This window comes from Streptomyces sp. NPDC047072 (assembly GCF_040643855.1).
Classification (GTDB): domain Bacteria; phylum Actinomycetota; class Actinomycetes; order Streptomycetales; family Streptomycetaceae; genus Streptomyces.
Window position 1 is genome coordinate 57,672 of record NZ_JBEYVC010000004.1, and the last position, 55,704, is coordinate 113,375.

Sequence of the window (55,704 nt, forward strand, 5' to 3'; positions counted from 1 at the left end):
GTTCGGGGCCGAGCGAGTGGGCGCCCACATCACCTACACCCGCTCGGGCCATGACGTTCCGGCGATCAGCCCGGAAGCGGTCAACCGTGCCATCGTCGCGGCGGCGAACTCGGCGCACTGACCGATCCCGGTGGGGCTACGGCCGGAGCCGGGGAGCGGAGCCCCTCCAGGAGGCGACCAGGAGGCGCCGCCCGGTACAGGCAGCTGATGCGTCCCGCGCGCTGGCCCCGAGGACCGTGTGGAACAGGCGCATGCACCGCATGTCACGGTGACCGAAGCAGACAGCCGGCGGCCACGGGCACGGCCCAGCAGCCTCGGCAGTGACCGGTCGACGACGTCCGGATCGCGCAGGGGGGCACGTCCGGCCGGGGTGCCCCCGTAGACGGCGAGACCCGCCAACTCCCGGACCACGCGCTGCCGGTCCGTCTCCCCGTAGGTCGCCGAGGAGTTCGAGCACCGCCCCGCCCGCCGAAGGGGAAGGGCGTGTGGTCGCGGTGGGTCACCGTGTCGACGACCGCGCTGAGCGCACCGATGACCTCGGTGACCACGGCCGCGGTCGGGAACCGCGCGCTGCCCGCGAAGAAGGCATGCTCGGTGAAGTGCGCGCACTCGGGTTGCCCCGGCGGTTCGTCGCGGATCCCGCCGTGCGGACCTGTCCGGACGGAGCACGCTCGGTGGCCCTGCACCGTCCGGGCAGCGGGCTGGATGCGATCACCCGCTGGGCTCTTTCGGTCAGCGGGAGTCGTTGTCGCGGCGCAGTGTTCGGGCGCACCAGCCGATGAAGGTCGCGTTGGTCAGGGCGCCGAGGGCGAGGGCGAGGATCAGCATGGGGGTGCCGTCGGGGAGGGCCAGGAAGACGAGGCTGAGCGGGGCCGTGGCGAGGAGGGGGATGACGCCCGCCATGGACTCGTCCGTGGTGTCGGTGGCGGTCACGACCACCGCCCAGATCGTGAGGGCGGCGCAGAGGGCCAGGTAGACGAGGGCGGCGGGGGTGGTGAGCGCCTTGCGCAGAGCTGTCACGGGTGAGGTCCTTGGGTGGGGGACAGAGGTCGTCAGAGGTGCAGGCCCGGCGGGTGGGGGTGGGCCAGGCCGAGGTCGTAGGCGAGGATCGTCGCCTGGACACGGTCGCGCAGGCCGAGTTTGCGGAGGATGGCGTTCACGTGGGATTTCACCGTGCCCACGGTGATGCCGAGTTCCGCGGCGATCTCCGTGTTGTTGAGGCCGGCCGCGACCAGGGCGAGGACGCCGCGTTGGCTCGCGGTCAGGGTGTCCAGTTCGCGCGGGGGCCTGCCCGGAGCGGAAACCGGCGCCCGTGCCGGAGGCGTAGTGGCCGATGAGGCGGCGGGTCGCGGACGGGGCGAGCACGCTCTCACCGGTGGCCACCACCCGGATGCCCTGCAGCAGTTCGGACGGCTGTACGTCCTTGAGGAGGAAACCGGAGGCGCCGGCGCGCAGCGCGTCGAAGACGTACGCGTCGAGGTCGAAGGTGGTCAGGACGAGGACCCGCGGCGCGTTCTCGCGGCCGGTGATGATCCGGGTCGCGGCGATGCCGTCCAGTTCGGGCATGCGTACGTCCATCACGACCACGTCGGGGGCCAGTTCCTCGGCGAGACGTACCGCGGCGGCCCCGTCGGCCGCCTCACCGACGACCGTCATGTCCTCCTCGGCGTCGATCACGGCGGCGAAACCCGCCCGTACGACGCCCTGGTCGTCGACGACCAGCACCTTGAGGCTCATAGCTCTTCCTCCGCAGGCTTCGCGAGCGGCAGCCGGAGCCGGACCTCGTCGGGCGCGCTCGTGGTGGACACGGTGCCGCCGAGCGGTGCGACCCGTGCGGTCAGCCGGTCCCGTACGGCGGTCCCCCGCACCCCGGTGGCGGTGATCGTCAACGTACCGCCCTCCGCGTCGAGTCGGAGCAGCGCCGGGTCCTCGCCGCCGGTCGTGAGCAGGGTCTCGGCGGCGTGGTAGGCGGCCAGGTCCACGGCGATGGGGAGCCGTTCCGGGACGCGGTCGGTCAGCCGTATCTCCACCTCGCGGCCCGTCGCCCGGCACTGGTGGGCGAGCAGGTCGAGGGCCTGGAGGGTGGGCTGCGGGCGCAGTTCGGGATCGGCGTCGGCCTCCCGGACCGTGTCCAGCAGGGCCCGCATCGCCGCCAGCGCCTCGCGGGCGCGGTCCGCCGTCACCTCAAGGCGGCCCGCCTCCGCCACCGCGACCATGTCGGCGGTCCGCGACAACACGGTGGTCTCCAGGCCGGTGGCGATACGGCGACGCTCGGCCCACGCCTCCCGCACGGCCTCCTCGGTCCAGGCGGCGAGCCGCGCGTCGCGGACGCCGTGCGCAGCCCGGTCACGCCGCCCCCGCAGGGCCCCGGCCCAGTGCGCGGCGGCGATCACGAGGGCCGCGCCGGCGGTCGCCGCCACAACTACCGCCCAGACAGGGGTGGTTGTACCGCGGTGCAGTACGGCGACGGTGAGGGCGGTCGCGTGGACGGCCGCGGCGGCGAGGGGGAGGGTGGGGAGACGGCGGGGCGTCCCGTGCGGGAGGGCGGGGAGACGGCGGCGCGTGCCGTGGTCCCCGTGCGGGAGGACTTCGGGCGGGGACGAGGCGGCGGAACTGCCGGCCGTATCCACCCGGTTGGCCTCCGCACCGTCCCGCCCCGCGGCCCCGGCCGCCCCCACGGCCACCGCAACCCCCGTCCCGAACAGGCTCAGCGCGGGTGGGAGCGCCGCGGGCCCGCCGTAGTCGCCCACCGCCATCGCCACCGGCCACAGCAGCGCCGACCCGAGCAGCACGCCGTACGACATGCGCGGTGCTCGGCGTAGCCACAGCAGCGCCACCGCCTGGGCCGCCGCGAGCAGCGCGAAGAGGACCCCGGCCGACACCTGCGGTCCGGCGGACATGTCGTCCGTGCGGATCACCAGGGCCGGGAGGAGGGGTTGCGTGATCAGGCCCACCGCTGCCGCGACTTGCGCCAGCCGGTAGCCGCGGGGGAGTGACGCGTCCACCGAGGCGGTGGTACGGCCGGGGAGGGCCGCCCGTACTTCCCAACCGCCGTCCGCCGTAGGGCCGGTGGCCAGGGTGCCCCCCAACTCGCGGGCCCGGGACCGCAGGAAGCCCTGGCCGCGGCCGCCGCCGAGGTCCGCGCCGTGGGCCACCGTGCCCGCCGGCGGCGGCCCGCTGGTGATCACGACGTCCGTGCGGGTGTCGCCGTAGCGGCACAGCACCGTCGTGGGCGCCCCGGGCGCGTACCGGGCCACGTTGGTCAGCGCCTCGCGCACGATGCCGTACGCCGCGTCCGCGAGCGCGCCCTCGGGCAGCGGGTCGATCTCGCAGCCGATCCTCTGGTCCAGCCGCCGGAAACCGGCGACCAGGGACAGCAACCGCTCCTCGGGGGACGGGAGTTCCTCCCGCGACGGGGCCGGTGCGCGTACGGCGCTCAGCGCGCGGGTGACCTCGCGGCCGGTGTCGGCGGCGAACTCCAGTGCCTCGGCGGCGAGTTCGGGGCGCCGCTCGCGCAGGCCGAGGGCGGCACCGGCGGTGACCACCACGGCCGTCAGATGGTGGGCGCTGACGTCGTGCAACTCCCTTTCCATACGGCGCCGTTCGACCGCCGGGAGCCGGTGGCGCTCGGCCTCGGCCCGTTTCAGGCGGGCCTCGGCGGCCTGTCGGGCGCGACGCCGACGCCGTACCACCGCACCGGCGCCGCACGCGGTGGCGTACAACAGGGCCGTCAGGACGAGGTCGAGACCGTCGCGGTCGCTGAGGCCGTGCAGGGTGACGCCCTGGAGCAGCTGCCAGAGGGCGAGGGCCACCGTGCTCAACACGGCGGTGAACGCGTCCCGTTCGGTCGCCACGGTGAAGAGCGCGAGCGCGACGCCCACCGTGCCGAGCACCGCCGTCGCGCCGGCGGGCAGCGGTCCGGCGCCCAGCGCGCAGGCGACGGCGACCACGACCAGGGCGGTCACCGGGCGGGTCCGGCGCAGGGCGAGCGCGGCCGCGACCAGGCCGGCGACCAGGGCCGCCACGAGCAGGGCGGAGGCGCGCGGGACGGAACCGCGGACCAGGTCCGCGCCGGGCCACAGCATCGCCTGGGCGCAGATCAGCAGGGCCGGGAGCAGCCGGTCGTCCTGGGTTCGGTTCGTGAAGGTCATAGCAGGTCAAGGCTAGGGCGGGGGAGGGGCGCACCGACTCCCGCCGGAGTCGGATTCCGGTCTCTAACCGGGGTTGCAGACGGGCGGAGAACGGACCGGGGGCGGACCGAGGGCGGACTGAGGGCGGACGCCCGGCGGGTGCTCTCTATCCCTGGTTCGACGCGGCAATCGTTCTGCGGCCCGAGGACTCGGCGAGGGGGCCCGCCATAGGCTCGATCACATCGAGAGGGCGGGGCAACACCGCCTCTCGCAGCGGTACTTCACCGCGATGTCTCTCAACAACACACTCATCACGGGGGTCTCCCATGTCCAAGCGCATCGTCGTCTCGTCCGTCGTCGCCGTCGCCGCTGTCGGCGCCATCACCGCCGGTGGGCTCGCCATCGCGTCCGCCGCCACGGAGTTGACCGTGGCGAAGAGCTCGGCCCGCTACACCGCACCGTCCGGCGGCTTCGAGGGCTCGGTCACCCTCACCGCGGACGTGAGCGACGACTCCGGTGCCCGCGGCCTCAAGGTCCTTGCCTGGCCCGTGAGTTCGAAGCTCGACCCGACCGAGGCGGAGCTGCGGTCCGCGGAGAGCGCCACGTGCGAGAGCGTGTCGGACGAGACGGCGCGCTGCACCTACACCGTGAAGTTCAGCAAGGAGGAGGCCGCCGAGCTGGCCGGGGGTACCTGGCAGGTCTCCGTGCTGGCGACGGCGGAGGACGGCGACACGAAGTTCCTGCCGGACGCCACGACGTTCGAGGTCCGCAACTGAGGCGTGTCGTCGCCGGGTTGTGCCGGGCGTCGTCCGCCGCGCCCTGTTTACCGGTCCGCTGCCCTGCGTCCTCGATTCCGGTGCGGTTGACGTCCGGACATGAGGCGACACAAGCGCATCGGGACGAGCCGGGCCAGGGCCTTGCACCGCGTACGGGACAGGACGGTGCGGCGCCGGGAGGACATCCGGCCGGGCACCTGGCGCAGACGGTTCGGCCGCCGCGCGGAGCAGGTCCGGCCGTGGCTGCAGGTCCTGGTGGATCTGGTGACGTTGGTTGCGCGGCTGGTGCGGTAGGTAGGTAGGTAGGTAGGGCGGGTGGGTCACGGGCGGTCCCCAGGCGAGGGTGGGTGGCCACGGGCGGTCCCCAGGCGAGGGTGGGTGGCCACGGGCGGCCCCCGGTCGAGGGCGGTGGGCCACGGCGTTCCCCAGGCGAGGGCGGGCGTGGCACGGGCGAGGGGGCATGTCGCGGGCGTGGCACGGGTGAGGGGGGCGCGGGCGTTCCCGGGCCCGCCTCCCTCTTCGCCCGACCGGCGGCTCCCTGTCCGGCGACCGACTCCTCGCCCGACGACCACTCCCCGCCCGAGCGGACAACGCCCGCTCCAGCCGTCACGATGGAATCGGCGGAACCAGACCGGGCCGTGGAGGTACGGACGGAATGAGTGGAGGTGCCGAATGACAGGGACCGGGACGGCAGCCGGCGCCGGATACTCCGGCACCCCCCTCGCCAAGAAGCTCGGCATCAAGCCGGGGCACCGGGTTCGCCTCGACGGCGCCCCCGCCGACTGGCACATCCCCGGCCTCCCCGACGGCTGCGACCTGGCCCCCGGCGGCCCCCAGGACGCGGACGTCACCCTCGCCTTCCATCGCGAACGCGCACGACTGTCCGCCGAGGCGCCCGCGCTGGTCACCGCCCTCGCCGACCACGCCGCCCTCTGGATCGCCTGGCCCCGCAAGGCCGCCGGCCACGTCAGCGACATCACCGAGAACACCCTGCGCGACCTGTTCCTCCCCCTCGGCGTCGTGGACGTGAAGGTCGCGGCGCTGGGAGAGGACTGGTCGGGCCTGAAGTTCGTACGGCGCAGGGAGAATCGGGGGGCTTGAAGTTCGTGTGGCGCAGGGAGAACCGGGGGGCCTGAGGTTCGTACGGCCCAGGGAGAACCGGCGGGCCTGAAGCTCGTACGACGCAAGGAGAGCCGGGGGCCTGAAGTTCGTACGACGCAGGAAGAACCGGCGAGCCTGACCCGCGCCGGCGCCCCCATCTCCGTACCCGACCAGCCCCCATCGCCGTACTCCGCCAGCCTCCGCCCGCACCCCACCCACCGCCCTCCGCGGCCCCCATCCGCCGCACCCTGGGGCCCTCACCCGTCGCACCCTGTGGCCCCGACTGCTGTCCCCATAGCCCCTGGCCCTCCACCCGCCGCACCCTGGGGCCCTCACCCGTCGCACCCCGTGGCCCCGACCGCCGCCCCCATAGCCCCCGGCCCTCCACCCGCTGCACTCCGCGGTCCTCCACCCGCCGCACCCTGGCCGCCCACCCGCCGCACCCTGGTGCCTCAACCGTCGCCCCCCCATGGCCCCTGGCCCTCCACTCGCTGCACTCCGCGGTCCTCCACCCGCCGCACCCTGGCCGCCCACCCACCGCACCCTGGTGCCTCAACCGTCGCCCCCCCATGGCCCCCGGGTCCTCCACCCGCTGCACGCCTCGGCCCTCCACCCGCCACAGCCTGGGGCTCCAACCGCCGCCCCCCCATGGCGCCGGACCCCCACCCGCCACATCCGAGGCCCCACCCGCCGTACCCACGCCCCCCACCCGCCACACCCGAGGCCCCACCCGCCACACCCCACGCCCCCGGCCCCCCAACCCGCCGCCCCCGCGCCCCCCGCCCGACCCCACCGCCTACCTCACCCCCCCGCCTACCTCACCCCCTCCACCCCACCCCCACATCCCCATACCTGAGAAGTCCTCACCGTGAACGGCTAGCATCGCGGCGGTTGAGGCCTGTTGGGATGAAGGCGGGTCGGGGGCGGGACGAAGGGTGGGGACATGGGCGCGCCGAGGATCGCCGTCGCCGTGGTGACCATGGGCAACCGGCCCGACGAGGTGGACGCGCTGCTGACCTCCGTCGCCAAGCAGGACGTCGCCCCCCACCGCATCGTGATCGTCGGAAACGGCTGCCGCCTCCCCGATTTCTCCGGCCGCCCGGACCTCCCCGGCGAGGTCACCACCATCGACGTCGAGGAGAACCTCGGCTGCCCCGGCGGCCGCAACGTCGCGCTGGCCCGCCTCAGGGAGTTCGGCGACACCGACATCGTCGTGGAACTCGACGACGACGGCCGCCTCGTCGACGCCGACGTACTGCGCGGGGTCCGCGACCTGTTCGCCGCCGACGACCGCCTCGGCATCGTCGGCTTCCGCATCGCCGACGAGCACGGCGAGACCCAGCAACGGCACATCCCCCGCGTCGGCGCCTCCGACCCGCTGCGCGGCGGCTACGTCACCGGCTTCCTCGGCGGCGGCCACGCCTTACGGATGGCGATGCTCGACGAAACCGGCGACTGGCCCGCCGAGTTCTTCTTCGCCCACGAGGAGACCGACCTGGCCTGGCGGGCCGCCGACCGCGGCTGGCGCATCCTCTACGCGCCCGAGCTGCTGCTCCAGCACCCCAAGACCTCGCCCGCCCGGCACGCCATCTACTACCGGGTCAACGCCCGCAACCGCGTCTGGCTGGTGCGCCGCCGGCTCCCGCTGCCGCTCATCCCGCTCCACCTCGGCGTCTGGACCCTGCTCACCCTGGCGCGGACCCGGTCCGGAAACGGGCTGCGCGCCTGGTTCGCCGGATTCGTCGAGGGCGTACGGCAACCGGCCGGCGAACGCCGGCCGATGCGATGGCGAACGGTCTGGCGGCTGACCCGGCTGGGCCGCCCGCCGGTCATCTGACCCACCGCCCGGACCGGGCGCGACCAGGTACGGGACGAGGGTCCCGGTCGTTCACCTCCACCGACCGGGACCCTCGCGCGTCCCCCGGATCCGGCCTCGACGGCGACACTCCCCCGAGTTGCGCGTAGCACGCGCGCACCCTCTGGGCCGGATCCGATGTAGTGATCACATCAGGTCGCGCCAACAAATCGCTAACATGTGGCCAGCGCTTCTACGTTTTGTTGCGCGCCGGTTGGCGTGAAACCGACGGCCCCGAAAGGGCGAGCGCGGAACGGCAGCGGCTTCCGGCAGCGACCGGTGCCGGGAGACTGGCGGGAAACCGCCGTACAGAGGGCGGAAATCCGCCAGAAGTGGGCGGCGTGATGGGGCGCGGGCTGCAGCCGGGACTGCGGTTCGGACTGCTCGGGCCCCCGATCCTCTACGACGGCCAGGGCGGCGCCGGTGTGCAGGTCGTCGGCAGCCGCAAACTCCGGCTCCTGCTGGCCGCGCTGCTGCTCGAAGCCGGCCGGGTGGTCTCCGCCGAGTCGCTCAAGGAAGCGCTGTGGGGCGGCACTCCGCCCGCCTCCGCGCAGGCCTCCCTCCACAACCACGTCTCCCGGCTGCGCCGGCTCCTCGACGACCCCGGGCGACTGCGCGCGGTCGGCCCCGGCTATCTGCTGCGGGTGGAGCCGGGGGAGTTGGACGTCCAGGTCTTCGAGTCCCAGGCCGCCACCGCCCGCTCCGCGCACGCCGTCGGCGACTGGCGCGGCACCGTGCACGCCTGCGCGGCGGCCCTCGCGCTGTGGCGGGGCGCGCCCCTCGGCGGACTGCCGTCCGAACTCGCCGGGTACGCGCTGGTGCAGCGCCTGGAGGAGGCGCGCCTGCTCCTCCTGGAGTGGCGTTACGACGCCGAGCTGGCCGTGGCGGGGGCGCGGCCGGCCGCTCTCGTCCCCGAACTCGCCGCGCTCGCCGCCGAGCACCCGCTGCGTGAGGCGTACCACCGCCAGCTGATGCTCGCCCTCCACCGCACCGGCCGCCAGGCCGAGGCCCTCGCCGTCCACCGTGACCTGCGCACCCGCCTGGTCGAGGAACTCGGCGTCGAACCGGGCCCCGCGGTCCGCGAGGCCCACGTGGAGATACTCCGAGAGGGAACGACTCCGCTACCGCTCCATCGCCCGACGGAGGACACGTCTTGGAGGGCGGGGGTGGCTGTGGGGGAGGGCTCGGGTTCGGTGCCGGGTGCGGCTACCGAGGAGGGCTCGGCGGCGAGGGCGGGTACGGCTACGGACGCGGGCACACCGGCTGACGTGAGTGAGGCCGCGGGCACGGGTGCGGGTGCGGGCAGGGGCGCGGCCGCGGGTGCCGGCGCGGGCGCGGGTGCGGCTGTGGGGGAGGGCTCGGCTTCGAGGGCGGGTGCGGCTACGGACGCGGACGCGGGCGTACCGGCCGACGTGAGTGAGGGTGCGGGCAGGGGTGCGGCTGCGGGTACCGGCGCGGGCGCGGGAGCCACCGCTTCGGCTTCGGCGGCCGCGCACCCGTCCACCGCTCCAAACCCGCCCCCGAATCCCCCCACGGACAGCCCGTCAGCTCCCGACGCGCACGCGAACCCGACAACACCCGCAGCCCCGACCACACCGACGACCCAGGGCGCACCCACTACTCCGGGCACGCCCACGAGCCCAGGCGCATCCACGGCTCCGGTCACGCCCACGGCTCCGGTCACGCTCACGACTCCGGGCGCATCCACGACTCCGGGCACGCCCACGACCCCGGGCACGCCCACGACCCCGGGCACGCCCACGACCCCGACCGCCCCCTCCATCCCCCTCCCACCCACCGACCCGGCACCCCCCACCCCCGTCTCCCACACCGCTACGCGCGAAGATCCCGCCCACCCCCACCCCCACCCCCAATCGCAACCTCAACCCCAATCGCAGCCCCAGCTCCAGTCGCAACCCCAACCCCACACCGACACCCCCACCCCCCTACGACCACCCCGTCCCGCCCAACTCCCGCCCCCACCCGGCCACTTCACGGGCCGTTTCGCCACCCGTGACGACCTCCGCCGTGCCCTGGACCCCGTCGGCCGCCCCTCCGTCGTGCTGCTCAGCGGCATGGCCGGCGTCGGCAAGAGCGCGCTCGCGCTGCACGTCGCCCATGGCCTGCGGGAACGTTTCCCCGACGGGCAGTTGTACGTCAACCTGCACGGCGCCACCCCCGGCATGACCCCCCTCACCCCGGCCCAGGCACTCACCGCCCTGCTCCGGGACCTCGGCGCCGACCCCCGCACCATCCCCGAACACCAGGACGCGGCGGCCGCGTTGCTCCGCTCGCTGCTCGCCCCCACCCGCACGCTCATGCTCCTGGACGACGCGGCGAACGCCGCCCAGGTACGTCCGCTGCTCCCCGCCGGCGGCGGCTGCGCGGTGATCGTCACGAGCCGCTCCCCCCTGACCGCCCTCGACGGCGTCCACCGCTTCCCCCTCGCCCCCCTCACGGCGGAGGAGAGCGCGGAACTCATCCGCAGAGCATCGGGCCGCGAAGCCGACACCCCCACGCCCCCCGCCCCTCACGCCCACGCCACCGCACACCCCTCCGGCAACGCCCCCACCCCACACACTCCCGCCAACCCCACCGGCACGACCAACGTCAACACGACCAACGCCGACACCCCCACCGACACCCCCCACCACATCGCCCCCACCCACCCCCTCATAGAACTCACCGGCCGCCTCCCCCTCGCCCTCCGCGTCGTCGCCGCCCGCCTCGCCGCCCGCCGCGCCCTCACCCCCGACGTCCTCGCCGACCAACTCGCCGCCACCGAGGACCGGTTGCACCACCTGGAGTACGACGACCTGTCCGTACGCCGCTCCCTCGCCGTCGCCCACGACGCGCTCGCCGCCTCCGGCCGCCGCTCGGACCGCGACGCCGCGCTCGCCCTGCGCCGCATCGGCGCCCTCGACCTGCCGGACTACGGGGTCCCCCTGGTCGCCCGTCTCCTCGGCACCGACGAGACCCGCGCCGAGGACGCGCTGGACCGCCTGGTCGACGTGGCGCTCCTGGAGGAGACGGCGTACGGCCGCTACGCCCCTCACGACCTGGTCCGCGACTACGCCCGCGAACTGACGGACGCCCGGCACGCCCCGGACCTCGCCCGCACCGCCCTGCGCTGGTACGCGGCCGTCGCCGAACGCGCCCTGACCGCGATCGTCGAACCCGGTCTCGACCAGGACGACCGCCGCCGCCCGACCACCGCGCAGCCGCCCGAGCACGCGGCCCACGTGCTCGCCATCGCGCCCTTCCCCTCCGCGGAGAAGGCCTTCGCCTGGTGCGCGGCGGAGCTGGAGAACATCGTCGCCCTGGCGAAGCGGCACGCGGACGCCCCCGACGACCGCACCGCCGCCCATGTCTCCACCCTGCTGCGTCTGCTCGCCCCCTTCCTCCAGCGCAGCGGCCGGGTCGCCGAGACCGAACTCCTCGGCCGCACCGCCCTGAAGCTGGCCCGGCGGCTCGGCGACGAGGTGGCCGAGGGGTACGCCCTGGGAGACCTCGCCGGCCTGCACCACCTGACCGGCCGGCACAGCGACGCCCTGGCCCTCAACGACCGCGCGCTGGCGATCTGGCGGCGGCTCGGCGCGGTCTCCTGGATGCGCCGCTGCCTCAACAACCGGGGCCTGCTCCTCGAAGGCCTCGGCCGGTACACCGAGTCGGGCGAGGCCCTGCGCCAGAGCCTCGGCCTCTCCCGCCGACTGAACGACCCCTTCGGCGAGGCCGTGACCCTCAGCCACCTCGGCAACCTGTACGAGCACACCGACCCGTGCTTGGCCAGGGAGCAGCACCGGCGCTCGCTCGCGATCGGCGAGGAGATCGGCAGCGCGGCCCTCCAGCACGCGGCGCACTGCACCATCGGCTACGCCCACCTCCGCCTCGGCGAACCGGCCGCCGCCGTCGGCCACTTCGAGGAGAGCCTGCGCATCCTCGGCCGCCTCGGCCGCCTCGGCGACTGGCACGGCGAGTCCCAGGCCCGGCTCGGCCTGGTCCGCGCCCGGCGCCTGCTGGGCCACACCGAGGCCGCCGGCGCCGAGTGCGCGGAGCTGCTGCGCCGCGCCGACGCCCGCGCCGACCGCTACACCGGCGCCCTCGCCCGCCACCAGCACGGTCTCCTGCTGCGCGAACAGGGCCGCCCGCAGGAGGCGTACGACGCCTGGCGTGCCGCTCTCGACGCCCTCGACGGCACGGACGAGAAGGCGCTCCTGGCGGAACTCCGGGACCTGCTCGCTTCGGAACCCCCCGGCCAGGTCTGATCACTTCGCGTCGGCATAGCACTCCACCACCGCCGTCGTGAACGGAAACCGCACCGGCGTCTCCCCGAACGTCAGCCGCCCCGCGAGCCCGGACGCCTCCCCGATCGCCGCCACGACCGCCTCCGTCTCCTCTACGGGACAGTGCACGATCACCTCGTCGTGCTGGAAGAAGACCAGCTCGGCCGCCATGTCCGCACAGGCCTGCCGCAGCGCGGCCAGTAACAACAGGGCCCAGTCCGCGGCGCTGCTCTGGACGACGAAGTTACGGGTGAAGCGGCCCCGCGCGCGGGCGTTGGAGGAGGCGTAACCCGGCATCCAGCCTTCTTCGGTGGAGGCGGCCTGCTCCGCCGGCTCGTCCTGCGGCATGCCCGCCTCCTCCCCGCCGTCGCCCGCGCCCGCCGCCGGAGGGCAGGTCCGGCCGAGCCAGGTCCGCACCAGCCGCCCCTCCTCACCGGCGCGGGCCGCCTCGTCGACGTACGCCACCGCCTTGGGGAAACGGCGTCTGAGCGCGGCGAGGTTCTTGAGGCCGTCGCCGGAGGTCTGGCCGTAGACCGCGCCGAGCACGGCGAGCTTGGCCTGGGCGCGGTCGCCGGAGAAGGCCCGCTCGGAGACGGACTGGTAGAGGTCGGTGGCCCGCCCCGCCACCTCCATCAGCCCGGGGTCGCGGGAGATCGCGGCGAGCACGCGCGGTTCCATCTGGTCGGCGTCGGCGACGACGAACCGCCAGCCGGGGTCGGCGACGACCGCCCGCCGGATCACCTTGGGGATCTGCAGGGCGCCCCCGCCGTTGGTCACCCAGCGGCCCGAGACGGTCCCGCCGGCCAGGAACTCGGGGCGGAAGCGGCCGTCGCGCACCCAGTCCTGGAGCCAGGACCAGCCGTGGGCGACCCAGATGCGGTACAGCTTCTTGTACTCGATCAGCGGCTTCACGGCGGGGTGGTCGAGGGACTCGATCTCCCACCGCCGGGTCGACCTGATCCTGATCCCGGCCTGGGCGAAGGCCTTGATGACGTCGGCGGGCAGGTCGGGCCGCACCCGGCGGCCGAAGGCGGCGGAGACCTCGTCGGCGAGTTCCGCGAGGCGCCGGGGCTCGCCGCCGCCGGCGTACCGCTCGCCGAGCAGTTCGTGCAGGACTTGCCGGTGCACCTCGGCGCTCCACGGCAGCCCCGCGCGGTTCATCTCGGCGGCCACCAGGGTCCCGGCGGACTCGGCGGCGGTGAGCAGGCGCATGCGGTCGGGGTGCGCGGTGGCGTCGTGCCGTCGCTGCTGGTCGGCGTAGACCGCGAGGAGGTCGGCCAGCGGGACGTGCACGGACTCCGGCTCGAAGAGGGAGGACTGGGAGCCGGGCTCGGCGGAGCGCAGGGGCGGGTCGGCCGGGACCGGGCCGCCGCGCAGCCGGGCCAGCGCGGCGGCGGCCGAGCGGGGTTCGCCGTACCGCCCCTCGTGGCCGAGGAGGAGGGTCTCCGCGGCCTCGACGTCGTAGCACCGCTCCACCCGCACCCCCGCGGCGAGCAGGCGCGGATGGACCTCGGCGGTGGACCGCCACACCCACCGCGCCACCTCCGGCCGCCCCCGCACGGCCTCGGCCAGGTCCCGCTCCCGCACCACCGGCCCGGCGGGCAGCCCGTCCGGACCGAGGGGGGCGATCTCCACGCCACCGTCCTCGGCCGCGGCGAGAGCCCAGCGGTCGGTCATGAAAGCGAGTGTGACACCAGGCTCTGACAACGCCCCCGGACGCCGACGCGACCCGCCTCCAGCCGCGCCCCGCCGCCGCCCCGGCCGACCCTGCAGCCTTTGCCCCGCCGCCGACGCGACCGGCTTCCGGCCCTGACCCCGACCCCGAAACGGCCGGCCTCCGCCCCGGTCTCGGCGCCGCCCCGGCCGACCCTCCAGCCCTCGCCCCGCCTCCAGCCTTTGCCCCGCCGCCGAGTCGACCCGCTTCCAGCCCTACCCCTCGCCCCGCTCCCGCACGTACCCCGCCAGCGCCTTCGCGATCTCCGCCTCCACCGGGGCCTTCTCGATGCCCACGCCCGACAGGATGCCCTCGCCGTTCTCGAACTCCAGGAGGGCGAGCAGGAGGTGCTCGGTGCCGACGTAGTTGTGGCCCAGGCGCAGGGCCTCGCGGAAGGTGAGTTCCAGGACCTTCTTGGCGTCGGAGCCGTAGGGGACCAGTTCGGGGGCGTCCTCGACCGCGGGCGGCAGGGCCTCGGTCGCGGCCTGGCGGACCGTGTCGAGCAGGACCCCCTGCGCGGTGATCGCCTTGGCGGCCACCGCCTCCGGCTCGGCGAGCAGACCGAGCACCAGGTGCGCCGGCCGGCCCTCGGCGCTGCGCGCGGCGACGGCCTCGTTGTGGGAGGCCATCACCACGTTCCGCGCGCGCGTGGTGTACCGGCTGAAGTCCTGCGCGCCGGGCTCCGCCGAGTCCTTCGGCACGAACCGCTTCTGCGCCGCCTGCCGGGTGACGCCCATGCTCCTGCCGATGTCCGTCCAGGACGCGCCCGAACGCCGGGCCTGGTCCACGAAGTGGCCGATCAGATGGTCGGCCACCTCCCCGAGGTGGTCCGCGGCGATCACCGCGTCCTGGAGCTGGTCGAGGGGTTCGTCGTGCACCTTCTTGATGGCCGCGATGAGGTCGTCGAGACGCACGGATGACGTGATGTTCGGGTTCGTCGACATGTGTCAACCTTAGGTTGACATCAAGGGGGTGTCAACCCGAGGTTGACATGTCGAAAGGTCGTGGGTGAGACGATCGCCGGGTGAGCAGCAGCCCTACGACCGACACCGTCGACCGCGCCTTCCGCGCCGCCCTGTACGCCGCCGACGACACCGCCCTGGACACCGGCGCCTCCCTCCTCGCCTCGGACCCCGCGGCGGACGCCGAACTGGCCCGGCGCGGGCGGGAGTTCGTGGCGCAGGCCTGGCGGCGCGGCTGGCAGCCCGCCGATGTCGTACGACTGGTGCGGCGGGAGCTGGAGGACACGCACGTCGGCCTCGTCACCGGGCTGATCCGGGCGCAGGCCTCCGACGACCGCCGGCGCGGGCACCGCTGGGCCGCCCAGCTCGCACAGCTGGCGGAGGCGGACCCACCGCGCCTGGACCGTTTCGCGCACGCCACCGCCGTACTGGAGCTGTACCGCCTGCTGCTCGCCCTGCCCGCGCTGGAACCCCTGGAGGAGCCCCGGCAGGCGCGGCCGGTTGGGGACGCCCGGATGCTCGGCCGGATCCGGGCGCTGCTCGCCAAGGCGGAGGCGACCGGCTATCCCGAGGAGGCGGAGGCGCTCACCGCCAAGGCGCAGGAGCTGATGGCCCGGCACAGCGTCGACGAGGCGCTCCTGGACGCCCGGGCGCCCGCGCCGGACGCGCCCGGGGCCTGCCGGATCGGGGTCGAACCGCCGTACGAGCAGGCGAAGGCGGTGCTGCTGGACGCGGTCGCCACCGCGAACCACTGCCGGGCGGTGTGGAACGAGGCGTTCGCCTTCTCCACGGTGGTCGGCTTCGAGGGCGACCTGGAGGCCGTCGAACTGCTGTACACCTCGCTGCTCGTACAGGCGCAGTCCGCCCTGGCGAAGGCGGAGGCGGCGCAGCGCGCGGGCGGCCGCAAGCGCACCAAGACGTTCCGCCAGTCCTTCCTCGCCGCCTACGCCCACCGGGTCGGCGGCCGGCTGCGCGCCGCCGCCGAGGCCTCGGTGACCGACGACCTGCTGCCGGTCCTCGCCTCCCGCGAGGTCGCGGTCACCGGCCGGACGGAGAGCATGTTCCCGCGGACGACCACGACCCGGCTGCGGGGCGTCAGCGACGAGGCGGGCTGGACCGAGGGGTCACGGGCGGCGGACCGGGCGCAGGTCGCGCACCGGTCCCGGCTCAGTCCGCGGCCTGAGTGAACGCGTCCACGGAGGCCTCCAGGACCTCGGCGTTCCCGCTCTCGCCCTGGACGGGACCGTACGTCCACTTGTAGCTCTTCGACGCCCCGTCACCCGGCAGGGCGATGTTCAGCGTCTGCGCGTCGAAGGTGTCCGCGCCGCCCGCCTTGCCGCGCGTGTAGGTGATCGTGAAGGTCGCGGTGTCGCCCTTGGCCAGGGTCAGCTTCTGGGGCTGCGCGGCCTTGTCGCTCGTCACGCTGGTCGATCCCTTGGACGCGTTCAGGTCGACCGTCGGGAAGCCCTCCAGGGTGCACTTCGCGCTCTGGTTGGTGAGGGTGACGGGGATGTTGCCGGTGTCCCCGGCGGCGGGGGCCACATTGGCCGGACCGACCTCCAGGTCCACCGTGTCGATCGTGCAGGACGTACCGCTCTTGGGGCTCGCGCTGGAGCCGTCGGCGGTGCTGTCCTTGTCGCCGTCGCTGCAGGCGGTCAGGAGCAGGGCCGCGGCGACGGCGGTGACGGTGAGGGGGGCGGCGCGCATCTGGGGTTCCTCTGGGTGGGGAGCGGTCGACTGCGAGGATCATCACGCACGCGCGCGTGCCGACGTTCGCCGACCCCCGCGCGGCGGGCCCGTCAGGATCCCAGGCCCGCCGTCGGGAACCCGCTCGGCAGCCTGCCGCCCTCGGACCTGGTGTACGTCTCGGTGCCGAGGGAGCTCTCCCAGCGCACCTTCATCGAGGTCCTGCCGACCGACTCGATCGTGCCTTCGGCGCGCTCCTTGTTCTTGTCGGAGCACTTGAGGCGGATCGTGGCCCCGTGCACGCTGCCGCTGCACACCGACCCGCCGGTGGCGAACAGCCCGGCCTCGTCGTCGTTGATCAGCAGCGCCACGGCCTGCCCCTTGGTGGTGGCCAGCCAGTTGCCGGCCGCGTCTCCCGCGGCGGACGACGCCGAGGACGACGTACCCCCGGAGCCCCCACCGGTGACGGCGGCCGACGACGACGTACCGGAGGTGGGGGAGGAGTCGTCGTCCAAGCCGTCACCGGCCCCGCACGCGGTGAGGACGAGCACGCCCAGCAGGCCCACGCCCGCCGTCCGCACCCACCGCCGGGACACACCGCGCGAGAAGTTCACCGAGGTCACGTCAGGCTCCCAGTCCGTAGCGGCCGACCGTACGACCGCAGCAAGCTACCAGGGCCCGTTATGAGGGCTACCAGGACGACTTGCGCACTCCCGGCAGGTACCCGGCGTGTGCCTGCTCACGCAGGCTCACCCGGGACAGCCCGAAGGCGCGGAAGTAGCCGCGGGGCCGGCCGTCCACCTGGTCGCGGTTGCGCACGCGCGTGGCGCTCGCGTCCCGGGGCTGGCGGTCCAACTCGCGGCGCGCGGCGAGCCGTTCGGCGTCCGTGGACGACGGCCGCCGGATGATCTCCTTCAGCTCGACGCGCCGCTCGGCGTACCGCGCGACGACCTCCTGGCGCTTCTCGTTCTTCGCGATCTTGCTCTTCTTCGCCATCAGAGCCTCACTCCCCGGGCGCGGATCCGGGCGACGGCCGCCTCGATCCCGATCGTGTCGACGGTCTTGATCCCCTTCGTGCTCAGCCGCAGCCGCACATGCCGGCCCTCGCTGGGCAGCCAGTAGCGCTTGGACTGGATGTTCGGGTCGAAGCGGCGCGAGGTGCGCCGGTGGGAGTGCGAGATGCGGTTGCCGAAACCGGGCTGTGCGCCGGTCAGCATGCAGTGGGCGGACAAGGGTGATGCACCTCTCTCGGAGCGGTTATGTAAATGGAAGTCATTTTCAGTAAGGTATCAGCATGGCACGCAACGAACTCCGCCCGGTCATCAAGCTCCGCTCCACGGCGGGGACCGGCTTCACCTATGTGACGCGCAAGAACCGGCGCAACGACCCGGACCGGCTGACCCTGCGCAAGTACGACCCGGTCGTCGGCCGGCACGTCGACTTCCGAGAGGAGCGCTGACCATGCGCGAGGGAATCCACCCGGCCTACGGCCCGGTCGTCTTCCGGGACCGTGCCGCCGACTACGCCTTCCTCACCCGCTCGACGATGACGAGCGAGAAGACGATCGAGTGGGAGGACGGCAACACCTACCCGGTCGTCGACGTCGAGATCTCGAACGTCAGCCACCCCTTCTACACGGGCACCGCGCGCGTGCTGGACACCGCCGGGCGCGTGGAGCGCTTCGAGCGCCGGTACGGGAAGAAGGGCTGACGCGGTGGCACCGCCTTCCCGTCTCTCCGTCGTGATCGTCGGCGGACTGCACGCCGACGCGCGCCGGGCGACCGTCGCGCGGCTGCTCGCCGACGTGCCCGGCAGTGTCGTCCTCCACCACGACTTGTCCACGGCCGTGGCGGGCACCGTCGTCCGGACCGTGCGGGACGCCTCCGGCATCCTGGCGGCCGGTGAGACGCCGCTGGTCAACGACTGCGCGTGCTGTGCGCTGCGCGAGGACCTGGTGCCGGAGCTGCGGCGGCTCGCGGCGGACGGGGTGACCCGGCTCGCGGTCGTCGAGCTGTGGGACTCCGTCGAGCCCAAGGCGATGGCCGAGGTGGTGGTCGCGGGCGGCCTCACGGTGACCGGCGTCATCACCGCGGTCGACCCCGCACTGGTCCTGCCGTACCTCGGCAACGGCGACGACCTCGCGGAACGGGGCCTCGCCGCCGCGGCCACGGACGAACGCACGGTCGCCGACACCTTCGCCCGCCAACTGGAGTACGCCCCGGTCCTGGCCGTCCTCGACTCCCCGGAAGCGGACGACGAGGACCGGGAGTTGCTGGCGCAGCTGCATCCGACGGCTCACCAGGTGCCGGTGGCCCACGGCACGGGCTCGTGGGGTGCCGGGGACTTCGGCAGGGGCGGTGTGGCGGGCGCCGGGAACCCGTGCGGGGAGGCCGACCCGACGGGGTTCCGCGACTCCGCCGGGAGCGGCGGTCCGGTGGGCTCCCCCGACTCCGCGGAGAACGGCCACCCGGCAGACTCCGCAGGACCTGGACGCCTCGCGGCTGACGGCCTTCCGACCGACGAGGCGGGCCCCGCGCACCCCGCGGGCGAGCGCCGCCCTGTCGATCCCGCGGCCCGGGGGCGCCTCGCGGGCGACGGCCGCCCGACCGGCTCGGCGAGTCCCGGCCAGGGCCACTTCGACGATCCCGCCGACTCCCGGTCCTCTGGCGACTCCCGGTCCTCCGGCGATTCCCGGCTCTCCGGCGACTCCGGGTCCTCCGGCGATTCCCGGCTCTCCGGCGACTCCCGGTCCTCTGGCGATTCCCGGTCCTCCGGCGATTCCCGGCTCTCCGGCGACTCCGGGTCCTCCGGCGATTCCCGGCTCTCCGGCGACTCCGGGTCCTCCGGCGATTCCCGGCTCTCCGGCGATTCCCGGTCCTCTGGCGATTCCCGGCTCTCCGGCGACTCCGGGTCCTCCGGCGATTCCCGGCTCTCCGGCGACTCCCGGTCCTCCGGCGACCTCCGGTCCTCCGGCGACTCCGGGTCCTCCGCCAACCACCGCCACCCCGCCGACCCCCGCCACCCCGCCGGCCCCAGTCGCCCCACCGACCCCGCCGGCACCCTCTACCCCCTCCGGTCCCCCACCCCGTCCCCCCTCGCCCGCGCCGCCCTCGCCGGATTCGACGTCGAGGCCGCCGCCGCCGCTCAGCACCCCGCCTGTGCGCTGCTTCCCGCGGAGGCGGACGCGCACGGGGTCGCCACGCTCGTCTGGCATCGCAACCGGCCCTTCCACCCGGAGCGGCTCTACGACGCGCTGGAGGACATCACCTGCGCGGCCGCCCGCAGCCGGGGCCGGTTCTGGCTGGCCGACAAGCCGGACGTGCTGCTGCACTGGGACGCCGCCGGCGGTGCCCTGTGCGTGGAGAGCGTCGGCCCCTGGCTCGCCTCGCTGCCGGACGCGGCCTGGGACATGGTCCCGCCGGTGCGCCGCGCCGCCGCCGCGATGGACTGGCACCCCGAGCACGGCGACTGCTGCCAGCACCTCGTCTTCACCTCGCCCGGCCTCGACCGCGACGGACTCGAACAGCTCCTGGAGTCCTGCCTGTTGACCGACGCCGAGTACGCCGCCGGGCGCGACGCCTGGAAGCGGCTGCCGCCCGCCTTCGACACCCTTCTGGAGGTCTGATGCCTCGCAAGAGCGACCGCAAGCCCGTCAAGAGCCGCCCCAACCCGCTGGACGCGGCCGGGATCGACTACATCGACTACAAGGACACCGAGCTGCTGCGCAGGTTCATCTCCGACCGCGGCAAGATCCGCAGCCGCCGGGTCACCCGCGTCTCCGCCCAGCAGCAGCGCCTGCTGGCCCGCGCCATCAAGAACGCGAGGGAGATGGCACTGCTGCCGTACTCCAGCAGGTGATGCCGTACTCCGGCAGGTGACCGATCGTCACGGCGTCGCAACCGCAAGCAGGCGATCCCCTACGGCTCCCGGGGCCGTAGGGGATCGCCTGTTGTGTGCGGACCGCACCCGCGATCTCACGGAGTGAACCAGTGCCCAAAGGTTGGAACATCGGAGGCGTGGAACGCGTCTCTTCCTAGTGCACGCGGAGTTCGGGGCGCGGGAGCCGACCGGGAACGAATGCGGCGCACCACACGTCACATCTGTAACCACAGGAACACCCCGCGTGCACGTGCATCTGCTCATGCATCTGCACGTGAACAGAGCTATGATCCGGACCAGTTGACCACTGCATCAATGGCCCCAACGGCCACCGCACCACCGGGGAGCGACCTGTGGACCTCGACGTGTACAACGGCATGGCGGCCACGGCTCTGCACGGGGTGGCCTGGCAGAAGAGCCGGCACAGCAACTCGCAGGGTTCCTGCGTGGAGTTCGCGCGGCTGCCCGACGGGGGCGTGGCGGTGCGCAACTCCCGCTTCCCCGACGGCCCCGCGCTCGTCTACACCCGCGCGGAGATCGAGGCGATGCTGCTGGGCATCAAGGACGGCGAGTTCGACCACCTGATACTGGGCTGAACCACCCGAAAAACCCACGGGCGGCGCGCATGACCCGCGCGCACAACCCGCGTAGACACGAGGCCCGGCAAAAGGCCCCGTGCGCTCACTCGGCCGAGTGCGGCTGGAGCCGGAACAGCGCCCAGACCACCTTGCCGCCGAGCGTGCCCGCCAGCGGGTGCCAGCCCCAGCTGTCGCTGAAGGAGTCGACGAGGAACAGCCCGCGTCCTGACTCCGCGGAGAAGTCCTCGGAGTCGCGCGCGACGGGACTGTCCTGGCTGGGATCGCGCACCGCGCACACCAGCCGCTCGGTCCAGCGCATCAGGTGCAGCCGCACGGGCGGGTTCTGCTCCGCCGCGTGACCGTTGTTTACGTGACCATTCACGGCGCCGGTGCCGGGCATGGCGTGCCGCAGGGCGTTCGTGACAAGCTCGGAGACCACGAGAGCGACATCGTCGAAGCGGTCGCCCAGTTCCCACTGGTCGAGCGTTCCGCGGGTGAATCTCCGTGCGTCGCCCACCGCTTCGTAGCGGGCGGGAAGGGCGCAGGAGGCGGCGTCGGACACGGCCGCGGGATCCAGCGGCGGAAGGCCCTGCCGTAACGGCTCGAGCATGGTCGATCCATTCGTCCCCATGCGAGGCACTCCCGGGAATTCGCGGTCGTCGCATTGCGATGCAGCGGTTGCGCGGGACCATGGTTTCGGATGAGCGGTGCAGATGCAAGGTGCAGATGCACGTGCAGCTGACCGAATTGGACGCTCCCGTACCGCTTGTGGGGCATTTTTTCCGCCATCTTCTCTCCCTCTGCTTGCCAACTCCTTCCCGCTTCCTGTGCCGAATCTTTGGATTCTTTCCGTCTCTGTAATCGGACGAGTACTGCTCGGAGTGTTTTAGTGGCAGACTTCGGCCCCTGAAGACGTTGGGGAGGCTGGCGAACGTGAGCGCGGGAGAGCCCGGATCGGTGGTGCGGCGGATGCTGCTCGGCTCGCAACTCAGGCGGCTGCGGGAGGCGCGCGGCATCACGCGCGAGGCGGCGGGCTACTCGATCCGCGCGTCCGAGTCGAAGATCAGCCGGATGGAGCTGGGCCGGGTGAGCTTCAAGACACGTGATGTGGAAGACCTGTTGACCCTCTACGGCATCACGGACGAGCAGGAGCGCGCCTCGCTGCTCTCCCTCGCCCGCGAGGCCAACGTGGCGGGCTGGTGGCACAGTTACTCGGACGTCCTGCCGAGCTGGTTCCCCACCTATGTGGGCCTGGAGAGCGCGGCCACCCTCATCCGCGCCTACGAGGTCCAGTTCGTGCACGGTCTGCTCCAGACCGAGGCGTATGCACGTGCAGTCGTCCGGCGCGGCATGAAAGGCGCGAGCGAGATCGAGGTCGAGAAGCGGGTGGCCGTCCGCCTGGAGCGGCAGAAGCACCTCGTCTCGGAGAACGCCCCCGACTTCCACATCGTCCTCGACGAGGCCTCGCTGCGCCGGCCCTACGGCGACCGCGAGGTGATGCGCGGCCAGCTCCAGCATCTGATCGAGGTCTCCGAACACCCCAACGTCCGGCTCCAGATCATGCCGTTCGGCTTCGGCGGCCACTCCGGCGAGAGCGGTGCCTTCACGATCCTCAGCTTCCAGGAGTCCGACCTGACGGACGTCGTCTACCTGGAGCAGCTCACCAGCGCCCTCTACCTGGACAAGCGCGAGGACGTCACCCAGTACGAGAACGCCCTCAAGGAGCTCCAGCAGGACAGTCCGGGCCCCGACGAGAGCCGGGATCTGCTGCGCGGCCTGCTCCAGCTCTCCTGAATCTCCATCAAAAATCCTGGGGTTATCCCCAGAACATCGCTCTGCGTCCCCAACTCGCCTGGCACACAAGTACGATGACGCGTGATCAGACCGTGACGTTGATCGTGTGTCTGCTAGTGATTTGGGGATCACATGTCGTCGTACTTCACCGACCTGGCCCAGCAGTACATCGACGGTGAGTGGCGCCCGGGGACCGGCTCCTGGGACATCATCGACTTCAACCCGTACGACGACGAGAAGCTCGCGTCGATCACCATAGCCACGGTCGACGAGGTCGACGAGGCGTACCGGGCCGCCGCCCGCGCGCAGAAGAAGTGGGCCGAAACCAACCCCTACGCCCGCCGCGCGGTGTTCGAGAAGGCGCTCCGGGTGATCGAGGAGCGCGAGGGCGAGATCGCCGAGGCGATCATCGCCGAGCTCGGCGGCACCCGGCTGAAGGCCGGCTTCGAGCTCCACCTGGCCAAGGAGTTCCTGCGCGAGGCGATCCACCTGGCGCTGCGCCCCGAGGGCCGGATCATCCCCTCGCCGGTGGACGGCAAGGAGAACCGCGTCTACCGCGTCCCGGTCGGTGTCGTCGGCGTGATCAGCCCCTTCAACTTCCCCTTCCTGCTGTCGCTCAAGTCGGTCGCCCCGGCGCTCGCGCTCGGCAACGCCGTCGTCCTCAAGCCGCACCAGAACACCCCGATCGTCGGCGGCTCCCTGGTCGCGAAGATCTTCGAGGACGCGGGCCTGCCGGGCGGCCTGCTCAACGTCGTCATCACCGACATCGCGGAGATCGGCGACGCCTTCCTGGAGCACCCGGTCCCGAAGGTCATCTCCTTCACCGGCTCCGACAAGGTCGGCCGCCATGTGGCCACCGTCTGCGCCTCGAACTTCAAGCGCTCGGTCCTCGAACTCGGCGGCAACAGCGCCCTGGTGGTCCTCGACGACGCCGACATCGACTACGCGGTCGACGCCGCCGTCTTCAGCCGTTACGTCCACCAGGGCCAGGTCTGCATGGCCGCCAACCGCGTCCTGGTGGACCGTACGGTCGCCGAGGAGTTCACCGAGAAGTTCGTCGCCAAGGTGAAGACCCTGAAGGTCGGCGACCCGCGCGACCCCGGGACCGTCATCGGCCCCGTGATCAACTCCTCGCAGGCGGACGCCGTTTCGGCCGTCGTCGAGCAGGCGATCGCCGAGGGCGCCACCGCCCTGGTGCGCGGCACCACTACCGACAACCTGGTCGAGCCGTCCGTCCTCACGGACCTGCCCGCCGACTCCGCCCTCCTCAAGCAGGAGGTGTTCGGCCCGGTCGCCTTCCTCGTCCCCTTCGACGGCGAGGAGGAGGCCGTCCGCCTGGTCAACGACACGCCGTACGGCCTCAGCGGCGCCGTCCACACCGGGAACATCGAGCGCGGTGTGGCCTTCGCCAAGCAGATCGACACCGGCATGTTCCACGTCAACGACGGCACCGTCCACGACGAGCCGATCGTCCCCTTCGGCGGCGAGAAGCACTCCGGCATCGGCCGCCTGAACGGCGACACCATGCTCGACGCCTTCACCACCACCAAGTGGATCTCGGTCCAGCACGGCCGCAGCGGCTTCCCGTTCTAGGCGGTTCCACGGCGGCAGACATGCGTCCAGGTGCACAGTGGACGCATGTCTGCCACGTATCCCCTCGCAGAGGCACGGGCCAAGCTCGGCGAACTCGCTCGCCGGGCCGCGCAGCACGAGCGCATCACCCTGACCGACCGAGGTGTCCCGGCCGCGGTGCTGATCTCCCCGGCTGAGCTGGAAGACCTGGAGGACGCCCTCGCGCTGGCTCGCCTGGAGCGGGACAGGGCCCTGGGGCGGGCCGAGGCTCCCATTCCGCACGACGAGGCGCGGCGCGCGCTGCTTGAGGCGGCGGGGAAGGGGGAGTGACCTGGCAGGTCGTCTGGGAGCCCGCAGCCCTCAATGCGGCCGCCGGTCACCTCAAGGACGATCCTCACGGCGTCGACTCGCTTCTGCGAGCCACTGACCAACTCGCCGAGGATGAGCGGCCGGAGGGGTCGCGTGCCTGGGGCACACGGCATCGCCGCCTGCATCACGGTCCCTGGCGCATCCTGTACCGCGTCGATCCGGACGCGCGCACACTCCACATCGAGCACGTCGGCCGCACGGCCATATGAGCCGGCCGCGAGTCCCTGGACGGGAGGACCGCGTTCGAGCTGGTGGCGCTCGCCCAGAAGTGAGGCCATAACCTGGACCGCATGTCAAGCATCCGTCTTCTCGTGCTCGGCGCGGTGCGCCAGCACGGGCGGGCCCACGGCTACCAGGTGCGGGGCGACCTGGAGTACTGGGGCGCGCACGAGTGGTCCAACGCCAAGCCCGGCTCGATCTACCACGCGCTGAAGCAGATGGCGAAGCAGGGACTGCTGCACGCGCACGAGATCGCGCCCTCCACGGTGGGCGGCCCGCCGCGCACCGAGTACGAGATCACCGACGCGGGCACCGAGGAGTTCCTGCGGCTGGTGCGCGAGGCGCTGATCTCCTACGACCAGAAGATGGACATCAAGTCGGCGGCCATCGGCTTCATGGTCGACCTGCCGCGCGCCGAGGCGGTCGCCCTCCTCAAGGAGCGCATCCGGGGCATCGAGGCGTGGCGCTCCGCCGTCACCGAGCACTACGTGCCCGAGGACGGCCCCGAACAGCTCGGCCACATCGGCGAGATCATGAACCTCTGGATCCACACGGCCGACGCCGAGGCCGAGTGGACCCGGGGGCTGATCGCCCGTGTCGAGGGCGGCGCGTACACCTTCGCGGGCGAGGGCGAGCCGTTCGTCGGCGTCCTCGGCGAGGGGCAGGAGAACCCGTACGCGACGGGAGAGCGGCATCCCGGGGATGCCGACTAATCAAGTTTGACGAATGCGGAGGGCGGCACTACTTTGGCGAGGTAGTCAAGTTTGACTACCGGCTGATTCCGGAGGGTGGCAGATGACCGACGACGCGATCGTCGCGCAAGGCCTGCGCAAGCGGTACGGCGACAAGGACGCCCTGGCCGGGCTCGACCTCCGGGTCGCGCGCGGCAGCGTCCACGGCGTGCTCGGCCCTAACGGCGCGGGCAAGACGACCCTGGTCCGCGTCCTGTCCACGCTGCTCCGCCCCGACGCGGGCCGCGCCGAGGTGGCGGGCCACGACGTCGGGCGCGGGGCCTACGAGGTCCGGCTGCGCATCGGCCTGCTCGGCCAGCACGCGGCCCTCGACGAGGAGTTGGGCGGCCGCCAGAACCTGGAGATGTTCGGCCGCCTGTACCACCTGGGCGCCCGCCACGCGCGCGTGCGTGCCGACGAGCTCCTGGAGCGCTTCGGCCTCGCCGACACCGGCCGCAAGCCGGTCCGCGCCTACAGCGGCGGCATGCGGCGCCGCCTGGACCTCGCGGCCTCCCTCGTCTGCGACCCCGAGGTGCTGTTCCTGGACGAACCCACGACCGGCCTCGATCCGCGCGGCCGGTCGGAGGTGTGGGCCGCGGTCCGCTCCCTGGTGGGCGGCGGTATGACGGTCCTGCTCACCACGCAGTACCTGGAGGAGGCCGACCAGCTCGCCGACCGCATCTCGGTGGTCGACCGGGGCCGGGTCGTCGCCGACGGCACCGCGGACGAGCTGAAGGCCCGCACCGGCGGCGACCGCATCGACGTGGTCCTGCGGGACGCGGGCCAACTGGGCGCGGCCCTCGCCCTGTTGCCGCTCGACGCGGCCACGGTCTCCGTTGACCCCGACCGCCGGCTGCTCAGCGCTCCGGTCACCGACCGGATGGCGGCGCTCGCAGGTGTCGTACGGGCCCTGGAGGCGGCCGGGATCGAGGCGGAGGACGTGGCGCTGCGCCGCCCCACCCTGGACGAGGTGTTCCTGCACCTCACCGGCGACGACGGACGAGTGAAGGAGACCGTGTGAGCACCTACGCGCTGACCGATTCCTGGACCATGACCCGGCGCGAACTCGCCCACTGGGCACGGCAGCCGGTACGGGTCCTCGTCGGACTCGTCTTCCCGGTGATGCTGTTGCTGATGTTCGGCTACCTCGTCGGCGGCGGCCGGGGCGTCGAGGGGGAGTACGTCGACTATCTGGTCCCCGGGATGCTCGCGCTGACCATGGCGTTCGGGTTGGAGGCGACCATGATCGCGGTGACTCAGGACCTCGACAAGGGGGTGATCGACCGCTTCCGGTCCATGCCGATGACCAATGGGGCCGTCCTGGTGGGCCGTTCGGCGGCCGACATGCTCCAGTCCGCGCTGGGGCTGACCGCGATGATCGGCGTCGGGTACGCGATCGGCTGGCGGACCCACTCAGGTGTGACCGGACTCCTCGCGGCGGTGGGCCTGTTGCTGCTCTTCCGGTTCGCGATGCTGTGGATCGGCATCCACCTGGCCATGGTCGCCGGGAAGCCGGAGCTGGTGCAGGCCGTGCAGATCCTGGTCTGGCCGGTGGGCTTCCTGTCCAACGCCTTCGCGACCCCCGACTCCATGCCCGGCCGGCTGGGCACGGCCGTCGAGTGGAACCCGCTGTCCCGGACGGCCACGGCGGTACGGGACCTGGTGGGCGGCCCCGGCGGCGAACCGGGACACGTATGGGCGGCGGTCGTATGGCCGTTGGCGCTCCTCGCGGTCTTCTTCCCGCTGGCCGTGAGGAGGTTCGCGCGGCTGAGCCGCTAGTGATGGAAGCCGGTGGCCGCGTCCTTGTCCTTCGTGAACGGGTGCGGCTGGCGCCGCAGTTCGGGCAGCAGCCGCTCCAGGTCCGCCACGAACAGGTCCGCGAGATCGGCCGAGAAGCCGTTGCGGCACACGACCCTGAGCACCGACAGGTCCTCACGGTTCGGCGGGAAGGTGTACGCCGGGACCAGCCAGCCCCGCTCGCGCAGCCGCCGCGAGACGTCGAAGACGTCGTACGACGTGACGTCCGGCGCCGTCGTGAACGCGAACACCGGCAGCTCCTCGCCCCGGGTGAGCAGCCGGAAGTCGCCGAGCGCCGCCACCCGCTCGGCGAGCCCCAGGGCCACGTCCCGTGTGGACTGCTGGACGGCCCGGTAACCCTCGCGGCCCAGCCGTAGGAACGTGTAGTACTGCGCGACGACCTGGGCGCCGGGCCGGGAGAAGTTGAGGGCGAAGGTCGGCATGTCGCCGCCCAGGTAGTTGACCCGGAAGACCAACTCCTCGGGCAGCGCCTCGGCGTCCCGCCACAGCGCCCAGCCGACGCCCGGGTAGACCAGGCCGTACTTGTGCCCGGAGGTGTTGATCGAGGCCACGCGTGGGAGGCGGAAGTCCCACACCAGGTCCTCGTCGAGGAAGGGCGCGACCATCGCGCCGGACGCGCCGTCCACGTGTACCGGGATGTCGAGGCCGGTGCGTTCCTGGAGGGCGTCCAGGGCCGCGCAGAGGTCCGCGATGGGCTCGTAGGAGCCGTCGAAGGTGGAGCCGAGGACGCCGACCACCCCGATGGTGTTCTCGTCGCACAGCTCGGCCGCGGCCTGCGGGTCGAGGTGGTAGCGGTCGCCCTCCATGGGGACCTGCCGGGCCTCCACCTCCCAGAAATTGCAGAACTTCTCCCAGCAGACCTGGACGTTGACGCCCATCACCAGATTGGGGCGCGCGCCCGGGTACCGGTCGGCGTTCCGGCGCGCCCAGCGCCGCTTGAGCGCCATCCCGGCCAGCATGCACGCCTCGCTGGAGCCGGTCGTCGAACAGCCCACGGCGGCCGCGGGATCCGGCGCGTGCCACAGGTCGGCGAGCATCGCCACACAGCGCCGCTCCAGTTCGGCGGTGCGCGGGTACTCGTCCTTGTCGATCATGTTCTTGTCGCGGCACTCCGCCATCAGGACCCCGGCCTGGGGCTCCATCCAGGTGGTGACGAAGGTGGCGAGATTCAGCCGTGAGTTCCCGTCCAGCATCAGCTCGTCGTGGACCAGCTGGTACGCGGTGGCGGGCGGCAGGGGAGCGTCGGGGAGCCGGTGCTTGGGCGGGGCCTCGGCCATCCCGCCGACCGGGTTCGCCTCGCCGTAGAACGGGTTGACGGACAGCGGGCGCTCGTCGGGCTTCTCGGGACCTTTGTGGAGCGGCATGCCTTCGACGGTAGGACGGGAGGATCGGGCTTGCACCTCACGTCGCGTAAGGACTCAGTGTGGAGGGCGAACCGGAAAACGAGCGGAAGTGAGCCGTCGAACACTTGCCCAGTGCTTCATGCTTCAGGGTGGAGGTGGAGGGCATCCTGTCCGCAGCGATCCCGAGGGCCGCAGTGGCATGGCTAAGATCGCCTTGTCCTACAACGAAGTTGTCGGACCTACCGTCGGACGGGCGGGAAGTCAGGCCTGCGGAGGCCGTGTAAGACCGACCTTCACCGGTCGGCGGTGGCTCGTGAAACAGGAACCCGAGGGGGTATCGCGTAGCGGTACGGACCGGACTCTCATGCCCTTGGGCAGGAGAGGGCGTCAATCCGTGGGACAGGTCGCGGGCTTCGCCGGCGTCACGGTGCGCGCACTGCGCCGCCGGCACGAGCTGCTGACCGCCCGGATCGAGAAGCTCCAGAAGATGGCGACGGCCGTGGAGCACGCGATGGAGGCACGCACGATGGGCATCAATCTCACGCCGGAGGAGAAGTTCGAGGTCTTCGGCGACCACGATCCCGAGCAGCACGCCGAGGAGGCCGAGCGGCGCTGGGGCACCAGTGAGGCGTACCGGGAGTCACAGCGCAGGGCGGCCTCGTACACGAAGGAGGACTGGCTGCGGATCAAGCGCGAGGGCGAGGAGCTGACGGCCCGGCTCGCCGCCGCGATGGAGTGGGGGGCCGCCCCGGACTCCGCGGCGGTGATGGACCTGGCCGAGGAGCACCGTGGCTGGATCTCGCGCAACCACTACGCATGCTCGTACGAGATGCACCGAGGCTTGGCCGAGATCTACGTGGCCGATGCGAGGTTCACGGCCACCATCGACGCCGCCGGCCCCGGTCTCGCCGTCTACCTCAGGTCGGCGATCCTCGCGAACGCGGCCCGTCACCCCTCCTAGCTCACAGCTTTGTCTCAGGCGGCGCTCGGTGCATTCTGGGGGTTCTCATGGAACCTGGGTCACCCTGGCTGCGTTGATACGTTTGGGCAGCCAGCCCCGCCCGCCCCACCAGCAGGAGCCACAATCCCGTGACCACGCTCGCGCTCGGCCCCGAGTGGATCAGTCCCGACTATCTGATCGAGACGTTCAGCCTGCCAGGCATTCTGCTGATCGTCTTCGCCGAGTCGGGGCTGTTCGCGTTCCTGCCGGGCGACTCCCTGCTGTTCACGGCGGGCCTCTTCGTCGCGCAGGGCGAGTTCATCAGCCAGCCCCTGTGGCTCGTGTGCACGCTCATCGTGGCGGCCGCCGTCCTCGGCGACCAGGTCGGCTACATGATCGGCAAGTTCTTCGGCCCGAAGCTCTTCAGCCGCCCCAACTCCAAGCTCTTCAAGCAGGAGAACCTGGAGAAGGCCCACGAGTTCATGGAGAAGTACGGCCCGAAGGCGATCGTCCTGGCCCGCTTCGTCCCGATCGTGCGCACCTTCGCCCCCATCGTGGCGGGCGCCGGCCGGATGAAGTACCGCACGTTCCTGACGTACAACGTGATCGGTGGCGTCGCCTGGGGCACGGGCGTGACGCTCGCGGGGTACTGGCTCGGCCAGATCGACGTCATCCACAAGAACGTCGAGGCCATCCTCGTACTGATCGTCTTCGTCTCCGTGGTCCCGATCATCATCGAGTACCTCCGCGAGCGCGGGAAGAAGAAGCGCGAGGCGGCCCAGGCACCGGCGGCTCCGCCCCAGCAGCAGTACCACCCGCACCAGATGGACGACGCGACCACCCAACTCCGCCGCATCCCGTCCAACGACGAGCAGCAGCCGCCCCAGCAGCAGTACTACGGCCAGCAGCAGCCGTACGCCCAGCAGTACCCGCAGCAGCAGTCATACGGCCAGCAGCAGAACCCGTACAACCAGAACCAGGGCTACTAGAGCGCGGGGCCGCTCAGAACCCCCGGGTCCTCTTGGCGGCCCTGCGCTTCCCCGCGGAACCGACCCTCAGGAACATCCGCGAGATCTCCGACCCGAGATTGACCCCGATGGCGATCGCCATGGCCAGCGCCGCCGCCTTCGACAGCGACACCAGCCCTTCGTCGACCTCGTTCTGCGCGATCGACAGCAGCCCGAAGTAGGTCGCCGACCCCGGCAGCAATGGCCCGATCGCCGCGGTCGTGTACGGCAGCGCGGAGGCGAACCGGTACCGCGCCAGCAACTGCCCGAACAGCCCCACGAGCCCCGCGGCCACCGCCGTGGAGGCGACCGGCGACAGCTCGCCCGTGGTGGCCATCGCGCCGTAGACGCACCACGCCACCCCGCCGTTCAGCGTGACCGCCAGCACGGTCGACCGCTCCTGCTGGAGCAGCACCGCGAACGTCAGCGACAGCAGCATCGACGCCCCGATCAGCCACAGCGGCCGCGACCCCGTGGACAGCGCCTCGTCGGGGTTGAGATGGGCCCCCAGCTGCACCCCGACGTAGAGCATCACCAGCACGCCCGCGACGATCCCGACGAAGAAGTACATGACCTCCAGGAGCCGTGCGGAGGCGGTGATGTAGAAGCCGGTCAGCCCGTCCTGGACGCCCGCCACCAGGGCTCGCCCGGGCAGCAGCGCGAACAGCCCACCGGTGATGACGGCGGACGCCTTCACGTCGACGTCGGCCAGGGTCAGCGCGATCCCGATCGCGGCCGGCGGCATCGCGGCGACCGTGAACTGGTAGAACTCCGGCAGCCCGCGCCCCGCGCACAGCCAGGCCAGCCGGTCGCCGAGCATCGCGCCGAGCATGGCCGCGACGAACACCACGAGGTCACCGCCGACGAGGACGGAGGCCGCGCCCGCGAGCAGCCCGCTCGCCGAGGTGAGCACCCAGGTCGGGTACGGATGCCGGTTGCGGCGGATCTCGGCGAGCCGCCCGTAGGCGTCCTCCAGGGAGATCGCCGTCTCGGCGTCGCTGAGGTCGGCGACGAGCCGGTAGACGGCCGACAGGCGCGTGTAGTCGGTGCCGCGCCGCCGGACCGTCCGCGAGGCCGTCACCGGGTCGTCCACGAGCGAGGGCTGGTACGAGATCGACAGCAGGGTGAAGGTGACGTTCGGCTCGCAGCGGTCGAGGCCGTAGGAGCGGCACACGGCGAACATCGCCGCCTCCACGTCCTCCGCGCCCTCGCCGCCCGCCAGCAGCAGCTCGCCGATGCGCAGGGTGAGGTCGAGCACGCGCGGGACGGCCGGACCGCCCTCCTCGGCCTTCACGGCCTGCTCGGGCGCCGGGCGCTCGGCCACCGGCATCCGCAGCATCGTGCGCATCCGGTCCTGCCAGGGCAGGTCCTTGGTCAGGCTGACCGCCGGTATGCCGCCCGGCGGGGTGAAGGCGGGCGGGGCGTTGTGGGCGCTGTAGGTGCGCGGAGTGCTGAACGCCGAGCCCTCGGGCTCCGGCGCGGGCGCCTGGGGGACGTCGAGGCCCGTGGGGACGGCGAACTCGGACGTGGTCTCCGACTCCGTGACGCCCTTGGGGGCGGCGAGCCCCCGCGGGATCGCGAACTCGGACGTGATCTCGGGGTCATAGCCACCCCTCGCCTCGTCCGACTGCGGTTTCCGGGTCTCCGCTTCCGTCACTTGAGCAGCGCTCCCTCCACGACGCCTCCGGCAGCCTCAGTATGCGCGGGCATGCGAAGGGGCCGCACGCGTGCGCGTACGGCCCGTTCACCCGCCGGAGACTCAGTGGCCGCCCGACTCCTTGAAGCGCTTGTACGACCGCTCGATCTCGATCTCGGCGTCCGTACGGCCCACCCAGTTGGCGCCCTCGACGGACTTGCCGGGCTCCAGGTCCTTGTAGACCTCGAAGAAGTGCTGGATCTCCAGGCGGTCGAACTCGGAGACGTGGTGGATGTCGCGCAGGTGCTCGACGCGCGGGTCCGTCGCCGGGACGCACAGCAGCTTGTCGTCGCCGCCGGCCTCGTCGGTCATCCGGAACATGCCGATCGCACGGCACTTGATGAGGCAGCCCGGGAACGTCGGCTCGTCAAGAATGACCAGCGCGTCCAGCGGGTCGCCGTCCTCGCCGAGGGTGTTCTCGACGAAGCCGTAGTCGGTCGGGTAGGCGGTCGAGGTGAAGAGTCGACGGTCCAGGCGGATCCGACCGGTCTCGTGGTCCACCTCGTACTTGTTCCGCGAACCCTTCGGGATCTCGATCGTGACGTCGAACTCCACCGGTGGCTCCTCCATGATCAGCACATCGTTCTGGTGGTTAAGTGTCCCTCACGCCGGTGTGTGATCGCGAAAGGGGCTGGTGGTCGTGCCTGAACTGAGGCCTTGGCGGGCCGCGAGACCGCATGTCACGCGGTTCGTGAACGCCGTACGCCCCCGTCTGGCACGCGCCACGGACGCCGTACGCCCCGGTCTGACCCGGGCCGCGGACGCCGTACGGCCCTCGCTCGCGCGCACCGCGGCCGCCGTGAAGCCGCAGGTCACGCGGGTCAGGCGGGCCGTGGAGCCGCAGCTGGCGCGGATTCCGTGGCCGAAGCCCGTCGGGCCCTGGCGCTACACCGCGGTCGCCACCACCGCCGGACTGGCGCTGGCCGCCACCGTGGCGATGGCCGCCGGACCGTGGGACTCCTCGGGTCAGCGTACGGCCGAGCGGGACCGGGTCACCGCCCTGGAACAGCCGGGTGGCGCAGATCACGGCGGCTCCGGTACGTCGGCGCAGGGGCCCCGGCCCGCCCCGAGCGCCCCCTCCGTGCTCGCCGGTCTCGGCGGCTCCGTCGGCTCCCCGCAGCCCGCGCCGACCGGGCGGGCCCTCGGTGCCGTCCTGGAGCCGCTGCTGGGGGAGGCGGCCCTTGGCACGCGCCGTACGGCCGCCGTCGTGGACGTGGCCACCGGCAAGCGGCTGTTCGGCGCCGGCGCGGACGCCGGGCAGACCCCCGCCTCCACCACCAAGCTCGCCACCGCGGTCGCCGCCCTGTCCGCCCTCGGGCCCGACCACCGCCTCACCACCCGGGTCGCCCTCGAACCCGACACCAAGGAACTCGTGCTGGTCGGCGGCGGCGACCCCACGCTCACCGCGTCCGAGGACCCGGGGGAGTGGGCGAGCCTGCGCGAACTGGCCGCCGACACCGCCTCCGCCCTGAAGAAGCGCGGCATCACCAAGGTGACGCTGTCGTACGACACGAGCCTCTACGCCGGGTCCCAGATGCACCCGATCGGGGTCAACGACAACCTCGCCCCCGTCAGCCCCCTGATGAACGACGAGGGCCGCACCGACGGCTCGACCAGCGGTACCGCGCTCCGGGTGAGCGACCCCGCGGCGGCGGCGACCCAGCTGTTCGCCAAGCTCCTGGCACTGCAGAACATCACCACCAGCTCTCCCGGCCCCTCCAAGGCGACCGCCCGGGCGCAGACGCTCGCCGAGGTCTCCTCGCCGCCGCTGTCCGCCCTGGTCGAGCGCATGCTGACCAACAGCGACAACGACATCGCCGAGGCCCTGGCCCGCCAGACGGCCGTCGCGACCAAGGAGCGCGCCGACTTCGAGGGCGCCGGCAAGGCGATCCGCACCCAGCTCAGGAAGCTCGGGATCCCGCTGACCGGCACCGCCTTCCACGACGGCAGCGGCCTCGACCGCGCCGACCGGCTCACCGCCGACACCCTCACGGCCCTGCTGGTGAAGGCCGGCAGCGCCGACCACCCCGAACTCCGCGCCGTCCTGACGGGCCTTCCGGTGGCGGGCTTCACCGGCACGCTGGCGAGCCGTTACACGGACGGCGCGGCAGGGGTCGTACGGGCGAAGACGGGCACCCTGACGGGCGTGAACACCCTGGCGGGGACGGTCGTCGACCAGGACGGACGGCTGCTCGCCTTCGCGTTCATGGCCGGCGGGACGACGAGCGCGCCGGCCGCCCAGGCCGCGCTGGACGGGGCGGCGACGGCCCTCGCGGGCTGCGGCTGCCGCTGACCGCAGCGGGCCCGGCGGCGGCGCCCGCAGCTTGGGCGGGAGTCCACTTTGGCTGCCCGAGCGGCCTGCCCGTAGCGGGGACGCTCACGTACGGTTGACGCATGACGAGCATCGGTGGTGCCGAGATGGTCGACTGGAATCTCGCGGTCGCGACCGCGACCCGGCTCGTACGGCCGGGCCCCGACGTGAGCCGTGACGAGGCCCGGGCCGTCGTCGCGGAACTGCGCCGGCACGCCAAGGCCTCGGAGGAACACGTTCGCGGCTTCACCCGGATGGGGACGGGGGACGTCCACGACACTCCCGTCCTGGTCGTCGACCGGCCCGGCTGGGTGCGGGCGAACGTCGCCGGGTTCCGGGAGATCCTCAAGCCGCTCCTCGACAAGATGCAGGAGCGGCGCGGCAGCACCCCCGGCGGCGCGGTCCTCGGCGCCGTCGGCGGCAAGGTGACCGGCGTCGAGCTGGGCATGCTGCTGTCGTTCCTGTCCTCCCGCGTCCTCGGCCAGTACGAGACCTTCGCCCCGGCCACCCGCGAACTGCCCGCCGGAGAGAACGGCGGCGGCCGTCTCCTCCTGGTCGCCCCGAACATCGTGCACGTCGAGCGCGAACTCGACGTCCAGCCCCACGACTTCCGCCTCTGGGTCTGCCTCCACGAGGAGACCCACCGCACGCAGTTCACGGCCGTGCCCTGGCTCCGCGACCACCTGGAGGGCGAGATCCAGTCGTTCCTGGGCGAGACCGAGGTCGACCCCATGACCGTCCTGGAGCGCATCCGGGAGGCCGCCCAGTCCCTCGCCGGGGGCCGCCCCGAGGGCGAGGAGGACGACGGCGGGCGCTCCCTCGTCGAGATCGTGCAGACGCCGGCCCAGCGGGAGATCCTCGGCCGCCTCACCGCCGTGATGTCCCTCCTGGAGGGCCACGCCGACTTCGTGATGGACGGGGTGGGCCCGGAGGTCGTCCCGACCGTCTCCGAGATCCGCGAGAAGTTCCAGCAGCGCAGGGCCAAGGGCGCCTCCCGGCTGGACATGGCCCTGCGCAGGCTGCTGGGCCTGGACGCCAAGCTCCGGCAGTACCGCGACGGCGAGCGCTTCGTCCGCGCCGTCGTCGACCAGGTCGGCATGGACGGCTTCAACCGCGTGTGGACCTCCCCGAACACCCTGCCGACCAAGTCGGAGATCGCCAAACCGGCGGACTGGGTCGCGCGGGTGCACCGCAAGGCCGATTCGTGAGCGGTGCGCGCACCGCAGGAGAGGAATCCGGCCGACGGCAGGCGAACGCCCCTTCAATCACCCGTCCGAGGGACCGTGAGCCATGGGTAGGCGTGCAATGCTCGGGGAACGGCCCGGTTCTGTCACCATCTACACACTCTGAGTGACCGAACCCGGGCTCACCCCCCGAAAACTTCATGAAGGGAACCGGACATGGGTCCCCATCCTGCGGTCGCGGCGATACGCCTGGCGGTCCGCCGCGTCCTCCACGACATCCTCAACGAAGCCAGCCGCACAGCCGCCTACCGCGAGCCGGCCGGTGAGATCCCCGCTCCCGGCACCCCGCACGAGAACCGCACCCCGCACGAGCGCCCGCCGTCGCCGCTCGTGCTCGTGGCGTGTTCCGGCGGCGCCGACTCCATGGCCCTCGCCTCCGCCCTCGCCTTCGAGGCCCCCAAGCTCGGCGTCCGCGCCGGCGGCGTCACCGTCGACCACGGCCTGCAGCCCGGCTCCGACCTGCGCGCCGACGAGGTCGTCCTCCGGCTCCGCGAACTCGGCCTCGACCCCGTCGAGTCCGTCGCCGTCACCGTCGGCCGCGACGGCGGCCCCGAGGCCGCCGCCCGGGACGCCCGCTACGCTGCCCTGGACGCGGCCGCCGCCCGGCACGGCGCCCTCGCCGTCCTGCTCGGCCACACCCGCGACGACCAGGCCGAAACCGTCCTGCTGGGCCTCGCCCGCGGCTCCGGCATCCGCTCCCTGTCCGGGATGGCCGCGGTCTCGGGGGCCGACGGCCGCTACCGCCGCCCCTTCCTCCAGCTCGACCGGCAGACCGCCCGCAAGGCCTGCATGGTCCAGGCGCTGCCCGTCTGGGACGACCCGCACAACACCGACCCCGCCTACACCCGCTCCCGGCTGCGCCACGAAGGCCTGCCCGCCCTGGAGAAGGCGCTCGGCAAGGGCGTCGTCGAGGCGCTCGCCCGCACCGCCCAGCTCTCCCGCGACGACGCCGACGCCCTCGACACCTGGGCCCGACAGGCCGAGGCCTCCGTACGCGACGCCGCCGGCCTCCTGGAGTGCGCCAAGCTCTACGCCCTGCCGCCCGCCGTGCGCCGCCGCATCCTGCGCCAGGCGGCCATCGAGGCGGGCGCCCCGGCCGGCTCGCTGTTCGCCCGTCACATCGAGGAAGTCGACCGGCTGATCACCGGCTGGCGCGGCCAGGGAGCCATCAATCTCCCGGGCAAGGTCGTCGCCCAGCGGCAGGGTGGCAGACTGGTGATTCGGCAAGGCTGAATCTCGTCCCCCTTTGTGGGGGATCCGGGTGCTTCTTCGAGGCCCGGGCAGCCGGTGGGACGACCGAAAGTGATGCGGGTGGACGCGAAAGACATGGGTGCCGACCTCAAAGAGGTACTCATCACCAAGGAAGAGATCGACGCGAAGCTCGTGGAGCTCGCCGCGAAGATCGACGCGGAGTACGCGGGCAAGGACCTGCTCATCGTCGGCGTCCTCAAGGGCGCGGTGATGGTCATGGCCGACCTCGCCCGGGCGCTGTCCACCCCCGTCACCATGGACTGGATGGCCGTGTCCTCCTACGGCGCGGGCACCCAGTCCTCCGGTGTGGTGCGGATCCTCAAGGACCTCGACACCGACATCAAGGGCCGGCACGTCCTCATCGTCGAGGACATCATCGACTCCGGTCTGACGCTGTCCTGGCTGATCTCCAACCTCGGCTCGCGCGAGCCCGAGTCCCTGAAGATCTGCACGCTGCTGCGCAAGCCCGAGGCCGCCAAGGTCGCCATCGACGTCGAGTGGGTGGGCTTCGACATCCCCAACGAGTTCGTCGTCGGCTACGGCCTCGACTACGCCGAGAAGTACCGCAACCTCCCGTTCGTCGGTACGCTCGCGCCCCACGTCTACGGCGGCTGACCCGAAGGGCCCAGCCTCGTAGGAAGATCGGGAACCCCGGCGGCCGTCGCGCCGTTGGAGCATGCAGACGCGGTTCGCCAGCCGTCCCGTGCGGCTTCGGGCGACAATGCTGGGGTACCGTCAGAAGAACTGTCTTATCAAACTCACTATGGCAGGAGGGACGGGGCGGCACCGCTCCGTATGGATGGACGTGAAGCGATACTTCCGTGGGCCGGTCATGTGGATCGTGCTGGCCGTCCTTGCCGTGGTCGTGTTGATGCAGGTCGTCGGCTCGTCCGGCGGCTACAAGACGGTGGACACCGGCCAGGTCGTCCAGGCGATCAATGACAACAAGGTCCAGCAGGCCAAACTGACCACCGGCGACGAGCAGACCATCAAGGTCGAGCTCAAGGACGGCGAGAAGGTCGACGGCAGCTCGAAGATCCAGGCGAGCTACATCGGAGACCAGGGCCGTGACCTCGCCAATGTGCTGCAGAACAAGTACCAGGACAAGCAGATCCCGGACGGTTACACCGTCTCGCCGACGAAGCAGAACGCCTTCGTCGGGATCCTGCTCTCCCTGCTCCCCTTCGTCCTCATCGTGGTCGTCTTCCTGTTCCTGATGAACCAGATGCAGGGCGGCGGCTCCCGGGTGATGAACTTCGGGAAGTCCAAGGCCAAGCTCATCACCAAGGACACCCCGAAGACGACGTTCGCGGACGTCGCGGGCTCGGACGAGGCCGTCGAGGAGCTCCAGGAGATCAAGGAGTTCCTGCAGGAACCCGCCAAGTTCCAGGCGGTCGGGGCCAAGATCCCCAAGGGCGTACTGCTGTACGGCCCTCCCGGCACCGGCAAGACCCTGCTCGCGCGCGCCGTCGCGGGCGAGGCCGGTGTCCCCTTCTACTCGATCTCGGGTTCCGACTTCGTCGAGATGTTCGTCGGTGTCGGTGCCTCCCGAGTCCGTGACCTCTTCGAGCAGGCCAAGGCGAACGCCCCGGCGATCGTCTTCGTCGACGAGATCGACGCGGTCGGCCGCCACCGCGGCGCCGGCCTCGGCGGCGGTCACGACGAGCGCGAGCAGACGCTGAACCAGCTGCTCGTCGAGATGGACGGCTTCGACGTCAAGGGCGGTGTGATCCTCATCGCCGCGACGAACCGGCCCGACATCCTCGACCCGGCCCTCCTGCGCCCCGGCCGCTTCGACCGCCAGATCGCGGTCGACCGCCCGGACATGCAGGGCCGTCTGGAGATCCTCAAGGTCCACCAGAAGGGCAAGCCGGTCGCTCCCGACGTCGACCTGTCGGCCGTCGCGCGTCGCACCCCGGGCTTCACCGGCGCGGACCTGAGCAACGTCCTCAACGAGGCCGCCCTGCTCACCGCCCGCAGCGACAAGAAGCTGATCGACAACTCCATGCTGGACGAGGCGATCGACCGGGTGGTCGCGGGCCCGCAGAAGCGGACCCGGATCATGTCGGACAAGGAGAAGAAGATCACCGCGTACCACGAGGGCGGACACGCCCTGGTCGCGGCGGCTTCCCCGAACTCCGACCCGGTCCACAAGATCACGATCCTCTCCCGAGGCCGTGCTCTGGGCTACACGATGGTCCTGCCGGACGAGGACAAGTACTCGACCACGCGCAACGAGATGCTCGACCAGCTGGCCTACATGCTGGGTGGTCGCGCCGCCGAGGAACTGGTCTTCCACGACCCGACCACCGGCGCCGCGAACGACATCGAGAAGGCCACCGCCACGGCCCGCGCGATGGTCACGCAGTACGGCATGACCGAGCGTCTCGGCGCCATCAAGTTCGGCGGCGACAACACCGAGCCGTTCCTCGGACGTGAGATGGCTCACCAGCGCGACTACTCGGAAGAGGTCGCCGCGCTGGTCGACGAAGAGGTCAAGAAGCTCATCGAGAACGCGCACAACGAGGCCTGGGAGATCCTGGTCGAGAACCGCGACGTCCTCGACAACCTGGTGCTCCAGCTGCTGGAGAAGGAGACGCTGGGCAAGGAGGAGATCGCCGAGATCTTCTCCGCCATCGTCAAGCGCCCGGCGCGACCGGCCTGGACCGGTTCCTCCCGGCGCACCCCCTCCACCCGTCCGCCGGTGCTCTCTCCCAAAGAGCTCGCACTGACGAACGGCGCCAACGGCGCGACCCCGGCGATCTCCACCGCCAAGGTCACCGCCGCGGAGCCGGCCGCGGAAGCGGTGCCGGAGGAGCGCCCGGAGAGCTGACCTGCACGGTCACCCCGGTGACCCCAGCAGGCCCGGAATGGATGCCGCGCCCCCCAGGTTTTAGCCTGGGGGGCGCGGCGCTTTTCGGCCGCTTTCGAGGGACTCCAGGAAGAGGCACCAGATGACCGACCCCGTGACGCTGGACGGCGAGGGCTCCATCGGCGAGTTCGACGAGAAGCGCGCCGAGAACGCCGTACGCGAACTCCTGATCGCGGTCGGCGAGGACCCGGACCGCGAGGGACTGAGGGAGACGCCGGCGCGGGTGGCGCGGGCGTACAAGGAGATATTCGCGGGGCTGTGGCAGAAGGCCGAGGACGTCCTGACGACGACGTTCGACCTGGGGCACGACGAGATGGTGCTCGTGAAGGACATCGAGGTCCTGAGCTCCTGTGAACACCACCTCGTGCCGTTCGTCGGGGTCGCCCACGTCGGGTACATCCCGTCCACCGACGGCAAGATCACCGGACTGTCGAAGCTGGCCCGGCTGGTGGACGTCTACGCCCGCCGGCCGCAGGTGCAGGAACGACTCACCACGCAGATCGCCGACTCGCTGATGGAGATCCTGGAGCCGCGCGGGGTCATCGTCGTGGTCGAGTGCGAACACATGTGCATGTCGATGCGCGGGGTCCGCAAGCCGGGGGCGAAGACCATCACCTCGGCGGTGCGCGGTCAGCTGCGCGATCCGGCCACCCGCAACGAGGCGATGAGCCTGATCATGGCACGCTGATCAGGCGGCCGAGGGCGCGCCCGTGTTGCGGTCGTCGTCCTCCGGGAGCTTGCAGACGCGCTCCAGGAAGATGGCGGCCACTATGACGGCGATGCCCGCGAGGACCGAGAAGCCGGCGTAGATGGCCTGGTCGCGGCGGGCGGGGATGTCGAGGGACTCCAGCAGGAAGACGCCGGTGCCGCCGTACATGCCGGAGACGAGGGCCGCGACCAGGGCGCTGGCCTGGCCGAAAACGACCGCGCGGGCGGCCATCAGGGGGTCGACGCCCTTCGCCTCGGGGCTCCGCTCGCGCTGGGCCTTGAGGCGGGCGCGGATCGAGAGCGCCGTGGCCACCAGGACGACGGCGATCAGGGCGAGCACCACGGGGGCGGCCAGCGGGACGCTGGGGAGCGTCCCCACGGAGTTCCACAGGCGGGCACCCGCCCAGGACAGGACTCCGGCTACGGCGAACACGCCGGCCAGCAGCCTGATGCGCAGCTCTTTCACGGTGCCCCTTCAGCTCCCCCGTCGTCCCACGAAGTGTGGCCGTCTTGACCTTAACGGCTATTCGGGCAGCCGGAGTTCCAGGTCGCCCCGGGGTTCCACGCCGTCGCGGGTGAGGGTGCCGAGGAGGTCGGCGACCGGGCCCCGGCCGGGCAGCTGGGCCTCGGGCTCCACGTCGTGCCAGGGGGCGAGGACGAAGGCGCGCTGATGGGCGCGCGGGTGGGGGAGGGTGAGCACCGGGTCGTCGGAGACGACCTCCGCGTACGCGACGATGTCGACGTCCAGCGTGCGCGGGCCCCAGCGCTCGTCCCGGACCCGGTTGAAGGCCTCCTCGACCGCGTGCGCCCGCTCCAGCAGGGAGGACGGGGGGAGCGTGGTCTTCAGCACCACCACCGCGTTGAAGTACGAGGGCTGGCTGTCCGGGGCCACGCCCCACGGCTCGGTCTCGTAGACCGGTGAGACCGCCTTGATGCGCACGCCCGGGGTGTCCTCCAGGGCGTCGATGGCGCCCTGGAGGGTCTCCAGGCGGTTGCCGAGGTTGGAGCCGAGGGAGATCACGGCCCGCTTGGGGTTGTGGAGCGTGGTGTCGGCCGCGTCCACCTGCTGCACGACGGAGGCGGGCACCGGCTGGACGGTCGGGTCGCTGGGGCCCGTGAAGGACGCGGTCATACTCGGCTCCGGGTGATCGTGACGGTCACGTCGTCGAAGGGGACGGTGATCGGTGCGTCGGGCTTGTGGACCCGGACCTCGACCTCCTCTACCCCCGCGTGCTTCAGACAGGCCTGCGCGATGCGCTCGGCGAGCGTCTCGATGAGGTTGACGGGCTCGCCCTCGACGACGGCCACGACCTCCTCCGCCACGATGCCGTAGTGCACGGTCTTCGCCAGGTCGTCGTCGGCCGCGGCCGGACGGGTGTCGAGCCCGAGGACGAGGTCCACGACGAAGGTCTGGCCCTCCGCGCGCTCCTCGGGGAACACGCCGTGGTACCCGCGGGCCTTCAGGCCGCGCAGCGCGACACGATCCACGCGAATCACTCCTGCAATCGTCGGTCGGGGCCGGTGGGTGCCGGGTGCGGGCGGCACCCCGGCCTTCGTCGAATCTACCCGCGGGCACTGACAGGCACGGGCCACGGGGGCGTCGGCCCGCACCGGGGCCAGGAGGTTTCATCAGGCGTTTCCCCTGGGGAACCCGGCGGCTCACGGGTTGGTAGCCGCCCATACCCAGGGGTTCGTGATTCCAACCACTTCTTGGGCCGAGGGGGTCCTTGCCGGGTTCGGGAGGGGCGCCGCGGGGTCACGCGGGACTGTCGTCGTCCTCGTCCTCGTCGTTCTCGGCCAGCACCGGGGAGGCGTGGTGGGACCACAGCTTCCAGCCGTCCGGGGTGCGCCGGAACACGTTCGTGGCGACCACCAGCTGGCCGACCAGCGGGCCCAGCTCCTCACCGCCCTCGGGGGCCGGGCCGCCGCTGAGGATGTTCTCGGTGCAGGTCACCAGGGCGGTGTCGCCGGTCACGGAGACATGCACGTCGGTGAGGAAGAACTGGATGTAGTCGGTGTTCGCCATGATCAGCGCGTACGACCTGAGGACCTCGCCGCGACCGGTCAGCACCGGCCAGCCGGGGTGCACGCAGGAGACCACGCCGACGTCCGCCGGGTCGTGGTACTCCTCGTCGACGCCCAGGTCGGACGGGGTCAGCCAGAGCGAGGACACCGCCTCGAAGTCGCCGCGCTCCAGTGCCTCGTAGAAGGCGGTGTTGGCGGCTTCCACCTGCTCGACCTCGGTGTGGGGGGCGCTCACAGGGCTCCTTCCGCGCCGTTGCGCGCGGTGCGCGCTCCCTCCACGGCGCGGGCGACCCGTACCGCGTCCGCCGTCGCGTGCACCTCGTGGACGCGGACCGCCCAGGCGCCGGCCTGCGCGGCGAGGGCGGAGACGGCGGCGGTGGCGGCGTCGCGTTCGCGGGCCGGGGGCGGGGCGCCGTTCGGGTCGGCCAGGACGCGGCCGAGGAAGCGCTTGCGGGAGGCGGCGACCAGGAGCGGGTGGCCGAGGGTGAGGAGACGGTCCAGGTGGGCGAGCAGGACGAGGTCGTGCTCGGCGTCCTTGGAGAAGCCGAGGCCGGGGTCGACGACGATCCGGTCGGGGGCGATGCCGCCCGCGAGAACGGCCTCCACGCGCGCGTGCAGTTCGTCGACGACCTCGGCGACGACGTCGGCGTAGACGCCCCTGACGTTGCCGCCCTCCAGGAAGCCGCGCCAGTGCATGACGACGAAGGGTGCGCCCGCCTCGGCCACGACCGGGATCATGGCCGGGTCGGCGAGGCCGCCGCTGACGTCGTTGACGAGGGCGGCGCCGGCCTCCAGGGAGCGGGCGGCGACGGAGGCCCGCATGGTGTCGACGGAGACCGTGACGCCCTCGGAGGCCAGGCCGCGGACGACCGGGATGACCCGGCGCAGTTCCTCGGCCTCGTCGACGCGGGTCGCGCCGGGCCGGGTGGACTCGCCGCCGACATCGACGAGGTCGGCGCCCTCGGTGACCAGGGCGAGTCCGTGCTTGACGGCGGCCGCGGTGTCGAACCAGCGGCCGCCGTCGGAGAAGGAGTCGGGGGTGACGTTCACGACCCCCATGACCGCGCAGCGGTCCCATTGAGGAAGTCCCGCGACGCGACCGCGTCCGCTCTGCGTGCTCATACGTTCAGCCTAGGCCCCGTGCGGAGCCGTACGGCCGTGTGCGGGGTCAGGCCGCTCTGGCGTCCCGCTCCGTGACCGCGTGCGCACACACGCGTGCGGCGCGGGAGCGACGGCGCAGGAAGCGCGGCAGCGGGAGGGCGAGGTTGACGAACCCCTCGGCCTGCATGGCGGCGAAGCCGATGCGGGGCAGGTCCGCGGAGGCGCGGTAGACGACGAAGCGGGGCTCCCAGCGGGGCTGGAACTTCGCGTTGAACTTGTACAGCGACTCGATCTGGAACCAGCGGGAGAGGAAGACCAGCAGTCCCCGCCAGGCGCGCAGCACCGGGCCCGCGCCGATCTTCTCGCCGCGCGCCAGCGCCGAGCGGAACATCGCGAAGTTGAGCGACACGCGCGTGATGCCGAACTTCGGTGCCGCCTGGAGGGCCGCGACGATCAGCAGTTCGTTCATGCCGGGGTCGGCCGCGCGGTCGCGGCGCATCAGGTCCAGGGAGGCGCCGTCGGTTCCCCACGGCACGAAGTGCAGGATCGCCTTCAGGTCGCCGTAGGGGCCGGGGTGCTCGTCCGCCTTGTGGGCGGTCGCGATGAGGCAGTCCCCGTCGGAGGGGTCGCCGACCCGGCCCAGGGCCATGGAGAAGCCCCGCTCGGTGTCGGTGCCGCGCCAGTCGTCGGCGGCCAGCCGGATCCGCTCCAGCTCGCCCTCCCCGAGGTCACGGACGCGCCGTACCCGGGTCTCGTAACCGGCGCGCTCGATACGCTTGACCATCTGGCGCACGTTGCGCATCGCGCGGCCGGCCAGGGAGAAATCCGCGACGTCCACCACCGCCTCGTCGCCGAGTTCCAGGCAGTCCAGGCCGGTCTCGCGGGTCCACACCTCACCACCGGTCTCCGAGCAGCCCATGACGGCGGGCGTCCAGGAGTGCGCCTGGGCCTCGTCCATGAAGCGCTCGATGGCGCCGGGCCAGGCCTCGACGTCGCCGATCGGGTCGCCGCTGGCGAGCATCACGCCGGAGACCACGCGGTAGGTGACGGCCGCCTTCCCGCTCGGGGAGAAGACGACGGCCTTGTCGCGACGGAGCGCGAAGTGGCCGAGGGAGTCCCGGCGGCCGTGCTTCTCCAGGAGGGCCCGCAGGCGGACCTCGTCCTCCTCGGTGAGCTGGGCCGCGGGGTGCTCGGGGCGGAAGGCGAGGTAGATCGTCGTGATCGCCGTCAGCAGGCCCAGGGCGCCCAGGGAGAAGGCGACCGTCCAGGAGGTGTTGCCCTGGTAGTCGACCGGGCCCTCGAAGCCGAACAGGCCGTACAGGACGTGTGTCAGGCGATCGGCCAGGCTCGGGTCGCCGACCATGCGGTTCGGGTGGACGCTGACGATGACCAGTCCGAGGACGAGGGAACCGGCGCCCATGAGGACGAAGTTGGCGAGCGCGCGCCACCTGCTGCGCGGGTCGGGCAGCGCCGCGAACTGGTCGCGGTGGCGCAGCAGCGGTGCCAGCAGCGCGAGCGAGATGACCGCGCCGAGCAGCGAGTGCCGGTACGTGAACTGCGCCAGCGCGCCCGCCGGCAGCAGGGCCACCGCCGCGCGCCAGGCCCGCCGCTTGCGGCGCCTGAGGCCGTGGGCGAGCAGCAGCAACAGCACGCCGGTGCTCAGCGAGAGCGCGGCCGCGAACGGGCCGAGCGCGCCGGGCAGCACCTCGGCCATGGTGTGCATACGACTGTGCCGGAAGCGCGGGAAGACGCCGGCGGCGATGTCCAGCAGGCCCACGAGCGCACAGGCTCTGGCGACGAGGACGGGCACCGCCTCGGGGCGTGGTCCGCGCACTGCGCGGTGCATCCAGGTTGATCGGTGCGGAACCCCGCCCGACATTTCCTCATCTGTCCTGACAGACATCGCATCCCGTAGTTCTGCGAGTGACTTTGGATCCGGAGCCGATCGGGGCATCCGGCGACATTGCGCCCTCTAGGACGGTGTCTCGGAGACACAGGTTCACTCATCTCCCCAAAGCCGTTTCAAAGGCAGAGGAAAGCGAAAGCAAGCAATGAGTCTCACGAGCAACAACACGCTGGTGGCCGCGGTGCTGGCCGCCGTACTGCTGTTCGGTGGCACGGTGTGGCTGTGGCCGCGGCTGGCCCGGCGCGGCTGGCGTGCCGTCGGCGGACGGGTCGGGCTGCTGCTCGCGACTCAGCTGACGCTCTTCGTGGCCGTGGGCCTCGCCGCCAACCAGGCCTTCGGCTTCTACGCCTCCTGGGCCGACCTGTTGGGCCGGGAGACCGGCCAGGGCGTGGTCGTCGACCACACCCCGGGCATCCGCTCGAACGGGCCGCTGCGGGTGACCGACATACGGCAGATGCAGGCGACCGGCGGTTTTCGGCCGTCGTCGGGCGGACAGATCCAGCAGGTCGACATCGTGGGCCGGACGACGCACATCGCGTCACCGGCGTACGTCTATCTGCCCCCGGAGTATTTCCAGGAGCGCTATCGCGGGCGGACCTTTCCCGCGGCCGTCGTTCTCACCGGATATCCGGGCACGGCACGGGCGTTGGTCGACAAGCTCCACTACCCGCGCACGGCTCTGGACCTCGCGAGGGAAGGCCGTATGCAGCCGATGATCCTGGTGATGCTGCGTCCGACGGTGGCGCCGCCGCGGGACACCGAGTGCGTGGACGTGCCGGGCGGTCCGCAGACCGAGTCGTTCTTCGCGCAGGACCTCACCGAGGCCGTGGCGGAGCACTACAGGGTGGGCAAGGGGCCCGGCAGCTGGGGCGTGATCGGCGACTCCACGGGCGGCTACTGCGCGCTGAAGCTCGCGATGCACCACCCGCGCGTGTTCGCCGCGGGGGCGGCCCTGTCGCCGTACTACAAGGCGCCCGTCGACCCCACCACGGGCGACCTTTACCAGGGCCGCAAGGACGTACGGAACCGCGCGAACCTCTGGTGGTGCCTCAAACACCTTCCGGCGCCCGACACCTCACTGCTCGTCACCAGCAGCAAAGAGGGCGAGTCGAACTACAAGGACACCCTGAAGTTCATAGAGCGTGTGCAGGCCACGGGCCTGACGCGGATCTCGTCGATCATCCTCGAAAGCGGCGGGCACAACTTCAACACCTGGCGCCGGGAGATTCCCGCGACCCTGGAATGGGTGAGCGGGCGCCTGGGCGACCACTGGAAATGATCATGAAATGGCGGGGGCCGGGAAACCCGATGCTGTGTGAAGGCCGCGGGGTGGCTGTGTTTTTACGGGGCGGGGCACCACGATTCGCCTACGCGCGGTAAGTTTCTGGCCATGCCACGTGGACGTCACCGCCATTCCCCGCCCTTGCACAGGCTGCTGCCTCCCTCGGCGATCGCCGGCGTCTCCCTCGTCTGCGCCTTCGGTCCCTGGGTGTTCTCGCAGACCGCCGTGCTGCGCGTGATAGCCGCCGTCGCCGCGGCCGTCGCGGTCGTCGGGGCGGCGGTCATGCGCCGCTGGGACGCGCAGGCCGGCAAACAGGTCGCCGACCTCACACGCGCGCGGGCGAGCGACGAGTGGCGGCACGAGGAGCGGGTCGCCGAACTCGAGACCGACCTCGACGAGTCGCGGGAGCTGCGCGGCAAGCTGGAGCAGCGGCTGCGCGCCAAGCGCACCGAACTCGCCGGGCTGCGCAACGAACACGCGGCGCTGCTGCGGCGGTACGCCACCGCCGAGACCGAGCGGGCGAGCGCCCTGGAGGGCCGCCGTCTGCTGGAGATAGAGGCGACCGTGCCGTCGTCGCGGGCGCTGCCGGCGGGGGAGGCGGACGAGGGCGACGGGATCGACACCGAGGTCGGCGACGACGAGGCTGTGGCTGCCTCGGCCGAGGACGGTGTCGCGGAGGAGTCCGAGTCCGAGCGGCCCGCGATCTTCTCGCCGGAGGGGTCCCGGCTGTTCCTGCGGGCCAAGGCGGCGCTGAAGCGGCTCGACGAGGACGGCGAGGGTTCCGACGCCGAGGACGGCCTGGATGTCGAGGGCGACTCGGACACCGATGGCGACTCGGACAGCGAGGGCGTCGAGGGGCCCGGGGGTGACGCGTCGAGCGAGCCCGAGGCCGCGGTGGGCGCCAAGTCCCCGGTCGGTGCGAAGGCGGTGGCCGGCACCAAGAACGTGACCGCCCCGGCTCCCCGCGTCGAGCCCAAGAGCGAGTCGGTGAACGCGGGTTCGGTAGAGCCGGGCGCCAAGTCCGACGCCGGTACGGAGGCCGCCCAGGAGGACGAGGCGCGGGGGAAGCCCGAGGCGGTCGACGCGCATGAGCACGCGGCCGCCGCCCCCTCGGCCAGAGGCACACAGCCGGTGCAGCGGCCCGCCGGACACTTCATCGAGCCGACCGCCGTGGCGGTCGTGCCCGCCGCCCCCGCACGGCGCCCGGCCGTCGAGGGCGGGTTCGACTTCTTCGGCACCAAGTCGGGGACCTCGCGCGACGCCCTGGAGGCCGTGCAGAACGAGGACCTCGCCGACGTCGTGGGCCAGGAGGCGCTCGCCCTGCACAAGGCCGAGTCGGAGGCGGAGTTCAAGCCCGCCGACGAGGAGTCGCGGGGCGTCGGCCAGGTCATCGACCTCACCGCCCACGACGAGACCGAGCAGATCAACCTTCAGGGGCTGCGCAGCGCGGTGTCCTGACGCACCGACACTCCGCTTGGGGCACGGTCAGACCATCCACCGGTCGGGCCGTGCCCCTTTCCGTCCCGTCCGTGACCGCTCCGCCTGGCCCGCGAGCAGCTCCGCGGCCTCCTGAGCGTCCCTCAGACGGGCTGTGACGGTCTTGTTGGCCCCCGTGTCCACATGCACGTCGGCGACCCCCCACAGCCGCTCCCAGGGCCCCTGCGCGAGCCGTACGCTCTGGACCTTCGCGTGCGGCACCAGCGCCAGGCTCCTGCTCAGCCGCCCGTGCCGGGCCGCGAACACCGCGTCGGTGACGGCGATCCCGTAACCGCGCCACCACACGGGCACGCACCATCCGGCCCGCCGCGGCGGCCGGGACAGCGCCGAGGCGGGCGGTACGACCACGCCCGGCAGGACGCGTGCGACGACCGCCTCGGCCACCTCGCGCGGGGCGACCGGCACCAGCACCGAGTTGGACGACCCGGCCACGTCCAGCTCGACCCGGACCCAGCCGCGCCGCCGCCACAACAGCGGCTCCACGATCCGCACGGTCTGCACCCGGCCCGGCGGCACCGTCTCGTGCGTGCGGTCCAGCAGCCCGTGGTCGATGCGCAGCCCGTCCGGGGACTCGCCCACCGTCCAGTCGTACTCGGTGACGAACCGCCCCACGCTGCTCGCGCCCGCCGCGCCCAGCAGCGGCAGGCCGGTCGCCAGGACCGTCCACACGCTGTGGGTGGCGAGCCACAGAAGCGGCGGTACGACGAGTGCGGCGGCCAGCGAGCCCCAGGTGGCGCCCGTCAGCAGCAGGGAGAGCGCGAGGTCGCGCGGGGGAGTGCGCAGCAGTTCGCGCGCCGGGGCCTCGCCGACCTCGTGCGCCGTCTCGGGCGCGAACCCGGCGGCGCGCGCGAGGAGTTCCGCGCGCAGCGCCCGCGCCTCGCGCTCCCCGAGGAAGGCCAGCTCGTCCTTCTTGTCGGTGCCGACGACGTCGAGCCGCAGCTTCGCGACGCCCGCCACGCGCGCGAGGAGCGGCTGGGTCACGTCGATCGCCTGGATGCGCTCCAGGCGGATGTGCGCGGTGCGCCGGAACAACAGGCCGGTCCGGATGCGCAGTTCGGTGTCGGTCACCGCGAAGTGGGTGAACCACCAGGTGAGAAAGCCGTACAGGGCGGCCGTCGGGACGACGACGGCGAGCGCGATCAGCAGGGTGGTGGTCGTCAGCCGGGTCAGCTGGCGCTGCGCCTGGTCGGGGTCGTGCACGGCCCACCCGATGACGACGGCGACCGGCGCCCACGCCCGCCGGAGCGGCGTTATGGGGTGCAGCCGCCGCTCGGTGACAGTCTCCTTCGCCCGCTCGTCCGCTACGGCGTCGTCGACGCCCGGCGTGGTCACAGGCCCGCCGATCGGGCCTCGCCCAGTTCGGTGAGCCGGTCGCGCAGGCGCTCCGCCTCGGCCGGGTCGAGGCCCGGGATGGTCGCGTCGGTCGCGGCGGCGGCCGTGTGCAGCTGCACGCTGGCCAGCCCGAAGTGCCGCTCCACCGGCCCGGAGGTGACCTCCACCAGCTGCATGCGGCCGTACGGCACGACGGTCTCCTCGCGCCACAGCACGCCCCGGCTGATCAGCAGGTCGTCGGCGCGCTCGGCGTAGCGCCAGGAGGCCCAGTTGCGGCCCAGAAGCACCCAGCCCCATCCGGCGAGGGCGAGCGGCAGCAGGGCGAAGGCGGCCCAGGCCGGGCCGCACAACAGGCCGAGCAGCAGTCCCAGCGCCAGGGCGAGCAGCCCCAGCCACACCACCAGCAACAGCCTGCGCATCCGCAGCAGCCCCGGAGGCAGGCCGATCCAGACCGGCCCGTCCGCGACGACCTCTGTGTCCCGCTCGCTCCCCGTCTCCATGAGGCCAGCGTACGTAGGAGAGACTGTGTCCATGACTCCCACGACGGAGACCATGGTCGGCATCGGCGGCGCCGCGGAGAGCACCGACATGGTGCTCAACATCGGACCGCAGCACCCGTCCACGCATGGTGTGCTGCGTCTGAAGCTCGTCCTGGACGGCGAGCGCATCACGCGCGCGGAGCCGGTGATCGGCTATATGCACCGGGGCGCGGAGAAGCTCTTCGAGGCGCGCGACTACCGCCAGATCATCATGCTCGCCAACCGCCACGACTGGCTGTCGGCGTTCTCCAACGAGCTGGGCGTGGTGCTCGCCGTGGAGCGCATGCTCGGCATGGAGGTCCCGGAGAGGGCGGTGTGGACGCGCACGCTGCTCGCCGAGCTCAACCGGGTGCTGAACCACCTGATGTTCCTCGGCTCGTACCCGCTGGAGCTCGGCGGCATCACCCCGGTCTTCTACGCGTTCCGGGAGCGCGAGGTCCTCCAGAACGTCATGGAGGAGGTCTCCGGCGGCCGGATGCACTACATGTTCAACCGGGTCGGCGGCCTCAAGGAGGACCTCCCGGCCGGCTGGGCCACACGCGCGCGTGCCGCGGTCTCCGCCGTGCGCTCGCGCATGGACCGCTTCGACGACCTGGTCCTCGGCAACGAGATCTTCCGGGGGCGCACGCGGGGCGTGGGCGCGCTGTCGCCCCGGGCCGTGCACGCGTACGGCGTGAGCGGGCCGATCGCGCGCGCCTCCGGGGTCGACTTCGACCTGCGGCGCGACGAGCCGTACCTCGCGTACGGCTCTTTGCAGGACACGCTGAAGGTGGTGACCCGTCAGGAGGGCGACTGCCTCGCCCGGTTCGAGGTCCTCCTGGAGCAGACGCACAACGCGCTCGACCTCGCCGACGCCTGCCTCGACCGGCTCGCCGAGCTGCCGCCCGGGCCGATCAACCAGCGGCTCCCGAAGGTCCTGAAGGCGCCCGAGGGCCACACCTACGCGTGGACCGAGAACCCCCTCGGCATCAACGGCTACTACCTCGTCAGCAAGGGCGAGAAGACCCCGTACCGGCTCAAGCTGCGCTCGGCGTCGTACAACAACATCCAGGCGCTCACGGAACTGCTCCCGGGCACGCTGGTGGCGGACATGGTGGCGATCCTGGGGTCACTGTTCTTCGTGGTCGGGGACATCGACAAGTAGCTCCCCGATCCCCACGGGCCGGAGCAGCCACCCGAAGTCCCCGAGCCCGCCCTGCGCGGTCAGCTCGGCGGCCTCTCCGGCGCGCGCGAGGGCGCGGACGTAATCCGCGGGGTGGGTGGAGGCGAGGGCGAGCGGGGGGCGTACGCCTGTGAGGCCGAGGGCGCGCAGGGCGGTGCGCTGCCGGACAACGCGCCCCGCGCCCGCGGTGTCCGTGTCCGGTGCGATCGCCGCCGCGCACGCGTCCAGTGCCACATGGGCCGTGATGTCGCACGAGCCGTCCGGTACCGGTGTCGTCGCGCGCCCCTCGCGGAAGCCGGTGAGGGTGCCGAACGGGGGGCGGGTGGCCGTCGTGTGGGCGTAGTCGACGGCGACCGCCAGGCCCCGGCGCACCGAGGCGACCGCGGAGGCCCACGCCTCGTCCCGGGGCAGCCCGATCTCGGCCCGCAGACCCTCCTCGGGCGGCAGCGGCCACCACCGGGCCAGCCAGGCGGCCTCCGCCCCGGAGATCGGCTCCCCGAGGCTCTCGCGGCCGTCCCGTCGTACGAGAACCCGTCGGGGGACACCCGTAGGGTCCACCTCGGCGATCTCCAGGGGCACGTTGTCGAGCCACTCGTTGGCGAACAGGAGCCCGGTGGCGTCCGTCGGCGGCTTCGGCAGCCACTCGATCCGGTGGTCGAGGCCGGCCGGGCGGTCGGCGATCTCGACGGCGCACGCGCGCGTGCGGGCCGCCACGTCCGCCGGCAGCGCGGCGAGCACCCCGGTCGCCAACTCGCCCCGCCCCGCGGCCATGTCGACGAAGTCGAGCCGCGCGGGACGCCCCAGCGCCTCGTCGACCCGGCACAGCAGCCGGGCCACGGCCTCCGCGAAGAGCGGCGAGGCGTGCACCGACGTACGAAAGTGCCCGGCCGGGCCCTCCGGCCTGCGGTAGAAGCCGCCGGGCCCGTACAGCGCCGCCTGCGCGGCCGCCCGCCACCCGCTCCACTCACCCGTAGTCTCCGCCGTCACCGGGCCAGGCTAAGTGAACACAATCACCGGAACTCCACCTTGCGGAGTACGCGCGGCCGCTACGGATCGGCCCTCCGGTTGACCCCTGCACACATCACGCTTCCCTACTCTGGGTTACGTGCAGCGCCTCTACGACTTCCTCCGCAGGCACCCGACATGGGTCGACGGCTTCTGGGCCGTCTTCCTGTTCGGGATCTCGCTCGCGAGCGAAACCGCCCGTGAGGACTCCCGGGGCACCGAGTCCCAGGTGCTGATCGTCCCGATCCTCCTGCTGCTGTGCCTGACGATCGCGCTGCGCCGCCGGATGCCCGAGCGGATGCTGCTGCTGGCCGCCGCGCTCGGGGTGGCGCAGCTGGTGCTGAACGTCGAGACGACACCCGCCGACTTCGCGATGCTGGTGATCGTCTACACGGTGGCCGCCACCGGCGCCCGCTGGGCCTCCCGGCTCGCATTGGCGATCGGTCTCTGCGCGGCTCCATTGGCGCAGGTCCGCTGGTGGAACGAGGACACCAGTGGCGCCGGGAACGTCGCGCTCATCGTCTTCCAGACGGTGCCGTTCGCTCTCGCCTGGGTGCTCGGCGACTCGATCCGCACCCGCCGCGCCTACTACGAGCAGCTGGAGGAGCGCGCGACCCGGCTGGAGAAGGAGCGCGAGGCGCAGGCCAAGGTCGCCGTCGCCGCCGAGCGCGCCCGGATCGCCCGCGAGCTCCACGACGTCGTCGCGCACAACGTCTCCGTGATGGTCGTGCAGGCCGACGGCGCCGCCTATGTCCTCGACGCCGCCCCCGACCAGGCCAAGAAGGCCCTGGAGACCATCTCCTCCACCGGCCGCCAGGCCCTCGCCGAGATGCGCCGCCTGCTGGGCGTGCTGCGCACCGGCGAGCACCAGGAGGGCGGCGAGTACGTCCCGCAGCCCGACGTGGAGCAGATCGACGACCTGGTCCAGCAGTGCCGCGGCTCCGGACTGCCCGTCGACTTCAAGATCGAGGGCACCCCGCGCCCGCTGCCCAGCGGCGTCGAGCTGACCGCGTACCGGATCGTGCAGGAGGCGCTCACCAACACGCGCAAGCACGGCGGACCGAACGCGGGTGCGAGCGTCCGGCTGGTCTACTTCGACGACGGGCTCGGCCTGCTCGTCGAGGACGACGGCAAGGGCGCCCCGCACGAGCTGTACGAGGAGGGCGGCGCCGACGGCGCGGGCCACGGCCTGATCGGCATGCGCGAGCGGGTCGGCATGGTCGGCGGCACCCTGGACGCGGGACCGCGACCCGGCGGAGGATTCCGCATCAGCGCGCTGCTGCCGCTCAAACCAGCGCATTGACAGCTACGCACGCCCCCTGTTGACACCTGTCACGCCCCCCAGACCACCCCGCTGTACGACCCAGAGGAACGGAAGAGGCCCCATGACGATCCGCGTGATGCTCGTCGACGACCAGGTGCTGCTGCGCACCGGGTTCCGGATGGTGCTCGCGGCCCAGCCGGACATGGAGGTCGTCGCGGAGGCGGGCGACGGCGTGGAGGCCCTCCAGGTGCTGAGCGCGACCGCCGTCGACGTCGTCCTCATGGACGTCCGCATGCCGAAGCTCGACGGCGTGGAGACCACCCGCCGCATCTGCTCGCAGCCCGACCCGCCGAAGGTGCTGATCCTGACCACCTTCGACCTCGACGAGTACGCCTTCTCCGGGCTGAAGGCGGGCGCCTCCGGCTTCATGCTCAAGGACGTGCCGCCCGGCGAGCTGCTGGCCGCGATCCGCTCCGTGCACAGCGGCGACGCGGTGGTGGCCCCCTCGACGACCCGCCGTCTGCTCGACCGGTTCGCCCCGATGCTGCCCGCCACCGGCAAGGAGGCCCAGCACAAGGAGCTGGAGCGGCTCACCGACCGCGAGCGCGAGGTCATGGTGCTGGTCGCGCAGGGGCTGTCCAACGGGGAGATCGCCGCCCGTCTTGTGCTGTCCGAGGCGACCGTGAAGACCCATGTGGGCCGCATCCTGACCAAGCTGGGCCTGCGGGACCGGGTGCAGGTGGTGGTCCTCGCCTACGAGACGGGCCTGGTGCGCGCGGGCGGCCACGGCTGACTTGGGGGACGGCTGCCGGGCGCTCAGCGCAGGATGCCCTCCAGGAAGTCGCTGCCCAGCCGGGCCACGACCGCGATGTCCAGCTGGTGCTGGACGTACCGGCCGCGGCGGCGCGTGGTGATCAGGCCCGCCTTCTTCAGGACGCCCAGATGCCGGGATATCTCCGGGGCGGTCATGCCGTGGGCCCGCGCCAGCTCGCCGGTGGTGCAGGCGCTGCCGGCCAGATTGCGGCAGATCCGCATCCGGACGGGATGGGACAGGGCCGTCATCCGCAGGGCCAGCTGCTCGACGGAGGGCGGCGCCGCGAGCTCCGGGGAGCCGACCGGGTAGTGCAGCACCGGCTGCCAGCCCGGGCGGTACAGGACGGACAGATGGGGCCATCCGAAGCTGGTCGGGATGAGGAGCAGGGCGCCGTCCGCCGTGGCCGTACGGCCTACGTTCAGCTTGTCGATCCTGATCTCCGCGGCGGTCTCGTCGAGCGTGATCGCCGGGGACACCGCGGCCAGCGCCTCGGCCAGGCCTCTGCGGTGCAGGAGGTCGCTCTTGTGGCGGGCGTCCGCGGTGAGCCGGTGGCGCAGCCGGGACCAGGCCTCGGCGAAGAACGCCTCCTCGCAGTCGCGCAGGAACTGCCGCAGCCAGGCCCGGATGCCGGGCGGATCGCTCAGCAGCAGTGCGCTGAAGCGGGCCTGCCGCGGCCCCCGCGCGGCGGCCAGCTCCAGGGCGCGGCGGCGCTGGGCCGGGTCGGCGAGGGTGCCGGGCCCCTCGCCGTAGCAGGGCATCGGGGAGGTGAACTCCATGGCCGCGTCCACGAACTGCTCGTCCGTCAGCTTGTCCAGCTGGTCCAGTTCCTCGGCGAGCGTCGCCCCGGGCAGGGCGCCGCCCGGGATGCCCGCGTACGGCAGGAACAGGTCCGAGAACGTCGTCCGCCACAGGAACTCCGCCTCGCACATCCGGTCGGC

54 protein-coding genes and 3 pseudogenes (2 of these 57 running past the window's edge) are annotated in these 55,704 nt (G+C 72.3%); 33 read left to right on the top strand and 24 right to left on the bottom strand.

Features of this window, described 5'->3' with window-relative positions; genetic code table 11:
- Positions 1–121, top strand: the 3' portion of a protein-coding gene (locus ABZ896_RS02865) for an alpha/beta hydrolase (protein WP_360920849.1). 725 nt of this gene lie to the left of the window's left edge; only the last 121 of its 846 coding nucleotides appear in the window; its start codon lies beyond the left edge, outside the window; its stop codon occupies positions 119–121.
- 142 nt (positions 122–263) lie between these two features.
- Here ABZ896_RS02865 and ABZ896_RS02870 read toward each other — a convergent pair whose 3' ends face one another.
- The 4 genes and pseudogenes from ABZ896_RS02870 to ABZ896_RS02885 form a co-directional block, all read right to left on the bottom strand.
- Positions 264–686 carry an insulinase family protein gene (locus ABZ896_RS02870; RefSeq protein ID WP_360920852.1) on the bottom strand — a complete coding sequence of 141 codons (423 nt, stop codon included), beginning with the start codon at positions 684–686 and terminating at the stop codon, positions 264–266.
- 46 nt (positions 687–732) lie between these two features.
- Complete coding sequence (locus ABZ896_RS02875) at positions 733–1,020, bottom strand: hypothetical protein (RefSeq protein WP_360920855.1); 288 nt, start codon at positions 1,018–1,020, stop codon at positions 733–735.
- A 32-nt stretch (positions 1,021–1,052) separates the two neighbouring features.
- A pseudogene (locus tag ABZ896_RS02880) lies at positions 1,053–1,737 on the bottom strand (response regulator transcription factor).
- The gene (locus tag ABZ896_RS02885; protein WP_360920858.1) at positions 1,734–4,151 is read right to left on the bottom strand and encodes a histidine kinase; all 2,418 of its coding nucleotides are present in this window, start codon (positions 4,149–4,151) and stop codon (positions 1,734–1,736) included. The pseudogene ABZ896_RS02880 and the gene ABZ896_RS02885 overlap by 4 nt, the downstream one beginning before the upstream one ends.
- Positions 4,152–4,456: 305 nt before the next feature.
- Between ABZ896_RS02885 and ABZ896_RS02890 the strand changes: the two genes are divergently transcribed.
- The 5 genes from ABZ896_RS02890 to ABZ896_RS02910 all read left to right on the top strand — a co-directional run bounded on the left by ABZ896_RS02890 (position 4,457) and on the right by ABZ896_RS02910 (position 12,127).
- Entirely contained in the window at positions 4,457–4,906 is a 450-nt protein-coding gene (locus ABZ896_RS02890) for a DUF5707 domain-containing protein (RefSeq protein WP_360920861.1), read from the top strand.
- A 99-nt stretch (positions 4,907–5,005) separates the two neighbouring features.
- On the top strand, positions 5,006–5,200 hold the full coding sequence (locus tag ABZ896_RS02895; RefSeq protein ID WP_360920864.1) for a hypothetical protein: 195 nt from the start codon (positions 5,006–5,008) through the stop codon (positions 5,198–5,200).
- Between the two features lie 378 nt (positions 5,201–5,578).
- A complete protein-coding gene (locus tag ABZ896_RS02900; RefSeq protein WP_360920867.1) occupies positions 5,579–6,007 on the top strand; it encodes a DUF3052 domain-containing protein in 429 nt (142 codons plus the stop codon).
- A gap of 943 nt (positions 6,008–6,950) precedes the next feature.
- A complete protein-coding gene (locus ABZ896_RS02905) occupies positions 6,951–7,844 on the top strand; it encodes a glycosyltransferase (protein WP_360920870.1) in 894 nt (297 codons plus the stop codon).
- 362 nt (positions 7,845–8,206) lie between these two features.
- A complete protein-coding gene (locus ABZ896_RS02910; protein ID WP_360920873.1) occupies positions 8,207–12,127 on the top strand; it encodes a BTAD domain-containing putative transcriptional regulator in 3,921 nt (1,306 codons plus the stop codon).
- Here ABZ896_RS02910 and ABZ896_RS02915 read toward each other — a convergent pair whose 3' ends face one another.
- Together ABZ896_RS02915 and ABZ896_RS02920 are read right to left on the bottom strand one after the other, a co-directional pair.
- On the bottom strand, positions 12,128–13,822 hold the full coding sequence (locus ABZ896_RS02915; protein WP_360920876.1) for a bifunctional 3'-5' exonuclease/DNA polymerase: 1,695 nt from the start codon (positions 13,820–13,822) through the stop codon (positions 12,128–12,130).
- Positions 13,823–14,074: 252 nt separating this feature from the next.
- Positions 14,075–14,803 (bottom strand): Clp protease N-terminal domain-containing protein, encoded by a 729-nt coding sequence (locus ABZ896_RS02920; protein WP_360920879.1) that lies wholly within the window; start codon positions 14,801–14,803, stop codon positions 14,075–14,077.
- Positions 14,804–14,883: 80 nt separating this feature from the next.
- On the opposite strand from ABZ896_RS02920, the gene ABZ896_RS02925 reads away from it, so the two are divergent.
- Positions 14,884–16,008, top strand: coding sequence for a DUF2786 domain-containing protein (locus ABZ896_RS02925; protein WP_360920882.1), 1,125 nt, complete (start codon positions 14,884–14,886; stop codon positions 16,006–16,008).
- On the opposite strand, the gene ABZ896_RS02930 is transcribed toward ABZ896_RS02925, so the two are convergent.
- The 4 genes from ABZ896_RS02930 to rpmB form a co-directional block, all read right to left on the bottom strand.
- Complete coding sequence (locus ABZ896_RS02930; protein WP_360920885.1) at positions 15,989–16,528, bottom strand: DUF4232 domain-containing protein; 540 nt, start codon at positions 16,526–16,528, stop codon at positions 15,989–15,991. The genes ABZ896_RS02925 and ABZ896_RS02930 overlap by 20 nt on opposite strands.
- Before the next feature lie 92 nt (positions 16,529–16,620).
- Positions 16,621–17,130, bottom strand: a complete 510-nt coding sequence (locus ABZ896_RS02935; RefSeq protein ID WP_360920887.1) for a hypothetical protein — start codon at positions 17,128–17,130, stop codon at positions 16,621–16,623.
- A gap of 67 nt (positions 17,131–17,197) precedes the next feature.
- Complete coding sequence (rpsN, locus tag ABZ896_RS02940; protein ID WP_360920890.1) at positions 17,198–17,503, bottom strand: 30S ribosomal protein S14; 306 nt, start codon at positions 17,501–17,503, stop codon at positions 17,198–17,200.
- Positions 17,503–17,739 (bottom strand): 50S ribosomal protein L28, encoded by a 237-nt coding sequence (gene rpmB / locus ABZ896_RS02945; protein ID WP_360920893.1) that lies wholly within the window; start codon positions 17,737–17,739, stop codon positions 17,503–17,505. Before rpmB ends, rpsN begins: the two co-directional genes overlap by 1 nt.
- 62 nt (positions 17,740–17,801) lie before the next feature.
- Between rpmB and rpmG the strand changes: the two genes are divergently transcribed.
- The 6 genes and pseudogenes from rpmG to ABZ896_RS02975 all read left to right on the top strand — a co-directional run bounded on the left by rpmG (position 17,802) and on the right by ABZ896_RS02975 (position 20,982).
- Positions 17,802–17,966 carry a 50S ribosomal protein L33 gene (rpmG, locus tag ABZ896_RS02950; RefSeq protein ID WP_033321692.1) on the top strand — a complete coding sequence of 55 codons (165 nt, stop codon included), beginning with the start codon at positions 17,802–17,804 and terminating at the stop codon, positions 17,964–17,966.
- A gap of 2 nt (positions 17,967–17,968) precedes the next feature.
- On the top strand, positions 17,969–18,217 hold the full coding sequence (locus ABZ896_RS02955) for a type B 50S ribosomal protein L31 (RefSeq protein WP_360920896.1): 249 nt from the start codon (positions 17,969–17,971) through the stop codon (positions 18,215–18,217).
- A gap of 4 nt (positions 18,218–18,221) precedes the next feature.
- A pseudogene (locus ABZ896_RS02960) lies at positions 18,222–18,818 on the top strand (GTP-binding protein); the annotation flags it as partial.
- A gap of 777 nt (positions 18,819–19,595) precedes the next feature.
- A pseudogene (locus ABZ896_RS02965) lies at positions 19,596–20,132 on the top strand (GTP-binding protein); the annotation flags it as partial.
- Entirely contained in the window at positions 20,132–20,365 is a 234-nt protein-coding gene (rpsR, locus tag ABZ896_RS02970) for a 30S ribosomal protein S18 (RefSeq protein WP_360920899.1), read from the top strand. The pseudogene ABZ896_RS02965 and the gene rpsR, both read left to right, overlap by 1 nt.
- A gap of 374 nt (positions 20,366–20,739) precedes the next feature.
- A complete protein-coding gene (locus ABZ896_RS02975; protein ID WP_360920901.1) occupies positions 20,740–20,982 on the top strand; it encodes a DUF397 domain-containing protein in 243 nt (80 codons plus the stop codon).
- Between the two features lie 85 nt (positions 20,983–21,067).
- On the opposite strand, the gene ABZ896_RS02980 is transcribed toward ABZ896_RS02975, so the two are convergent.
- Positions 21,068–21,574: an ATP-binding protein gene (locus ABZ896_RS02980; protein ID WP_360920904.1), complete on the bottom strand. Its 507-nt coding sequence runs from the start codon at positions 21,572–21,574 to the stop codon at positions 21,068–21,070.
- Between the two features lie 359 nt (positions 21,575–21,933).
- On the opposite strand from ABZ896_RS02980, the gene ABZ896_RS02985 reads away from it, so the two are divergent.
- The 7 genes from ABZ896_RS02985 (at position 21,934) to ABZ896_RS03015 (ending at position 27,428) form a co-directional block, all read left to right on the top strand.
- Positions 21,934–22,758: a helix-turn-helix transcriptional regulator gene (locus tag ABZ896_RS02985; RefSeq protein ID WP_360921089.1), complete on the top strand. Its 825-nt coding sequence runs from the start codon at positions 21,934–21,936 to the stop codon at positions 22,756–22,758.
- A 132-nt stretch (positions 22,759–22,890) separates the two neighbouring features.
- Entirely contained in the window at positions 22,891–24,351 is a 1,461-nt protein-coding gene (locus ABZ896_RS02990) for an aldehyde dehydrogenase family protein (RefSeq protein ID WP_360920907.1), read from the top strand.
- A 45-nt stretch (positions 24,352–24,396) separates the two neighbouring features.
- A complete protein-coding gene (locus ABZ896_RS02995; RefSeq protein ID WP_360920910.1) occupies positions 24,397–24,660 on the top strand; it encodes a type II toxin-antitoxin system prevent-host-death family antitoxin in 264 nt (87 codons plus the stop codon).
- Positions 24,657–24,908, top strand: a complete 252-nt coding sequence (locus ABZ896_RS03000; RefSeq protein ID WP_360920913.1) for a type II toxin-antitoxin system RelE/ParE family toxin — start codon at positions 24,657–24,659, stop codon at positions 24,906–24,908. Before ABZ896_RS02995 ends, ABZ896_RS03000 begins: the two co-directional genes overlap by 4 nt.
- Positions 24,909–24,989: 81 nt before the next feature.
- Positions 24,990–25,631 carry a PadR family transcriptional regulator gene (locus ABZ896_RS03005; RefSeq protein WP_360920916.1) on the top strand — a complete coding sequence of 214 codons (642 nt, stop codon included), beginning with the start codon at positions 24,990–24,992 and terminating at the stop codon, positions 25,629–25,631.
- 82 nt (positions 25,632–25,713) lie between these two features.
- A complete protein-coding gene (locus tag ABZ896_RS03010; RefSeq protein WP_360920919.1) occupies positions 25,714–26,670 on the top strand; it encodes an ATP-binding cassette domain-containing protein in 957 nt (318 codons plus the stop codon).
- Positions 26,667–27,428 carry an ABC transporter permease gene (locus ABZ896_RS03015; RefSeq protein ID WP_360920921.1) on the top strand — a complete coding sequence of 254 codons (762 nt, stop codon included), beginning with the start codon at positions 26,667–26,669 and terminating at the stop codon, positions 27,426–27,428. The genes ABZ896_RS03010 and ABZ896_RS03015 overlap by 4 nt, the downstream gene beginning before the upstream one ends.
- Here the strand turns inward: ABZ896_RS03015 and ABZ896_RS03020 are convergent.
- On the bottom strand, positions 27,425–28,831 hold the full coding sequence (locus ABZ896_RS03020) for a glutamate decarboxylase (protein ID WP_360920924.1): 1,407 nt from the start codon (positions 28,829–28,831) through the stop codon (positions 27,425–27,427). The two genes, ABZ896_RS03015 and ABZ896_RS03020, sit on opposite strands and share 4 nt — an antisense overlap.
- Before the next feature lie 343 nt (positions 28,832–29,174).
- Between ABZ896_RS03020 and ABZ896_RS03025 the strand changes: the two genes are divergently transcribed.
- Together ABZ896_RS03025 and ABZ896_RS03030 are read left to right on the top strand one after the other, a co-directional pair.
- Entirely contained in the window at positions 29,175–29,771 is a 597-nt protein-coding gene (locus tag ABZ896_RS03025; protein WP_360920927.1) for a TipAS antibiotic-recognition domain-containing protein, read from the top strand.
- A gap of 128 nt (positions 29,772–29,899) precedes the next feature.
- Positions 29,900–30,739: a VTT domain-containing protein gene (locus tag ABZ896_RS03030; RefSeq protein WP_360920930.1), complete on the top strand. Its 840-nt coding sequence runs from the start codon at positions 29,900–29,902 to the stop codon at positions 30,737–30,739.
- A 13-nt stretch (positions 30,740–30,752) separates the two neighbouring features.
- Here ABZ896_RS03030 and ABZ896_RS03035 read toward each other — a convergent pair whose 3' ends face one another.
- On the bottom strand, positions 30,753–32,414 hold the full coding sequence (locus ABZ896_RS03035) for a threonine/serine exporter family protein (RefSeq protein ID WP_360920932.1): 1,662 nt from the start codon (positions 32,412–32,414) through the stop codon (positions 30,753–30,755).
- Positions 32,415–32,516: 102 nt separating this feature from the next.
- Positions 32,517–33,008, bottom strand: a complete 492-nt coding sequence (locus ABZ896_RS03040; RefSeq protein ID WP_217556031.1) for an inorganic diphosphatase — start codon at positions 33,006–33,008, stop codon at positions 32,517–32,519.
- A gap of 79 nt (positions 33,009–33,087) precedes the next feature.
- Here ABZ896_RS03040 and dacB point away from each other — a divergent pair, with 79 nt between their 5' ends.
- The 6 genes from dacB (at position 33,088) to folE (ending at position 40,819) form a co-directional block, all read left to right on the top strand.
- Positions 33,088–34,746: a D-alanyl-D-alanine carboxypeptidase/D-alanyl-D-alanine-endopeptidase gene (dacB, locus tag ABZ896_RS03045; RefSeq protein WP_360920935.1), complete on the top strand. Its 1,659-nt coding sequence runs from the start codon at positions 33,088–33,090 to the stop codon at positions 34,744–34,746.
- Positions 34,747–34,847: 101 nt separating this feature from the next.
- The gene (locus ABZ896_RS03050; RefSeq protein ID WP_360920938.1) at positions 34,848–35,972 is read left to right on the top strand and encodes a zinc-dependent metalloprotease; all 1,125 of its coding nucleotides are present in this window, start codon (positions 34,848–34,850) and stop codon (positions 35,970–35,972) included.
- 192 nt (positions 35,973–36,164) lie between these two features.
- Complete coding sequence (gene tilS / locus ABZ896_RS03055; protein WP_360920941.1) at positions 36,165–37,241, top strand: tRNA lysidine(34) synthetase TilS; 1,077 nt, start codon at positions 36,165–36,167, stop codon at positions 37,239–37,241.
- 72 nt (positions 37,242–37,313) lie between these two features.
- The gene (gene hpt, locus ABZ896_RS03060) at positions 37,314–37,874 is read left to right on the top strand and encodes a hypoxanthine phosphoribosyltransferase (RefSeq protein WP_360921092.1); all 561 of its coding nucleotides are present in this window, start codon (positions 37,314–37,316) and stop codon (positions 37,872–37,874) included.
- Between the two features lie 184 nt (positions 37,875–38,058).
- Positions 38,059–40,092 (top strand): ATP-dependent zinc metalloprotease FtsH, encoded by a 2,034-nt coding sequence (ftsH, locus tag ABZ896_RS03065; protein WP_360920944.1) that lies wholly within the window; start codon positions 38,059–38,061, stop codon positions 40,090–40,092.
- Positions 40,093–40,213: 121 nt separating this feature from the next.
- Positions 40,214–40,819 (top strand): GTP cyclohydrolase I FolE, encoded by a 606-nt coding sequence (folE, locus tag ABZ896_RS03070; RefSeq protein ID WP_360920947.1) that lies wholly within the window; start codon positions 40,214–40,216, stop codon positions 40,817–40,819.
- On the opposite strand, the gene ABZ896_RS03075 is transcribed toward folE, so the two are convergent.
- From ABZ896_RS03075 to ABZ896_RS03100, 6 genes are all read right to left on the bottom strand, one after another.
- The gene (locus tag ABZ896_RS03075; protein ID WP_360920950.1) at positions 40,820–41,305 is read right to left on the bottom strand and encodes a DUF3180 domain-containing protein; all 486 of its coding nucleotides are present in this window, start codon (positions 41,303–41,305) and stop codon (positions 40,820–40,822) included. It lies immediately after the preceding gene.
- Positions 41,306–41,362: 57 nt separating this feature from the next.
- A complete protein-coding gene (gene folK, locus ABZ896_RS03080) occupies positions 41,363–41,971 on the bottom strand; it encodes a 2-amino-4-hydroxy-6-hydroxymethyldihydropteridine diphosphokinase (protein WP_360920953.1) in 609 nt (202 codons plus the stop codon).
- A complete protein-coding gene (gene folB, locus ABZ896_RS03085) occupies positions 41,968–42,327 on the bottom strand; it encodes a dihydroneopterin aldolase (RefSeq protein ID WP_360920955.1) in 360 nt (119 codons plus the stop codon). The genes folK and folB overlap by 4 nt, the downstream gene beginning before the upstream one ends.
- A gap of 268 nt (positions 42,328–42,595) precedes the next feature.
- Positions 42,596–43,099: a nuclear transport factor 2 family protein gene (locus ABZ896_RS03090; RefSeq protein ID WP_360920958.1), complete on the bottom strand. Its 504-nt coding sequence runs from the start codon at positions 43,097–43,099 to the stop codon at positions 42,596–42,598.
- Entirely contained in the window at positions 43,096–43,986 is an 891-nt protein-coding gene (folP, locus tag ABZ896_RS03095; protein ID WP_360920961.1) for a dihydropteroate synthase, read from the bottom strand. The genes ABZ896_RS03090 and folP overlap by 4 nt, the downstream gene beginning before the upstream one ends.
- A 46-nt stretch (positions 43,987–44,032) precedes the next feature.
- A complete protein-coding gene (locus tag ABZ896_RS03100) occupies positions 44,033–45,844 on the bottom strand; it encodes a phosphatidylglycerol lysyltransferase domain-containing protein (RefSeq protein WP_360920964.1) in 1,812 nt (603 codons plus the stop codon).
- Between the two features lie 172 nt (positions 45,845–46,016).
- Between ABZ896_RS03100 and ABZ896_RS03105 the strand changes: the two genes are divergently transcribed.
- Together ABZ896_RS03105 and ABZ896_RS03110 are read left to right on the top strand one after the other, a co-directional pair.
- Positions 46,017–47,150, top strand: coding sequence for an alpha/beta hydrolase-fold protein (locus tag ABZ896_RS03105; protein ID WP_360920967.1), 1,134 nt, complete (start codon positions 46,017–46,019; stop codon positions 47,148–47,150).
- Between the two features lie 111 nt (positions 47,151–47,261).
- Positions 47,262–48,611 (top strand): hypothetical protein, encoded by a 1,350-nt coding sequence (locus ABZ896_RS03110; protein WP_360920970.1) that lies wholly within the window; start codon positions 47,262–47,264, stop codon positions 48,609–48,611.
- A gap of 27 nt (positions 48,612–48,638) precedes the next feature.
- Here the strand turns inward: ABZ896_RS03110 and ABZ896_RS03115 are convergent, their stop codons facing one another.
- Both ABZ896_RS03115 and ABZ896_RS03120 read right to left on the bottom strand, forming a co-directional pair.
- Positions 48,639–49,982, bottom strand: a complete 1,344-nt coding sequence (locus ABZ896_RS03115; RefSeq protein WP_360920973.1) for a PH domain-containing protein — start codon at positions 49,980–49,982, stop codon at positions 48,639–48,641.
- Positions 49,979–50,482 carry a PH domain-containing protein gene (locus tag ABZ896_RS03120; protein ID WP_360920976.1) on the bottom strand — a complete coding sequence of 168 codons (504 nt, stop codon included), beginning with the start codon at positions 50,480–50,482 and terminating at the stop codon, positions 49,979–49,981. The genes ABZ896_RS03115 and ABZ896_RS03120 overlap by 4 nt, the downstream gene beginning before the upstream one ends.
- 31 nt (positions 50,483–50,513) lie before the next feature.
- Between ABZ896_RS03120 and ABZ896_RS03125 the strand changes: the two genes are divergently transcribed.
- Complete coding sequence (locus ABZ896_RS03125) at positions 50,514–51,665, top strand: NADH-quinone oxidoreductase subunit D (RefSeq protein ID WP_360920979.1); 1,152 nt, start codon at positions 50,514–50,516, stop codon at positions 51,663–51,665.
- On the opposite strand, the gene ABZ896_RS03130 is transcribed toward ABZ896_RS03125, so the two are convergent.
- Positions 51,630–52,670, bottom strand: coding sequence for an SAM-dependent methyltransferase (locus ABZ896_RS03130; RefSeq protein ID WP_360920982.1), 1,041 nt, complete (start codon positions 52,668–52,670; stop codon positions 51,630–51,632). The two genes, ABZ896_RS03125 and ABZ896_RS03130, sit on opposite strands and share 36 nt — an antisense overlap.
- 118 nt (positions 52,671–52,788) lie before the next feature.
- Here ABZ896_RS03130 and ABZ896_RS03135 point away from each other — a divergent pair, with 118 nt between their 5' ends.
- Positions 52,789–53,991: a sensor histidine kinase gene (locus tag ABZ896_RS03135; protein WP_360920985.1), complete on the top strand. Its 1,203-nt coding sequence runs from the start codon at positions 52,789–52,791 to the stop codon at positions 53,989–53,991.
- 82 nt (positions 53,992–54,073) lie between these two features.
- Positions 54,074–54,745, top strand: coding sequence for a response regulator transcription factor (locus tag ABZ896_RS03140; protein ID WP_360920988.1), 672 nt, complete (start codon positions 54,074–54,076; stop codon positions 54,743–54,745).
- A gap of 23 nt (positions 54,746–54,768) precedes the next feature.
- Here the strand turns inward: ABZ896_RS03140 and ABZ896_RS03145 are convergent, their stop codons facing one another.
- Positions 54,769–55,704: the 3' portion of a DUF5937 family protein gene (locus tag ABZ896_RS03145; RefSeq protein ID WP_360920991.1), read on the bottom strand. It continues 168 nt past the right edge of the window; 936 of the gene's 1,104 nt are visible here — the last part of the coding sequence; its start codon lies off the right edge, out of view; the stop codon is at positions 54,769–54,771.

Excerpts from the sequence above, each read along its gene's own strand:
- ABZ896_RS03120 (WP_360920976.1), bottom strand. The coding sequence starts at position 50,482 with ATGGAGACGGGGAGCGAGCGGGACACAGAGGTCGTCGCGGACGGGCCG.
- ABZ896_RS02885 (WP_360920858.1), bottom strand. The coding sequence starts at position 4,151 with ATGACCTTCACGAACCGAACCCAGGACGACCGGCTGCTCCCGGCCCTG.
- folP (WP_360920961.1), bottom strand. The coding sequence starts at position 43,986 with ATGAGCACGCAGAGCGGACGCGGTCGCGTCGCGGGACTTCCTCAATGG.
- ABZ896_RS03050 (WP_360920938.1), top strand. The coding sequence starts at position 34,848 with ATGACGAGCATCGGTGGTGCCGAGATGGTCGACTGGAATCTCGCGGTC.
- ABZ896_RS03140 (WP_360920988.1), top strand. The coding sequence starts at position 54,074 with ATGACGATCCGCGTGATGCTCGTCGACGACCAGGTGCTGCTGCGCACC.
- ABZ896_RS02980 (WP_360920904.1), bottom strand. The coding sequence starts at position 21,574 with ATGCTCGAGCCGTTACGGCAGGGCCTTCCGCCGCTGGATCCCGCGGCC.
- rpsN (WP_360920890.1), bottom strand. The coding sequence starts at position 17,503 with ATGGCGAAGAAGAGCAAGATCGCGAAGAACGAGAAGCGCCAGGAGGTC.
- ABZ896_RS02955 (WP_360920896.1), top strand. The coding sequence starts at position 17,969 with ATGCGCGAGGGAATCCACCCGGCCTACGGCCCGGTCGTCTTCCGGGAC.
- ABZ896_RS03025 (WP_360920927.1), top strand. The coding sequence starts at position 29,175 with ATGCCCTTGGGCAGGAGAGGGCGTCAATCCGTGGGACAGGTCGCGGGC.
- folE (WP_360920947.1), top strand. The coding sequence starts at position 40,214 with ATGACCGACCCCGTGACGCTGGACGGCGAGGGCTCCATCGGCGAGTTC.
- ABZ896_RS03110 (WP_360920970.1), top strand. The coding sequence starts at position 47,262 with ATGCCACGTGGACGTCACCGCCATTCCCCGCCCTTGCACAGGCTGCTG.
- rpmG (WP_033321692.1), top strand. The coding sequence starts at position 17,802 with ATGGCACGCAACGAACTCCGCCCGGTCATCAAGCTCCGCTCCACGGCG.
- folK (WP_360920953.1), bottom strand. The coding sequence starts at position 41,971 with ATGACCGCGTCCTTCACGGGCCCCAGCGACCCGACCGTCCAGCCGGTG.
- ftsH (WP_360920944.1), top strand. The coding sequence starts at position 38,059 with ATGGACGTGAAGCGATACTTCCGTGGGCCGGTCATGTGGATCGTGCTG.
- ABZ896_RS02895 (WP_360920864.1), top strand. The coding sequence starts at position 5,006 with ATGAGGCGACACAAGCGCATCGGGACGAGCCGGGCCAGGGCCTTGCAC.
- ABZ896_RS02920 (WP_360920879.1), bottom strand. The coding sequence starts at position 14,803 with ATGTCGACGAACCCGAACATCACGTCATCCGTGCGTCTCGACGACCTC.
- ABZ896_RS02990 (WP_360920907.1), top strand. The coding sequence starts at position 22,891 with ATGTCGTCGTACTTCACCGACCTGGCCCAGCAGTACATCGACGGTGAG.
- tilS (WP_360920941.1), top strand. The coding sequence starts at position 36,165 with ATGGGTCCCCATCCTGCGGTCGCGGCGATACGCCTGGCGGTCCGCCGC.
- ABZ896_RS03020 (WP_360920924.1), bottom strand. The coding sequence starts at position 28,831 with ATGCCGCTCCACAAAGGTCCCGAGAAGCCCGACGAGCGCCCGCTGTCC.
- hpt (WP_360921092.1), top strand. The coding sequence starts at position 37,314 with ATGCGGGTGGACGCGAAAGACATGGGTGCCGACCTCAAAGAGGTACTC.
- ABZ896_RS02985 (WP_360921089.1), top strand. The coding sequence starts at position 21,934 with ATGCTGCTCGGCTCGCAACTCAGGCGGCTGCGGGAGGCGCGCGGCATC.
- ABZ896_RS03010 (WP_360920919.1), top strand. The coding sequence starts at position 25,714 with ATGACCGACGACGCGATCGTCGCGCAAGGCCTGCGCAAGCGGTACGGC.
- ABZ896_RS02910 (WP_360920873.1), top strand. The coding sequence starts at position 8,207 with ATGGGGCGCGGGCTGCAGCCGGGACTGCGGTTCGGACTGCTCGGGCCC.
- ABZ896_RS03105 (WP_360920967.1), top strand. The coding sequence starts at position 46,017 with ATGAGTCTCACGAGCAACAACACGCTGGTGGCCGCGGTGCTGGCCGCC.
- ABZ896_RS02900 (WP_360920867.1), top strand. The coding sequence starts at position 5,579 with ATGACAGGGACCGGGACGGCAGCCGGCGCCGGATACTCCGGCACCCCC.
- ABZ896_RS02915 (WP_360920876.1), bottom strand. The coding sequence starts at position 13,822 with ATGACCGACCGCTGGGCTCTCGCCGCGGCCGAGGACGGTGGCGTGGAG.
- ABZ896_RS03005 (WP_360920916.1), top strand. The coding sequence starts at position 24,990 with ATGTCAAGCATCCGTCTTCTCGTGCTCGGCGCGGTGCGCCAGCACGGG.
- ABZ896_RS02930 (WP_360920885.1), bottom strand. The coding sequence starts at position 16,528 with ATGCGCGCCGCCCCCCTCACCGTCACCGCCGTCGCCGCGGCCCTGCTC.
- ABZ896_RS02890 (WP_360920861.1), top strand. The coding sequence starts at position 4,457 with ATGTCCAAGCGCATCGTCGTCTCGTCCGTCGTCGCCGTCGCCGCTGTC.
- ABZ896_RS03125 (WP_360920979.1), top strand. The coding sequence starts at position 50,514 with ATGACTCCCACGACGGAGACCATGGTCGGCATCGGCGGCGCCGCGGAG.
- rpsR (WP_360920899.1), top strand. The coding sequence starts at position 20,132 with ATGCCTCGCAAGAGCGACCGCAAGCCCGTCAAGAGCCGCCCCAACCCG.
- ABZ896_RS02995 (WP_360920910.1), top strand. The coding sequence starts at position 24,397 with ATGTCTGCCACGTATCCCCTCGCAGAGGCACGGGCCAAGCTCGGCGAA.
- ABZ896_RS03100 (WP_360920964.1), bottom strand. The coding sequence starts at position 45,844 with ATGTCGGGCGGGGTTCCGCACCGATCAACCTGGATGCACCGCGCAGTG.
- ABZ896_RS02905 (WP_360920870.1), top strand. The coding sequence starts at position 6,951 with ATGGGCGCGCCGAGGATCGCCGTCGCCGTGGTGACCATGGGCAACCGG.